The 40,900-nt window shown below is 43.5% G+C and carries 37 protein-coding genes and 1 tRNA gene; 34 read left to right on the forward strand and 4 right to left on the reverse strand.

The genetic code is table 11. From position 1 onward, the window contains the following. Positions 1–205 precede the first annotated feature (205 nt). Together SSIN_RS09390 and SSIN_RS09395 are read left to right on the forward strand one after the other, a co-directional pair. Positions 206–1,375, forward strand: coding sequence for an AI-2E family transporter (locus SSIN_RS09390; protein WP_037618332.1), 1,170 nt, complete (start codon positions 206–208; stop codon positions 1,373–1,375). After that, entirely contained in the window at positions 1,368–2,597 is a 1,230-nt protein-coding gene (locus SSIN_RS09395; RefSeq protein WP_037618334.1) for a tetratricopeptide repeat protein, read from the forward strand. The genes SSIN_RS09390 and SSIN_RS09395 overlap by 8 nt, the downstream gene beginning before the upstream one ends. Positions 2,598–2,649: 52 nt before the next feature. Here SSIN_RS09395 and SSIN_RS09400 read toward each other — a convergent pair whose 3' ends face one another. Next, positions 2,650–3,462, reverse strand: a complete 813-nt coding sequence (locus SSIN_RS09400; protein ID WP_037618337.1) for a hypothetical protein — start codon at positions 3,460–3,462, stop codon at positions 2,650–2,652. Between the two features lie 16 nt (positions 3,463–3,478). Then, positions 3,479–4,186 (reverse strand): ABC transporter ATP-binding protein, encoded by a 708-nt coding sequence (locus SSIN_RS09405; protein ID WP_037618341.1) that lies wholly within the window; start codon positions 4,184–4,186, stop codon positions 3,479–3,481. 179 nt (positions 4,187–4,365) lie between these two features. Between SSIN_RS09405 and SSIN_RS09410 the strand changes: the two genes are divergently transcribed. The 6 genes from SSIN_RS09410 to icd all read left to right on the forward strand — a co-directional run bounded on the left by SSIN_RS09410 (position 4,366) and on the right by icd (position 15,479). Next, positions 4,366–7,476: a DNA polymerase III subunit alpha gene (locus tag SSIN_RS09410; RefSeq protein ID WP_037618343.1), complete on the forward strand. Its 3,111-nt coding sequence runs from the start codon at positions 4,366–4,368 to the stop codon at positions 7,474–7,476. Positions 7,477–7,559: 83 nt separating this feature from the next. After that, a complete protein-coding gene (gene pfkA / locus SSIN_RS09415) occupies positions 7,560–8,567 on the forward strand; it encodes a 6-phosphofructokinase (protein WP_037618346.1) in 1,008 nt (335 codons plus the stop codon). A 66-nt stretch (positions 8,568–8,633) separates the two neighbouring features. Continuing rightward, on the forward strand, positions 8,634–10,139 hold the full coding sequence (pyk, locus tag SSIN_RS09420) for a pyruvate kinase (RefSeq protein ID WP_037618348.1): 1,506 nt from the start codon (positions 8,634–8,636) through the stop codon (positions 10,137–10,139). A gap of 357 nt (positions 10,140–10,496) precedes the next feature. Then, positions 10,497–13,160, forward strand: coding sequence for an aconitate hydratase AcnA (gene acnA, locus SSIN_RS09425; protein WP_037618350.1), 2,664 nt, complete (start codon positions 10,497–10,499; stop codon positions 13,158–13,160). A gap of 2 nt (positions 13,161–13,162) precedes the next feature. Further along, positions 13,163–14,281 (forward strand): citrate synthase, encoded by a 1,119-nt coding sequence (locus SSIN_RS09430; protein ID WP_037618351.1) that lies wholly within the window; start codon positions 13,163–13,165, stop codon positions 14,279–14,281. Next, on the forward strand, positions 14,268–15,479 hold the full coding sequence (gene icd / locus SSIN_RS09435) for an NADP-dependent isocitrate dehydrogenase (RefSeq protein ID WP_037618353.1): 1,212 nt from the start codon (positions 14,268–14,270) through the stop codon (positions 15,477–15,479). Before SSIN_RS09430 ends, icd begins: the two co-directional genes overlap by 14 nt. Positions 15,480–15,934: 455 nt before the next feature. Here the strand turns inward: icd and treR are convergent, their stop codons facing one another. Further along, on the reverse strand, positions 15,935–16,648 hold the full coding sequence (treR, locus tag SSIN_RS09440) for a trehalose operon repressor (RefSeq protein ID WP_037618355.1): 714 nt from the start codon (positions 16,646–16,648) through the stop codon (positions 15,935–15,937). A 184-nt stretch (positions 16,649–16,832) separates the two neighbouring features. On the opposite strand from treR, the gene treP reads away from it, so the two are divergent. From treP to SSIN_RS09495, 11 genes are all read left to right on the forward strand, one after another. Next, the gene (gene treP / locus SSIN_RS09445) at positions 16,833–18,800 is read left to right on the forward strand and encodes a PTS system trehalose-specific EIIBC component (RefSeq protein ID WP_037618357.1); all 1,968 of its coding nucleotides are present in this window, start codon (positions 16,833–16,835) and stop codon (positions 18,798–18,800) included. Positions 18,801–18,862: 62 nt separating this feature from the next. Continuing rightward, the gene (treC, locus tag SSIN_RS09450; protein ID WP_037618359.1) at positions 18,863–20,488 is read left to right on the forward strand and encodes an alpha,alpha-phosphotrehalase; all 1,626 of its coding nucleotides are present in this window, start codon (positions 18,863–18,865) and stop codon (positions 20,486–20,488) included. A gap of 377 nt (positions 20,489–20,865) precedes the next feature. After that, positions 20,866–21,663: a pyruvate formate-lyase-activating protein gene (gene pflA, locus SSIN_RS09455; RefSeq protein WP_037618362.1), complete on the forward strand. Its 798-nt coding sequence runs from the start codon at positions 20,866–20,868 to the stop codon at positions 21,661–21,663. Positions 21,664–21,790: 127 nt separating this feature from the next. Continuing rightward, the gene (locus SSIN_RS09460) at positions 21,791–22,726 is read left to right on the forward strand and encodes a manganese-dependent inorganic pyrophosphatase (RefSeq protein WP_037618364.1); all 936 of its coding nucleotides are present in this window, start codon (positions 21,791–21,793) and stop codon (positions 22,724–22,726) included. Between the two features lie 95 nt (positions 22,727–22,821). Continuing rightward, the gene (locus SSIN_RS09465; RefSeq protein ID WP_037618367.1) at positions 22,822–23,334 is read left to right on the forward strand and encodes a YiiX/YebB-like N1pC/P60 family cysteine hydrolase; all 513 of its coding nucleotides are present in this window, start codon (positions 22,822–22,824) and stop codon (positions 23,332–23,334) included. Continuing rightward, positions 23,327–23,980, forward strand: a complete 654-nt coding sequence (locus tag SSIN_RS09470; RefSeq protein ID WP_037618369.1) for a DUF1803 domain-containing protein — start codon at positions 23,327–23,329, stop codon at positions 23,978–23,980. The genes SSIN_RS09465 and SSIN_RS09470 overlap by 8 nt, the downstream gene beginning before the upstream one ends. Positions 23,981–24,116: 136 nt before the next feature. Beyond that, on the forward strand, positions 24,117–24,842 hold the full coding sequence (gene pyrH / locus SSIN_RS09475) for a UMP kinase (RefSeq protein WP_037618371.1): 726 nt from the start codon (positions 24,117–24,119) through the stop codon (positions 24,840–24,842). An 18-nt stretch (positions 24,843–24,860) separates the two neighbouring features. Further along, the gene (gene frr, locus SSIN_RS09480; protein WP_037618373.1) at positions 24,861–25,418 is read left to right on the forward strand and encodes a ribosome recycling factor; all 558 of its coding nucleotides are present in this window, start codon (positions 24,861–24,863) and stop codon (positions 25,416–25,418) included. Positions 25,419–25,516: 98 nt separating this feature from the next. Beyond that, entirely contained in the window at positions 25,517–26,371 is an 855-nt protein-coding gene (gene cvfB, locus SSIN_RS09485; RefSeq protein WP_037618375.1) for an RNA-binding virulence regulatory protein CvfB, read from the forward strand. 63 nt (positions 26,372–26,434) lie between these two features. Continuing rightward, a complete protein-coding gene (locus tag SSIN_RS09490) occupies positions 26,435–26,650 on the forward strand; it encodes a YozE family protein (protein ID WP_037618377.1) in 216 nt (71 codons plus the stop codon). A 91-nt stretch (positions 26,651–26,741) separates the two neighbouring features. Continuing rightward, the gene (locus SSIN_RS09495; RefSeq protein ID WP_037618379.1) at positions 26,742–27,737 is read left to right on the forward strand and encodes a PhoH family protein; all 996 of its coding nucleotides are present in this window, start codon (positions 26,742–26,744) and stop codon (positions 27,735–27,737) included. 44 nt (positions 27,738–27,781) lie between these two features. On the opposite strand, the gene ald is transcribed toward SSIN_RS09495, so the two are convergent. Next, the gene (gene ald / locus SSIN_RS09500; protein ID WP_037618381.1) at positions 27,782–28,894 is read right to left on the reverse strand and encodes an alanine dehydrogenase; all 1,113 of its coding nucleotides are present in this window, start codon (positions 28,892–28,894) and stop codon (positions 27,782–27,784) included. A gap of 182 nt (positions 28,895–29,076) precedes the next feature. On the opposite strand from ald, the gene SSIN_RS09505 reads away from it, so the two are divergent. From SSIN_RS09505 to SSIN_RS09570, 15 genes are all read left to right on the forward strand, one after another. Beyond that, positions 29,077–29,646, forward strand: a complete 570-nt coding sequence (locus SSIN_RS09505) for a GNAT family N-acetyltransferase (RefSeq protein WP_037618383.1) — start codon at positions 29,077–29,079, stop codon at positions 29,644–29,646. 49 nt (positions 29,647–29,695) lie between these two features. After that, a tRNA-Thr gene (locus SSIN_RS09510) sits at positions 29,696–29,768 on the forward strand. 139 nt (positions 29,769–29,907) lie between these two features. Then, positions 29,908–30,405 carry an rRNA maturation RNase YbeY gene (ybeY, locus tag SSIN_RS09515; protein ID WP_037618387.1) on the forward strand — a complete coding sequence of 166 codons (498 nt, stop codon included), beginning with the start codon at positions 29,908–29,910 and terminating at the stop codon, positions 30,403–30,405. Further along, entirely contained in the window at positions 30,386–30,790 is a 405-nt protein-coding gene (locus tag SSIN_RS09520; protein WP_037618389.1) for a diacylglycerol kinase family protein, read from the forward strand. Before ybeY ends, SSIN_RS09520 begins: the two co-directional genes overlap by 20 nt. A 66-nt stretch (positions 30,791–30,856) precedes the next feature. Continuing rightward, the gene (era, locus tag SSIN_RS09525) at positions 30,857–31,756 is read left to right on the forward strand and encodes a GTPase Era (RefSeq protein ID WP_037618392.1); all 900 of its coding nucleotides are present in this window, start codon (positions 30,857–30,859) and stop codon (positions 31,754–31,756) included. 132 nt (positions 31,757–31,888) lie between these two features. Then, positions 31,889–32,380 carry a hypothetical protein gene (locus SSIN_RS09530; protein ID WP_037618396.1) on the forward strand — a complete coding sequence of 164 codons (492 nt, stop codon included), beginning with the start codon at positions 31,889–31,891 and terminating at the stop codon, positions 32,378–32,380. Then, a complete protein-coding gene (locus SSIN_RS09535) occupies positions 32,380–32,589 on the forward strand; it encodes a helix-turn-helix domain-containing protein (protein WP_037618398.1) in 210 nt (69 codons plus the stop codon). The genes SSIN_RS09530 and SSIN_RS09535 overlap by 1 nt, the downstream gene beginning before the upstream one ends. A 25-nt stretch (positions 32,590–32,614) precedes the next feature. Further along, complete coding sequence (mutM, locus tag SSIN_RS09540; protein WP_037618400.1) at positions 32,615–33,439, forward strand: DNA-formamidopyrimidine glycosylase; 825 nt, start codon at positions 32,615–32,617, stop codon at positions 33,437–33,439. Positions 33,440–33,444: 5 nt separating this feature from the next. Beyond that, entirely contained in the window at positions 33,445–34,023 is a 579-nt protein-coding gene (gene coaE / locus SSIN_RS09545; RefSeq protein WP_037618402.1) for a dephospho-CoA kinase, read from the forward strand. A 21-nt stretch (positions 34,024–34,044) separates the two neighbouring features. Further along, positions 34,045–35,247, forward strand: coding sequence for a multidrug efflux MFS transporter (locus SSIN_RS09550; protein WP_280513279.1), 1,203 nt, complete (start codon positions 34,045–34,047; stop codon positions 35,245–35,247). Then, positions 35,247–35,396 (forward strand): 50S ribosomal protein L33, encoded by a 150-nt coding sequence (rpmG, locus tag SSIN_RS10400; protein ID WP_084578642.1) that lies wholly within the window; start codon positions 35,247–35,249, stop codon positions 35,394–35,396. Before SSIN_RS09550 ends, rpmG begins: the two co-directional genes overlap by 1 nt. A 41-nt stretch (positions 35,397–35,437) precedes the next feature. After that, on the forward strand, positions 35,438–35,671 hold the full coding sequence (gene secG, locus SSIN_RS09555) for a preprotein translocase subunit SecG (RefSeq protein ID WP_037618407.1): 234 nt from the start codon (positions 35,438–35,440) through the stop codon (positions 35,669–35,671). Positions 35,672–35,760: 89 nt separating this feature from the next. Further along, positions 35,761–38,103: a ribonuclease R gene (rnr, locus tag SSIN_RS09560; RefSeq protein ID WP_037618408.1), complete on the forward strand. Its 2,343-nt coding sequence runs from the start codon at positions 35,761–35,763 to the stop codon at positions 38,101–38,103. Continuing rightward, positions 38,066–38,533 (forward strand): SsrA-binding protein SmpB, encoded by a 468-nt coding sequence (smpB, locus tag SSIN_RS09565; protein WP_002894882.1) that lies wholly within the window; start codon positions 38,066–38,068, stop codon positions 38,531–38,533. Before rnr ends, smpB begins: the two co-directional genes overlap by 38 nt. A 572-nt stretch (positions 38,534–39,105) precedes the next feature. Further along, on the forward strand, positions 39,106–40,818 hold the full coding sequence (locus tag SSIN_RS09570) for a C69 family dipeptidase (protein WP_037618410.1): 1,713 nt from the start codon (positions 39,106–39,108) through the stop codon (positions 40,816–40,818). The last annotated feature ends 82 nt before the right edge of the window (positions 40,819–40,900 follow it).

The following is a 40,900-nucleotide window of genomic DNA, read 5'->3' on the forward strand; positions in this document are numbered from 1 at the left end:
GCAAAAAGCAACGGCAAATCCGTTGCTTTTTTTGTAGCAAAGGGACTATTGTCCCAGACTCTTGTTTTGGCTCCTTGTCAACTATAGTACATTTGCTAATGATAAGGGAAACTGATTTCTTTTAAAATTGATTTGGGAAAGGGTTAATAAAAGAATATTTTTGGGAAAAATGTTACAATGAGGTGATAAATCAAAGGAGTCGTATATGGAACATAAAGAAAAAGATTTTAGCTTATCCTGGTTTTTCAGATGGTTCTTAGATAATAAGGCTATTACCGTATTTTTGGTTACTTTACTCATCGGTTTGAACATTTTTGTTCTGAGTAAAATTAGTTTCATTTTTACCCCAGTAATTGAATTTATTGGCGTGATTATGTTGCCGGTAATTTTGGCTGGTCTGCTTTATTATCTGCTTAATCCTATCGTTGATTTTATGGAAAAGTATAAAATCAATCGTTTAGTGGCCATTACAATCGTCTTTGTATTGATTGGTTTATTAATTGTATGGGGCTTGGCTGTTGCTATTCCAAATTTGCAGCATCAAGCGGTTAGTTTTTCCAAAAATGTTCCCACTTATCTCAAGCAAGCCAATAAAATGATTGATGATGTTTTGACCAACTATATTTCGGATGATTTGAAGCCACAGATTGAGGAGTTTACAAATAATCTATCTACTCAGATAGCTACGTGGGCCAGCAATTTTTCATCTAGAGCAGTCAATTGGGCTAGCAATTTGATTAGTACGGCTTCGCAAATCATTGTGGCAATTATCATTATGCCTTTTATCCTTTTCTACCTTCTACGTGATGGGAAAAATCTCAAAGGCTATGTGGTTCAGTTCTTACCTACTAAATTCCGCGAATCATTTGGTCAGGTCATGACGGATGTCAATACTCAGCTGGCTAATTATGTTCGTGGTCAGGTGACAGTAGCCATGATTGTGTCTTTTATGTTTATGATTCTTTTCAAAATCATTGGCCTGCGTTACGGCGTGACTCTGGCTGTTGTTGCAGGAGTTTTGAACTTAGTACCTTATTTGGGAAGCTTTCTTGCCATGTTGCCGGCCTTAGTTCTAGGTTTGATTGCTGGACCGCTCATGCTTTTGAAGGTGATTGTTGTCTTTATTGTCGAACAGACGCTTGAAGGCCGCTTTGTTTCCCCACTGATTTTGGGTAGCCAACTAAGTATTCATCCGATTACTATTTTATTTGTTTTGCTGACATCGGGTTCCATGTTTGGCATCTGGGGTGTTTTGTTGGGGATTCCTGCCTATGCCTCCGCCAAGGTTGCTATTACAGCGCTCTTTAAGTGGTACAAGAAGGTTAGCGGTTTGTATGAAGAAAGTGTTCAAGAACTAGGAGAAGACAGTGAGTAATAGCGAACAGATGCTAACAGCCCTGCAAAATCAAGATTTGGCACAAGTTGAGAAGTATTTTGAAGAGGCTCTGGTTCAAGATTCCAATCAAGAACTATTAGAGTTAGCCGATTACTTGGAAAGTATCGGCTTCTTCCCTCAGGCAAAGCGAATTTATGAGAAACTGGCTCCGTTTTATTCGGAATCTTATATCAGTCTGGCAACAATTGCTGGTGACGATGGAGATTTGGAGGAGGCTTTTGCCTATTTGGAGGAGATTGACCCGACTAGTGAATGGTATGTGGCGGCTCTCTTGGCCAAGGCTGATCTCTATCAGTTAGAAGGATTGCCAGATGTGGCTCGGGAGAAATTGCTGGAAGCTGCCAAACTGTCGGATGAACCTTTGGTGACATTTGGTTTGGCAGAAATTGAGTTTGAATTGGAAAATTTTGCCCAAGCCATCAAGGAATATGCTCTGCTAGATAATCGCTCTATCTACGAGCAGACAGGCGTATCCACCTATCAGAGAATCGGACTTTGTTATGCCAGTCTGGGGAAAATCGAAGCAGCTATTGAATTTTTGGAAAAAGCTGTCGAGCTGGAATATGATGAAGAGACTGTCTATGAGTTGGCGGCTATCTTGTATGGTCAAGAGGAGTACCAAAAAGCCAATCTTTACTTCAAGCAGCTGGATACGATTTCACCAGATTTTGAAGGCTATGAGTATGCTTACGCGCAGTCTCTCCATGCAGAGCATAAGACTGAGGAAGCCTTGGCAATGACTGAGCAAGGCTTGACTAAAAATCCTTTCGAGACTCGCCTTCTGCTCCTTGCTTCGCAGCTATCTTATGAGCTGCATGATGTCGAACAGGCTGAGAACTACCTGCTAGCAGCTCAGGACAATGCGGATGATTTGGAGGAAATTGCTCTGCGCCTGACCAATCTCTATCTGGAGCAGGAACGTTACGAAGAAGTTTTAGCTTTTGAGAATCAGGATGTAGACAATGTCTTGACCCGCTGGAATCTGGCGCGTGCTTACCAGGCATTGGAAAATGTGGAGAAAGCTGGCAAGCTTTATCAGGAACTGGCAGCTGACTTGCAGGGAAATCCTGAATTTCTAGAAGAATTTGTTTATCTATTACGCGAGTTGGGTCGTGTGGAAGAAGCAAAAATACAGGCTGGCAAATATCTGAGTTTGGTTCCAGACGATACTGCTATGGCAGATTTGTACGAAAGTTTGTAGAATTTTCACTTCATAAAAAAGACGCATCATTTCTGCGTCTTTTTGAATAGCTTTATTGAAGGTTTAATTTATATTTGCAAATGAAGTAAACAGCAAAATAGAAACCGATAATTTTGATGATTTCATAGATATAAGCAAAGGAGAATATAAATGATTTCAAAACTGACCTGCCTGAAAAATTGTAGTATAATTCGTTGAACCAACTGAAGAAACCACCATTTGGAATGAAGAGACTGATGCTTCCCAAGGCAATCCATAAAAGAAAGGCAAAAAGGATAGACATCAGAATGCGGTTATTCTTAAACAGATGGCCGATAGCCATTGACAAGTAAAGAAAGAGGATTCCGGATACGAGTTGTAGAAATTGGCGAACGAGGTATAGAAGGATATAAGCGACATCCATATTTTTGAAGAAATCAAAAAGGTCAGCAATATTTGTACGGCTGATAGTAAAAGCTGTGAACAGGAGGCAGGAGAAAGAAAGTCCCAGGCTGATGGTACAAAGAAGTGACCAAGTAATAGCAGTCAGTAGCTTAGCCAAAAGCACCTGATGGGTAGTCACTGGCAGCGTCCAGGTTAAGTATCCTTCGCGTCCAAAGATATTTTTATAAAAGCGAACAATCGTGATGATTATATTGGATAAATAAACACCAGAAGCGGCAGAGACAAGAAGGAGTATCAAGAAGCCATAGAGAGCCCAGTAAACGGAGGTACTTGAATCATAGTTTGACTGAAGCTGGCTGGAGGTTGTAGTACTAACCGCTGTAATTCCCATGAGAATCGATAGGGCAGCCAAGACAGCAATTAAGATCAAATACCATTTATAGGTGGCTTTAAATTCATATTTTAAAAGTTTTCCAAACATATCACTTTCTCTCTTTCTAATAAAGACGGAACTGGTAACGGAAGATTTCATCAATAGATTGCTGGTATCTTTGACGCAGATTTGCAGCATTTTCATGGATTAGAATGGATCCTTGGTTGATAAAAATAACTTCGTCCAAGATTGGCTCTATATCAGCAATTAAATGAGTGGAGATAATGACAGATGAGTGAGGCGAACGGTTTTGGATAATGGTCCTCAAAATGTAATCTCGTGCGGCAGGATCGACACCGCCGATAGGCTCGTCCAAAATATAAAGGTCAGCCTGACGGCTCATGACTAAAATCAGCTGAACTTTCTCTTTATTTCCTTTGGAAAGATTTTTAAAAGAATCCTTCACATTGATATTAAGGTCATTTAAGAGTTGATAAGCTTTCGCAATGTTGAAGTCTTCATAAAAATCTCGAAAGAATGTTAAAGCTTCTTCGACTTTTAGATTATCGTTTAAATAGCTTGTATCGGGAAGATAAGAGACGAATTTTTTAGATTCTGGCGAGGGAGTATTTCCTTTTAGATAAATAGTCCCAAATGTCGGCTGCAGCAAGCCGTTGATTAATTTGATGAGGGTGGTTTTTCCGCTCCCATTTGGTCCTAAGAGACCGACAATTTTGCCAGGCTGAATAGCTAGATTGACATTTGTTAGAGCTGCAGATTCTCCATAATTTTTCTGTACATGATCAAGATAAAGTAGTGGATAGGGATTCATAGGTATTTCCTTTGCAGTGTTTTTATATTTATTATAGCTTTTCGTTTTTAAATATGCAAAGGATAATGGAAGTGACGGGCTTGGTCGTAGGGATATCTGTCTTTGTATTTAAATTCCTTCTTTGGAAATTTTCCTGTATAATAGAATTAGAAATATAGCACGGGCATAAGGAGATAAATGTGGTCGTACAACTAGATACCAAGACTGTTTACACTTTTATGGACAGTCTGATTTCTATCAAAAAATATGTAAATCGTGCCAAGGAGTTGGGCTATAAAAGTCTGGGCATGATGGATATAGATAATCTTTACGGCGCTTATCATTTTCTAGAGGAGGCGAAAGCAGCAGGTATTCAGCCTCTGCTGGGTCTGGAAATGGAAATTTTCAAAGATGGCGACCTTCTCAATCTGCGGCTCTTAGCTCTGGATAGTCAGGGCTACCGCAACCTGATGAAAGTCTCTACTCTGAAGATGATGGGGCGTAAGAACTGGGAAGATTTCCAGCATCTCTTTAAGGGGTTGGCTCTGATTGTGCCAGCTTTTGAAGGCGTGGATCGACTGGATCTTGGTTTGGACTTTTTTGTCGGCGTTTTTCCAGATACACCGCGGCAGGATTTTGGTCGGTCTACCTTGCCTCTTCATACCGTCCGATATTTTGAGCAGGGAGATTTGGAAACTTTGCAGATGCTGCGGGCGATTCGGGATAATATCAGCTTGAGAGAGGTTGGGCATTTGCCCAGTCATGAATTCTTATTGACTCCAGATACTTTGGTGGAAGCTTTCGCTGACAATTTTCCAGAGAGTCTGGCCAATCTGGATCAGCTGACGGCCTCAGTTCACTATGAAATTAATACTGAGCTGAAACTTCCGCGCTTTAATCCTGAGCGACCTGCAGTAGAGGAACTTCAGGAATTGGCCAAGGAAGGACTGCGTAAGCGAGGACGGACAGGAGCAGCCTACCAAGAAAGGCTGGCTCAGGAGTTGGCGGTTATCCACCAGATGGGTTTTGACGATTATTTTCTTATTGTCTGGGATCTGCTGCGCTTTGGTCGGAGTCAAGGTTATTATATGGGCATGGGTCGGGGGTCGGCAGTCGGTAGTTTGGTAGCCTATGCTTTAGATATTACGGGTATTGACCCAGTAGAAAAGAACCTGCTCTTTGAACGCTTCCTAAATCTAGAGCGTTACACTATGCCTGATATTGATATCGATATTCCCGACGTTTACCGACCGGAGTTTATCCGCTATGTCCGAGATCGCTATGGCAGCATGCATGCTGCCCAGATTGTGACTTATTCCACTTTTGGTGCCAAACAGGCGATTCGGGATGTTTTTAAGCGCTATGGCCTGCCTGAGTATGAGCTGACGAATATTACTAGGAAGATCCGCTTTCAGGATAATCTGACCTCGGCTTATGAGAAGAACATAGCCTTTCGCCAGATTATCAACAGTAAACTGGAGTATCAGAAGGCTTTTGAAATTGCGAAGAAAATCGAAGGAAATCCCCGTCAGACCTCTGTTCATGCAGCTGGGGTCGTCATGAGTGACGATGATTTGACCAACCAAATCCCTCTAAAATACGGGGAGGATATGTATATCACCCAGTATGACGCCCATGGCGTGGAGAGCAACGGCTTGCTCAAGATGGACTTTCTGGGCTTGCGTAATTTGACCTTTGTCCAGCGAATGAAGGAAGCAACCCTGAAAAAATATGAAGTAGACATCGAGATTGCAGAGATTGACTTAGAAGATGAAAAAACTCTGCGACTTTTTGCGGCAGGTGATACTAAGGGGATTTTCCAGTTTGAGCAGCCGGGCGCTATCAGCCTGCTCAAGCGAGTCCAGCCCGTTCGCTTTGAAGAAGTGGTAGCCACTACATCCCTCAACCGTCCTGGTGCCAGTGACTATATTGATAACTTCGTCAAGCGCAAGCATGGTCGGGAGCAGGTGGAGCTGATTGATCCTAGTCTAGAGGATATCTTGGCGCCAACCTACGGCATCATGCTCTATCAGGAGCAGGTCATGCAAGTGGCCCAGCGTTTTGGTGGCTTTAGTCTGGGCAAGGCCGATATTTTACGACGAGCTATGGGTAAGAAGAATGCAGCTGAAATGCACAAAATGGAAAAAGAATTTGTGATTGGAGCTGTAGAATTGGGACATTCGGAGGCCAAGGCCAAGGAAGTTTTTGCGATCATGGAAAAATTTGCCGGCTATGGCTTCAACCGCAGCCATGCCTATGCCTATTCAGCCCTGGCCTTTCAATTAGCTTATTTCAAGGCTCATTATCCAGACATTTTCTTTGATGTCATGCTCAATTACTCCAGCTCAGATTATATCTCGGATGCCTTGGGCTTTGGCTTTGAGCTGGCTCCGCTGACCATTAACAATATTCCCTACAGGGATAAGTTTCAGGAGCGAAACATTTATCTAGGACTGAAAAATATCAAGGGCTTGCCACGGGATTTTGCCTACTGGATTTTAGAAGAACGCCAGACAAAGCCGTTCAGCAGTGTGGAAGATTTTATTCTGCGTCTTCCGCAGAATTATCACAAGCTGTCGCTTTTAACCCCCTTGGTTCAACTAGGCCTCTTTGATTCTTTTGAACCTAATCGGCAGAAAGTTCTGGCTAATCTGCCCAATCTTTTTGTCTTTGCAGATGAGCTGGGCAGTCTTTTTGCGGATACTAGCTATTCATGGACAGAAGTTCAGGATTTCAGTGCTGCGGAGAAGTTTGAGCAGGAACAGGCTCTGATTGGGATTGGTCTTAGTGATCATCCGCTCATTAGCCTAGCCAAGAAAGCTAGCCAGCCCTTTGTTTGGATTGAAGAATTGACTGAGAATAGCCGTGCGACTATTCTGGTGGAGGTTCAGTCCATCAAGGTCATTCGCACCAAAAATGGTGAAAATATGGCCTTTATCCAAGTGACGGATACCAAGAAGAAGTTGGATGTGACCCTCTTCCCAGAAACTTACCGTCATTTTTCTAAGCTGCTCAAGGAAAAGGGGTATTACTATCTAACCGGTAAAATTCAGGAAAGAGATGGGCGCCTGCAGATGATTTTAGCAGAGGCGGCAGAAGCTAGCGCGGAACGTTTTTGGATTCAACTGACTGATCGCAGTCAAGACCGACAAATTGCAGAAATCTTGCAGCGCTATCCAGGAAATATCCCAGTGGTGTTGCGTTATGAGCATGAAAAGAAAACCGTCCCTGCATCAGGATTTCATGTTCAAAAATCAGACCAGCTTCAAGAGGAACTAGAAAATTTTAGTATGAAAACGGTTTTTCGTTAAAAAATATGGAAAATCAGAGAATTTTTAGCCTAATTATGGTATAATCAATTAGAATGTTAAAAAGATAAGGAGCAAAAAACGAAATGAAACGTATTGCTGTTTTAACTAGTGGTGGTGATGCCCCTGGTATGAATGCTGCCATCCGTGCAGTTGTTCGTAAGGCAATTGCCGAAGGGATGGAAGTTTACGGAATTTATGATGGATACGCGGGAATGGTTGCAGGAGAAATCTACCCGCTTGATGCCACTTCAGTTGGAGACATTATTTCTCGTGGTGGTACCTTCCTTCACTCAGCTCGTTACCCAGAATTTGCCCAACTCGAAGGACAATTAAAAGGAATTGAGCAACTTAAAAAACATGGTATCGAAGGTGTTGTCGTTATCGGTGGTGACGGTTCATATCATGGTGCGATGCGCTTAACTGAGCATGGATTCCCAGCTGTTGGTGTGCCGGGGACCATTGACAATGACATCGTCGGAACAGACTTCACAATCGGATTTGATACTGCAGTTACTACTGCAATGGATGCGATCGATAAGATTCGTGATACATCATCAAGTCACCGTCGTACTTTCGTTGTTGAAGTAATGGGACGTAATGCTGGTGATATCGCTCTTTGGGCAGGTATCGCAACTGGTGCTGACGAAATCATCATCCCTGAAGAAGACTTCAAGATGGAAGAAATCGTAGCAAGCATCAAAGCTGGTTATGAGCACGGTAAAAAACACAACATTATCGTTTTGGCAGAAGGTGTTATGTCAGCAGTTGAATTTGGTCAAAAACTAAAAGAAGCTGGAGATACAAGCGACCTTCGTGTAACAGAACTTGGTCACATCCAACGTGGAGGATCACCAACCGCTCGTGACCGTGTATTGGCATCACGCATGGGTGCACACGCTGTTAAACTTCTTAAAGAAGGAATCGGTGGTGTCGCTGTTGGTATCCGAAACGAAAAAATGGTTGAGAATCCAATTCTTGGTACAGCAGAAGAAGGAGCTTTGTTTAGCCTAACAGCTGATGGTAAGATTGTTGTTAACAACCCTCATAAAGCTGATCTTGAACTTTCTGCTTTGAACAAGAGCTTGTCCTAATCAACTTTCATTAATTTGGTAACATGACTATAAAAGGTCGAATTATATAAAGGAGTCACAAAAATCATGAATAAACGTGTAAAAATCGTTGCAACTTTGGGTCCTGCGGTAGAAATCCGTGGTGGTAAAAAATTCGGTGATGACGGATACTGGGGAGAAAAACTTGATGTTGAAGCTTCAGCTCAAAATATTGCAAAATTGATTGAAGCTGGTGCAAATACTTTCCGTTTCAACTTCTCACACGGTGACCACCAAGAACAAGGTGAGCGTATGGCAACTGTTAAACTTGCTGAAAAAATTGCAGGTAAAAAAGTTGGTTTCCTTCTTGATACTAAAGGACCTGAAATCCGTACAGAATTGTTTGAAGGTGACGCAAAAGAGTACTCGTACAAAACTGGTGAAAAAATCCGTGTTGCAACTAAACAAGGAATCAAATCAACTCGCGATGTGATTGCTTTAAACGTTGCTGGTGCGCTTGACATCTATGATGACGTTGAGATTGGAAAACAAGTGCTTGTTGATGACGGAAAACTTGGTCTTCGCGTAATTGGTAAGGATGACTTAACTCGTGAATTTGAAGTAGAAGTTGAAAATGACGGCATCATTGCTAAGCAAAAAGGTGTAAACATCCCGAATACTAAGATTCCTTTCCCAGCACTTGCTGAGCGTGACAACGCTGACATCCGCTTTGGTCTTGAACAAGGTATTAACTTCATCGCGATTTCATTCGTCCGTACTGCAAAAGACGTAAACGAAGTTCGTGCAATCTGTGAAGAAACTGGTAATGGTCACGTTCAATTGTTCGCTAAAATCGAAAACCAACAAGGTATCGACAACTTGGATGAAATCATTGAAGCTGCTGACGGTATCATGATTGCTCGTGGTGACATGGGTATCGAAGTACCATTCGAAATGGTTCCAGTTTACCAAAAAATGATCATCACAAAAGTAAATGCAGCTGGTAAAGTCTCTATCACAGCAACAAACATGCTTGAAACCATGACTGAAAAACCACGTGCAACGCGTTCAGAAGTATCAGACGTGTTTAACGCTGTTATCGATGGAACCGATGCTACAATGCTTTCAGGTGAGTCTGCAAATGGTAAATATCCACTTGAGTCAGTTACTACGATGGCAACTATTGACAAAAATGCTCAAACTCTTTTAAAAGAATACGGTCGCTTGTCATCTGTTAACTTGCCACGTAATTCTAAGACTGAGGTTATGGCTTCAGCTGTTAAGGATGCGACAAACTCTATGAATATCAAGTTGGTGGTTACTCTTACTAAGACAGGTCACACTGCTCGTTTAATTTCTAAATACCGTCCAGATGCTGATATCTTGGCAATCACTTTCGATGAATTGACTCAGCGTGGTTTGATGCTGAACTGGGGAGTTATTCCAGTAACAACTGATCGCCCATCAAACACTGATGATATGTTCGAACTTGCCGAAAAGATTGCAGTGGAACAAGGTTTGGTTGAATCTGGTGACGATATCGTTATTGTTGCTGGTGTGCCACTTGGTGAGGCTGTTCGTACCAATACAATGCGTATCCGTACAGTTCGTTAATCTGAATCATTCTATAAGCTGATAGTTTTAAACTATCGGCTTTTTCTTTTCAGTAAACTAGCGACTAGCTAAATCAAGCTTGCAAAAGGTACTGTAGGATTTATTGGTCTTGCTTACAAGGGGTATCAAAGCAATATTTTGAACGGCCTTCAGGTCGCTGTCTGTTACTAAAAGTAAAAGAAAAAACGAGAATAGGCATAAGTTTTAATTTAGATTAGTTGGTTAAACTATTTTAAAAACAAAACTATCTTTAATTTTCATGTTATGTCTTATAACATAAAAATTAAAAAGTTCTTGCATAAACTTACGAAAAGATGTATAATATAAAACAATTAAAGATAGGTAAGAGGTGCTGACATGACCGAATACAAGACAAAATTACATCATAGGGGCCGTGAATATTACTATACTGATTTAAAACAAGCGAGTAAAGAATTAGGAGGAGATTTAGAGAAAATTCCTTACTCGATTCGTATATTACTTGAAAGTGTTCTTCGTAAGGAAGATGGATTGGATGTTACAAAAAATCACATATCTTCTTTGGCGAACTATTGTGCAGCATCCCCTAAAGGAGAAGTTCCTTTTAAGCCTAGTCGTGTGATTTTACAGGATTTTACGGGTGTTCCAGTTGTAGTCGATCTGGCTAGTATGCGGGACGCTATCGTGGGTCAGGGTGGAAGCGCTGATTTGATCAATCCGGAGATTCCTGTGGATTTGGTTATTGACCACAGTGTTCAGGTTGACTTTTATGGTTGTGAAACGGCCCTAGAAGAAAATATCAACAAAGAATTTATTCGCAATAATGAACGCTATGAATTTCTTAAATGGGCAGAAAACTCTTTTGATAATTATCGGGCGGTTCCTCCTGCCACAGGCATTATCCATCAGGTCAATATTGAATTCCTCAGTGATGTCATCATCGAAAAGGATGGTCAGCTCTATCCAGACAGCATGTTTGGGACTGACAGCCATACGACCATGATCAATGGTATCGGCGTTCTGGGCTGGGGTGTCGGCGGAATTGAGGCCGAGGCAGCCATGCTGGGTGAGGCTTCCTATTTCCCAGTGCCTGAAGTCATCGGTGTTCGCTTGCTGGGTAAATTACCGAAGATTGCGACAGCGACGGATTTGGCTTTAAAGGTCACGCAAATCTTGCGGCAGGAAAATGTTGTTGGTAAATTTGTCGAGTTCTTTGGGTCTGGTTTGGCCAATCTGAGTCTGGCTGACCGTGCAACGGTGGCCAATATGGCACCAGAATACGGAGCTACCTGTGGCTATTTTCCGATAGATGAGGAAACCCTCAATTACATGCGCCTGACCAATCGATCAGAAGATCACATTGAGCTGACTCGTCTCTACGCTCAAAAAAACCATCTCTTCTATAATGAGATGGTGGAGCCGATGTATACGAAGGTAGTTGAGATTGATTTGTCCAGCATTGTGCCGAGTATCTCAGGACCTAAGCGGCCCCAAGATTTGATTGAGTTGACGGCTGCTAAAAAGGAGTTTCAAGCTAGTCTGGTCAGAGAAGCTGGTGTTCGAGGCTTTGGCTTAGATGAGAGTGAGCTAGAAAAGTCTGCAGTAGTCCAGTTTTCTGACCATGAGGAGACGATTAAGACGGGTCATGTGGCCATCGCAGCCATTACTAGCTGTACCAACACATCCAATCCTTATGTACTCATGGCGGCGGGACTTTTGGCTAAAAATGCGGTGGAAAAAGGCCTGCGCGTTTCAAAGGCGGTCAAGACTTCCTTGGCTCCCGGCAGCAAGGTAGTTACAGGCTATCTCAGGAAGAGTGGCTTGCAAGCTTATTTAGACCAGCTTGGATTTAACGTAGTCGGCTATGGCTGTACTACTTGTATTGGAAATTCAGGAAATCTTCTACCCGAAGTAGCTCAAGTGATTACGGATAGCGACTTGTTAGCTAGTGCTGTTCTTTCAGGAAATCGGAATTTTGAAGGGCGGATCAATCCTCTGGTCAAGGCGAATTTCCTAGCCAGCCCGCCTCTGGTGGTTGCCTATGCCATAGCTGGAAATACCAATATTGATCTGACCAGTGAGCCATTGGGCTATGATCAAAAAGGTCAGCCTGTTTACTTGGCGGATATTATGCCAGATCACGACTTAGTTGCAGACTATGTACAAAAATATGTGACGCGCCAGCTTTTTGAAAAAGAATACGCTCATGTGTTCGATGACAACGAAAAATGGAATCAGATTCCGACGACTAAATCCAAAATTTATAATTGGAATCAGGCTTCTACCTATATCCAAAACCCACCTTATTTTGATGGCTTAGGTGATGATTTAGCTATTCAGCCTTTGGAAAATCTGGCTGTTCTGGCGAAATTTGGGGATACGGTGACGACAGACCATATCTCCCCAGCAGGAAATATCGCAAGAAATAGTCCGGCGGCTTCATATTTGGTTGAACACGGAGTGGACTATCAAGAGTTTAATTCCTATGGCAGCCGCCGAGGCAATCACGAGGTCATGATGCGGGGGACTTTTGCGAATATTCGGATTAAAAACGAGTTGGCAGACGGAAAAATTGGCGGCTATACAAATTATAAGGGTGAATTGATGTCAATTTATGAGGCAGCCATGCGCTATAAGGACGATAAAACTGATACTATTGTCCTAGCAGGTAAAGACTATGGCATGGGCTCTAGTCGTGACTGGGCAGCTAAGGGAGCTAATCTTTTAGGTGTCAAGGTGGTTCTGGCAGAAAGTTTTGAAAGAATCCACCGGTCTAATTTAGTTATGATGGGGATTCTCCCGCTTCAGTATCTGGAGGGTGAGAACGCTGAAAGCCTTGGTTTGACTGGGAAAGAGACATTCAATATTGAACTGCCTCAGGATCCTCAAGTAGGTCAAATAGTTAAGGTTGTGGCTAGAAATGCTGAAAAAGAGCTCTCATTTAAGGTACGCTTACGTTTTGATGCTGATGCGGATATTCGTTACTACAGAAATGGCGGCATTTTGCCGATGGTCGTTAGAAAGAAGTTACAAGGGGTGTGAATATGAGTCAGACAGATGGTTTAAAAGATACAATCGCCTGTGATACGAGAATCAGCCAGATTGTGGATGACTCCCTGTCCTATGCAGGTTATAATATTTCAGAATTGATGGAGCATAATGCAAGCTTTGAAGAGGTGATTTATCTGCTGTGGAATTTGCATTTGCCAACTCAGATTGAACTCAAGCGTTTTGTGGATGATTTGCGAGCAAATTACGCCATTAGCGACGCAGTGGAACAATGCCTTCTCATCCAGTCACGAAAGCATTTGCATCCGATGAGTGTTTTACGTTCAACGGTTAGTCTTCTGGGGGTTTACAATGTCCATGCGGAGGAAACGTCCCTTGAAGCAACCTATGAACAAAGCATTCAGCTTATGGCCAAGATGCCGACTATAATCGCGGCCTTTGCTAGATTGAGGACGGGTCATACTCCGATTGAGCCACGAGAGGATCTAGGTTTTGCGGCTAATTTCCTCTATATGCTCAAAGGAGAGGAAGCGAGTGAACTTGAAGTTGAGGCCTTTAACCGTGCGCTGGTGCTTCATGCTGATCACGAACTCAATGCTTCCACTTTTGCAGCACGGGTCTGTGCTTCTACTCTGACTGATATTTATTCCTGCGTGACGGCGGCGGTCGGAGCGCTCAAGGGCTCGCTTCATGGCGGTGCCAATGAATGTGTTTTTGATATGTTAAAGGAAATCAGAGAAGAGGGAGATACACAGGCTTATCTAGAGCGAAAACTGGCTTCCCATGAGAAAATCATGGGCTTTGGTCATCGAGTTTATAAAACTCAGGATCCTCGGGAGAAGTATCTGAGAGAAATGGCAGAGAAGTTGACCAAGGGAACAGAAAATGAGGTCTGGTACCAGCTTTCAGAAGAAATCGAAGATTACATGAAACATACCAAACATCTGATTCCCAACGTCGATTTTTATTCGGCTACGGTTTATCATGTGTTGGGCATTGATAGCAGCATCTACACTCTTATTTTTGCCATGAGTCGGGTGTCTGGCTGGATTGCTCATGTTCAGGAACAACGCAAGAATAATAAACTGATTCGTCCGCGTTCCAACTATATTGGTGCTCAGGATTTGGAGTACCTCCCAATTGGAAGGAGATAAGATGGCAGATAAGATTTCGTTTGAGAAGGGGAAGCTGTTAGTACCAGATACGCCCCTTATTCCCTACATTGAAGGTGATGGAGTTGGGGTAGATATCTGGGAGAATGCCCAGCTGGTCTTTGACAAGGCCGTAGAAAAGGCCTATGGTGGACAGAGACGGGTTGTCTGGAAGGAAGTTTTGGCTGGGAAAAAAGCAGCAGACCTGAAGGGAGAATGGCTGCCAGATGACACGCTGGCAACGATTAAGAGCCATCTAGTAGCTATCAAGGGGCCGCTAGAAACACCTGTCGGAGAAGGTATCCGTTCGCTGAATGTCACCCTAAGGCAGGAATTGGATCTCTATGCCTGCCTGCGGCCAGTTCGTTATTTCAAAGGTGTTCCCAGTCCGCTCAAGCACCCAGAGAAAACAGATATCACGATTTTTCGGGAAAATACCGAGGACATCTATGCTGGGATCGAGTGGGAGAGCGGATCGGTTGCTGTTAAAAAAGTTATAGATTTCTTGCAGAAGGACATGCAGGTTGACAAGATTCGCTTCCCAGAAAGCTCTGCTATTGGGATTAAGCCTATTTCTAGACAGGGAAGTGAGCGGCTGACACGGGCGGCCATTGACTATGTGTTAGCAAAAGGCCTGACGCGAGTAACACTGGTCCACAAGGGAAATATCCAGAAATTTACAGAGGGCGGCTTTCGAAAATGGGGCTATGAACTAGCTCAAAGAGAGTATGCGAATGAGCTTGCTGCTGGGAAATTGGTCATTCAGGACGTTATTGCGGATAATTTTTTGCAGCAGATTCTGCTCTACCCAGAGAAATTTGATGTTGTCGCCTTGACCAATCTAAACGGTGATTATGCTAGCGATGCCTTGGCTGCCCAAGTTGGCGGCATTGGTATTGCGCCAGGAGCCAATATCAACTACGAGACCGGCCATGCCATTTTTGAAGCTACTCATGGGACAGCGCCAGATATAGCGGGCCAAAACAAGGCTAATCCATGTTCTCTCCTTTTGTCGGGTGCCCTGCTTTTTGACTATATTGGCTGGTCGGAAGCGGCTCATCTCCTTACTCAGGCTATTGAGAGGGCTCTCTTTGAGCAAAAAGTAACCGGAGATTTTGCCAGCCAGCTAGAGGGAGTAGTTGCCCTATCAACGGGTGACTTTGCTCAGGTTTTGTTAACATACATAGAAGAGCAAAAATAGAAGAAAATATGCTTTAGTGAGGTGAATCAGAGTTTGCTGGGATTTGCCAAAGAATAAATTGGTTCGATGTTCATCGGTAAGTAAGCAGTAGGGCTTGAATGTGTTGAGAAGATTTACTTTAAGTTTTTCTAAAGGTTTCTATAAGAAATGGTTAAGCTGAATGGCTTATACTAGTGTCAACAAATAAGAAACGAGGGCAGTCCAATGACATATAAAGTTAAAGTAAATTATAAGAAATCATTCATCCGCTCCAAGCTAAAATAGGCAGTCTAACCAGTATTCGTAAAAGAGGCAAGAAATAGATCCCCGTATAAAAATCTCACTAATTTTTCATATCATCTCCTAAATATAAAAACCTTTTAAAAACCAAATTATCCAAAGAACAGGAAAACTCCTCTGTCGGCTAAGAGCCCAGCTAACAGAGGAGATTTTTTTATATTCGCTGAGTAGCAAAATCATTCTTTCTGCCGTGTGGCAAAGTCCACGAAGCGGAATTTATCTAATTTGTGTCGGCTTTCCGTGTATTGAAACTGGCGGCCGTCAGCTAGATAGACCTGAGATTTGATAGAAACGACATACTGATCTCGACCGATATCCATGAGAATTTGGTCTTGGTCGTTGACATGATCTATCGTAATTTCTTTTTTGGCATAGGCAATGTTGAGCTTTAATGTTTCTTCCAAGTAGGCATAGATAGAATGCTCACCAATTTCTCTGTTCATATCTGGCACCAAGCTTTTATCCAAATAGTCAATATCCAAGACAGAAGCGATATTGTCGACTACTCGCTGCCGGACAATGCGCCAAACCAAACGGTATTCTGGAAAGCCAGTTGTTTTTGCTAGTTTTTTATCTACAGTGATTTTATCAAGACTGATGACATTGGTCTTGGACTGCAGTTTATGCTGTGCTACTAATTCTTGATAACTGGTTAAGTTGGAAACAGGGAAGTCTAGTTGCTCCTGTTTGACGACTTTGGAGCCCTGCCCCCGCACTTTTTCAATCAGTCCCTCTTTTTGCAGGAGCGCTAAAGCCTTGCGAACAGTATCCCGACTGACTTGGTAGATTTCCATCAGTTGATGTTCACTGGGGAGGAAGTCATTGAGCTGGTATTTTTCGCCTAAAATATCCCGTTCAAGCTGTTTGAATAATTGTTTGTATTTCTTCATAAATCCCTCGCTTGTATTCTTTTTATCATACAACTGTTAAAATTTTAGCAAAAATATCGCTATTTTTCAACAAACAACTTGCATACAAGATTGTTATCGATTACAATTAAGTTTGTAAGCTAGTTAAAAAACTAGTGTATCAAAATATAAGGAGAGTGCTGGATGATTTCCAGCCATAGGTCAAATGGGAAAATTTGAAAAGGAAGTCAAAGATTTGCTGAAGGCAATTGGCGGCAAAGAGAATGTCACAGCGGTCACTCACTGTGCTACCCGGATGCGTTTCGTTCTTGGTGACGAAAAGAAAGCCAATGTTAAAGCCATTGAAGCCATTCCAGTCGTAAAAGGAACCTTTACCAATGCTGGACAGTTCCAAGTCATCATTGGAAACGATGTACCGATTTTCTACAACGACTTCACAGCTGTATCTGGTATCGAGGGTGTTTCCAAAGAGGCAGCTAAATCAGCAGCTAAGACTAATCAAAACCCAGTTCAGCGGGTCATGACGACTCTGGCTGAAATATTCACTCCAATCATTCCAGCCTTGATTGTCGGAGGGTTAATCCTCGGCTTCCGAAATGTCCTTGAAGGCGTGCATTGGTCTATGTTGGATGGGAAAACCATCACAGAAGTATCTCAATTCTGGGCTGGGATCAACCATTTCTTGTGGCTTCCAGGTGAAGCGATTTTCCAATTCTTACCAGTAGGAATCACTTGGTCTGTTTCTCGTAAGATGGGAACTAGCCAGATTCTGGGTATTGTCTTGGGGATCTGTTTGGTGTCACCGCAGTTGCTCAATGCTTACGCAGTGGCATCGACACCAGCAGCTGAAATCGCTAAGGACTGGGTTTGGGATTTCGGTTTCTTCACTGTTAACCGTATTGGCTACCAAGCGCAGGTTATTCCAGCTTTGCTGGCAGGACTTTCCCTATCTTATCTAGAAATTTTCTGGCGCAAACATATTCCAGAAGTAGTGTCTATGATTTTTGTGCCCTTCTTATCATTGATTCCAGCTCTGATTCTGGCTCATACAGTTTTGGGTCCTATCGGGTGGACAATCGGTCAGGGACTTTCAACAGTCGTTCTTGCAGGTTTAACCGGTCCGGTTAAATGGCTCTTTGGTGCAATTTTTGGTGCCCTTTACGCTCCATTTGTTATCACTGGTCTTCATCATATGACCAATGCCATTGATACTCAGTTGGTAGCTGATGCCGGTGGTACTGGTCTTTGGCCAATGATTGCTCTATCCAATATTGCTCAAGGTTCAGCTGTATTTGCTTATTACCTTATGAATCGCCATGATGAGCGGGAAGCGCAAATTTCCTTGCCAGCTACCATTTCAGCTTATCTCGGTATTACTGAGCCAGCCCTTTTCGGGGTAAATGTCAAGTACATCTATCCATTTGTTGCGGGAATGATTGGTTCATCTATTGCAGGTTTGCTCTCTGTAACCTTTAATATCACGGCCAATGCTATCGGTATTGGTGGTTTGCCAGGAATCCTTTCTATCCAAGCAAAATATATGATTCCATTTGCAGGGGTTATGCTTGTTGCAATCGCTGTACCAATGGTCTTGACTTTCTTCTTCCACAAGACAGGATTCTTGACCAAGACAGAAGAAGATCCAGAACTGCAAGCCGAATTTGCAGCTCAAGAAGAAGCAGAATTCGCTCATCAGGAAACAAAGCTTGTAGCATCAGTAGAAATTGTCAGCCCTCTTGCTGGTCAAGTAAAAGAACTCAGTCAGGCAACCGATCCAGTATTTTCATCAGGTGTGATGGGACAGGGCTTAGTGATTGATCCAAGTGAAGGTGAGTTAGTGTCACCTGTGAACGGTACGGTGACTGTTCTCTTCCCAACCAAACATGCAGTCGGTATTGTATCGGACGAAGGTGTGGAAATGCTTATGCATATCGGTATGGATACAGTCGGTCTAGATGGCAAGGGCTTTGAAGCCCATATTGCGCAAGGTGATCATGTGACTATTGGACAAAAACTGATTAGCTTCGACATGGATGTCATCAAGGCTGCAGGACTCGTGATAGAAACACCTGTCATTATCACCAATCAGGATGCTTTCGTAGCAGATATGAGTGGAGAATATCCTAGTCATATCAAATGCGGCGATAAATTGATGACAGCAAAACGCATCTAAGAATAGTTAACTCGTGGGATGGCGGCTCTTAGCCCCTCCCTTTTATCAAAAAAGGAGAAAATATGACACTTGATAAAACAAAAGTGGTCTATCAGATTTACCCCAAATCCTATAAGGATACAACAGGAAATGGTGTGGGAGACTTCCGCGGTATCATCGAAAAAATCCCTTATCTGAAAGAGCTGGGAGTGGACATGGTCTGGCTCAATCCTTTCTATCCTAGTCCGCAGCGGGACAATGGCTATGATATTTCGAACTATACTGCGGTAGACCCTATCTTTGGGGATATGGCAGATTTTGAAGAGATGGTCAAGGTTGGTCAGCAGCATGGTATTGACTTTATGCTGGACATGGTGCTCAACCACTGCTCGATTGAGCATGAGTGGTTCCAAAAGGCGCTGGCTGGGGATTCCTACTATCAGGACTTCTTTATCCTGCGGGATGAGCCAACGGACTGGCTGTCCAAGTTTGGCGGCAGTGCCTGGGCGCCATTCGGCGATACTGGCAAATACTATCTGCATCTCTATGATGTCACTCAAGCTGACCTCAACTGGCGCAATCCCAATGTTCGTCAAGAACTCTTCAAGGTGGTGAATTTTTGGCGGGACAAGGGAGTCAAGGGTTTCCGCTTTGATGTCATCAATGTCATCGGAAAAGATGAGGTACTGACGGACTGTCCTGAGCAGGATGGCAAGCCAGCCTATACTGATAAGCCAATCGTGCATGACTATCTGCGCATGATGAACGAAGCGACCTTTGGTCAGGACGATTCTGTCATGACTGTTGGTGAAATGAGTGCCACGACTATTGAAAATTGCATCCTTTATACCGCACCGGATCGGCAGGAGCTGTCTATGGCTTTTAATTTCCATCATCTCAAGGTGGACTATGAAGCTGGGCAGAAATGGACCCTGAAGGCTTTTGGCTTTGAAGAATTAAAACGCCTCTTCTATACTTGGGGCAAGGAAATGAGCGATCAGGATGGCTGGTCAGCCCTCTTCTGGAACAATCACGACCAGCCGCGAGCTCTCAACCGCTTTGTCGATGTAGAAAATTTCCGCAATGAAGGGGCGACCATGCTGGCAGCTAGTATTCACCTGTCGCGCGGAACGCCTTATATCTACATGGGTGAGGAAATCGGGATGGTGGACCCTGACTATGATTCCATGGAAGATTATAAGGATGTCGAGTCTCTCAATGCTTACCAGAGTCTGCTTGCTGAAGGCAAATCGCCAGAGGCAGCCTTCAAGATTATCAAGGCCAAATCTCGTGATAATTCTCGGACGCCTATGCAGTGGGATGATTCAGTCAATGCAGGTTTTACAACAGGAAGTCCATGGCTGAAGGCGGGCAAATCCTATCCGCTCATCAATGTGGAAAATGAAATCAAGGGCCCAATTTTTACCTTTTATCAGAAATTGATTGGCTTGCGTAAGGAACTACCTATCATCGCAGAGGGCAGCTATCAGCCAGCCTATGAGGACAGTCCTCAGGTCTATGCCTTTGAGCGGGAGTGGCAAGGACAAAAACTTTTAGTCCTTAACAACTTCTATGCTGATCCGATTACCGTGGATATCTTGCCGGATTATCAAAATGGTCAGGTATTGATTTCGAATTATGAGGAGCCAACGGTAGCAACAACCATGACTTTACAAGCTTATGAAACTTTGGCTATTCTGGTAAAATAGTTTGCTCAAAATCTACTTAAGACTCTTTTAAGTATGATAGACTATACTAGAAGCATCAAATAAAGACCTCTAAATTTATTTGATAAAAGGGATTCTCTAGTGTAGCTACTGGCAAATGTCAATAGCTACAGTCCCATACCTTTCTTTTTCATAATAATCTCCGAAAGAGTCGCCTATAAGGCGGCTTTTTTGAAGTGAACAAGGGAGCGAGTAAGCGCGATTTGACAATGTTTTGAACTCTATCTGTTGTAACACAATGAAAATGAAACTGAAAAACAGTTTGTTTTCTAAAAAATAGGCAGAATCTAGTAATTTTTACTGAAGTCGTGGTATAATATAGTTAAGAATAAAACGTTTTCAAGTTTAAGAGGGTCATTATGGTTGAAGAAGCTATTGATTATGGAAAAGTAACGGGAATGGTGCACTCTACGGAGAGTTTTGGAGCTGTGGACGGACCAGGTATTCGTTTCATTGTCTTTTTGCAGGGTTGCCATATGCGTTGTCAGTATTGCCACAATCCAGATACATGGGAGATGGAGACCAACAAATCTCGGCTGCGTACGGTAGACGATGTGTTGGAGGAAGCCCTTCGTTTCAAAGGTTTTTGGGGCAATAAAGGTGGTATTACAGTCAGCGGCGGAGAAGCTCTTCTGCAGATTGATTTTCTGATTGCCTTATTTACCAAAGCGAAAGAGCTGGGCATTCACTGTACGCTGGATACCTGTGCCCTGCCTTTTAGAAATACCCCTCGCTATTTGGAAAAATTTAATAAGCTCATGGCGGTGACGGATTTAGTCTTGCTGGATATCAAAGAAATCAATGATGCTCAGCACAGAATTGTGACCGGCCAGAGCAATAAGAGCATTTTGGCCTGTGCTAAGTACCTGTCCAATATTGGAAAACCTGTCTGGATTCGCCATGTTCTGGTGCCAGGTCTGACCGATCGTGATGAAGATTTGATTGAGTTGGGTAAGTTTGTCAAAACGCTGAAAAACGTAGACAAGTTTGAAATTTTGCCTTATCATACTATGGGTGAGTTTAAGTGGAAGGAGCTGGGGATTCCGTATTCACTGGAAGGTGTTAAGCCGCCAACTGCTGAGCGGGTCAAGAATGCCAAGGAGCTGATGCAGACAGAATCCTACACTGAGTACATGAATCGGGTGCACAATGCTTAAACAAAACAGATTGAGAATTTTTCTCAGTCTGTTTTTCTTATAAAAATTTCCACTCTCTTTTGGAGAAAATCTGATAAATATGGTAAAATAATTGTAGTCAAATTATTATAAAATGAAGAGGTTTATCATGTCTAAAATTTTAGTTTTCGGTCACCAAAATCCTGACTCAGACGCAATCGGGTCTTCTTATGCCTTTGCTTATCTGGCGCGTGAAGCTTACGGTTTGGATACAGAAGCGGTTGCTCTGGGCGAGCCTAATGAAGAAACAGCCTTTGTTTTGGATTATTTTGGTGTGGTTGCACCGCGCGTGATTACATCTGCTAAGGCAGAAGGAGCTGAACAGGTCATCCTGACAGACCACAATGAATTCCAACAGTCTGTTGCAGACATTGCTGATGTTGAAGTCTACGGCGTGGTGGATCACCACCGTGTTGCTAACTTTGAAACAGCTAGCCCGCTTTACATGCGCTTGGAACCAGTGGGTTCTGCTTCCTCTATTGTTTACCGTATGTTCAAGGAACACGGTGTAGCTGTACCTAAGGAAATTGCAGGTCTTCTATTGTCAGGCTTGATTTCTGACACCCTCTTGCTCAAGTCACCAACCACTCATCCAAGTGACAAGGTCATTGCACCAGAATTGGCTGAACTAGCTGGTGTTAACTTGGAAGAATATGGTTTGGCTATGCTTAAGGCTGGTACAAACTTGGCGAGTAAGTCTGCAGAAGAATTGATTGACATTGATGCCAAAACTTTTGAGCTGAACGGAAATAATGTCCGTGTGGCGCAAGTCAACACTGTAGATATTGCGGAAGTCTTGGAGCGTCAAGCAGAAATCGAAGCAGCTATTGAAAAGACTAACACTGATAATGGCTACTCTGACTTTGTCTTGATGATTACAGATATCGTCAACTCCAACTCTGAAATCCTAGCTCTCGGTAGCAATATGGATAAGGTTGAAGCAGCCTTTAACTTCGTTCTTGAGAACAATCATGCTTTCTTGGCAGGAGCTGTTTCTCGTAAGAAACAAGTTGTGCCTCAGTTGACTGAAAGTTTTAATGCTTAAATAGTTCCTTAGACAATTTAAGTTGGTAGATGGGGAAAACTTATTTTCCTCATATTCAAAAGGAGTTTCGGCTCCTTTTTTAATAGATTATAGAAATGAAAACTCAAAATCTACAAAATGGAGATTTGCTGTTTACAATCGGGCAATCCGATATGGCAGCAGCGATTCGGACAGCAACAGGCTCTTACAGTCATGTGGGCATCTTTTTTGATGGGGAAATGTACCATGCGACGGAGGACAAGGGAGTCATCCGTCAGCCTTTGACTCAGTTTTTGAAGGAAGAGGATGTTTACCATGCCTTTTTCTATCCTGATATAGATGCGCTTGCCGTCTTTGAAGAGGCTAAGTCCCATCTGGGAAAGCCTTATAATGCTAGTTTTTACCCTGAGAGCGAGGGATTTTACTGCTCGGAGTATATCGCTAGGATTCTGCCGATTTTTGAGACAATTCCCATGCAATTTGCTGATGGTGAAAATGCTGTGTCTTCATTTTGGCAGGCTTACTATCGTGATTTGGGCTTAGCCGTTCCATTAGGGCAACCCGGTACCAATCCCAGTCAGTTGGCTCAGTCAGCCAAGCTCATTTTTAGAGGAGAGCTCCATGATTAAGGTTATCAATCCGACTCGGCTGACACGTCAGCCCTTATTTCAAAAATTAATCAATTATCTGGATCGGCAAGATGATGTGATTTTGAGAGAGATTAAACGCGAATTTGCGGACTTTCCCAATCTAGATCGCTTCATAGAGGAATGCATTAAGGCGGGCTACATTCGGAGGGAAAATAAGCGATATTATCAGCAGGTTCCGCTTCTGGAAAACCTAGAAAATCTGTCTCTGGATCAGGAAGTCTTTATTCGGGACGACAGTCCACTTTATCAGGAATTGCTAGACTTGCGCTTTGAAACCCGACTTTCCAATCAGACCAATGCGGCTATTCTGCTGGAACAGACAGACTTTCAAAGGGATAAGCTGACCTTGGCCAACTATTTTTATAAACTGAAAAATCAGTATCCTTTGAGTAAGGAGCAGGAACAGTTATATGCCATTTTGGGAGATGTGAATTCAGAATATGCCCTGAAATATATGACAAGCTTTCTGCTTAAATATGTCCGTAAGGATGAACTGATGCAGAAGCGACGCGATATCTTTGTAGATAGTCTGGTGATTTTAGGTTATATTCGTCAGAATGAGGGCGGCAAGTATGAGTTGCAGGCAGATTTTGACAAGACTAGTTTGATTTTCAGTAAAGGGTGAGATGGCATAGACGTTCATACTGATTCTTTTTAACAAGATTCTGTAGCATTGTAAAAATAGAATTTTTTAAGAAATATGACTATGTAAAAATCTCAAATTATGGTAAAATAGTACAGATAATATAAGGAGTGTAAAAATGGCAGAACCTAAATATAAGCGTATTTTGATTAAACTATCCGGGGAAGCTTTGGCTGGTGAAAAAGGCGTGGGCATCAACATCGCGATTGTCCAAAAAATGGCTGAAGAGATTAAGGAAGTCCATGAGTTGGGGATTGAAATTGCCTTGGTTATTGGTGGTGGCAATCTCTGGCGGGGGGAACCAGCAGCAGAAGCAGGTATGGATCGGGTTCAAGCAGACTATACTGGGATGTTGGGAACAGTCATGAATGCACTTGTAATGGCAGATTCCTTGCAGCAGGTTGGGGTTGATACCCGCGTGCAGACGGCGATTGCTATGCAGCAGGTTGCTGAACCTTACATCCGCGGACGAGCTCTCCGCCATCTGGAAAAGGGACGGATTGTTATTTTCGGTGCTGGTATTGGTTCACCATACTTCTCAACAGATACGACAGCTGCTCTACGTGCTGCGGAAATTGAAGCTGACGCTATTCTCATGGCTAAAAATGGCGTGGATGGTGTCTACAATGCCGATCCAAACAAAGATAAAACTGCTGTCAAGTTTGACGAACTGACTCACCGTGATGTGATCAACAAGGGCTTGCGTATCATGGATTCGACCGCCTCTACTCTTTCTATGGACAATGATATTGACTTAGTCGTCTTTAACATGAATGAACCGGGCAATATCAAACGAGTGGTCTTTGGCGAGCAGATCGGGACAACTGTCTCAAATAAGTTATAAGAATTAGGAGAAAATAAAATGGCAAATGAAATTGTAGAAAAAGCAAAAGAAAGAATGACCCACTCGCACCAAAGTCTGGCGCGTGAATATGGCAGCATCCGTGCAGGCCGCGCTAATGCCAGCCTTTTGGATCGCATCCATGTAGAATACTACGGAGTAGAAACTCCGCTCAACCAAATCGCTTCTATTACAATTCCAGAAGCGCGTGTGCTCTTAGTAACACCTTTTGACAAGTCTTCTATCAAGGATATTGAACGTGCGATTAATGCTTCTGACCTAGGAATTACACCAGCAAGCGACGGTTCTGTGATTCGTCTGGTTATCCCAGCCCTGACTGAAGAAACCCGTAAGAACTTGGCTAAGGAAGTGAAGAAAGTCGGTGAGAATGCCAAGGTTGCTATCCGTAACATTCGCCGCGATGCTATGGACGAAGCGAAGAAGCAGGAAAAAGCTAAAGAAATTACTGAAGACGAATTGAAAACCTTAGAAAAGGACATCCAAAAAGTCACTGATGATGCAGTTAAGCATATCGATGACATGACAGCAACTAAGGAAAAGGAACTCTTAGAAGTTTAAAAACCATCAGAATCAAAACTCAGTTGGCCTTGGCTGACTGAGTTGTTTTAACATTAAAATCCTTGCAGTTTGAAGAAGCAAGGTAGAAATAGGACTATATGAATACAAATCTTGCTAAATTCATCGTGGGGATTATCACGGATGAAAATGATCGCTTTTACTTTGTTCAAAAGGACGGTCAGACTTACGCCCTTTCTAAGAAAGAGGGAGTGCATGAGCTAGGTCAGTCTGTCAAAGGCTTTGCCTACAGCGATATGAAGCAGAAGCTTCGCCTGACAACTATTGAAGTCACGGCTACACAAGAGCAGTTTGGTTGGGGAACGGTCACAGAGGTCCGCAAGGATCTGGGAGTCTTTGTCGATACCGGTCTGCCAGATAAGCAAATCGTAGTGTCGTTGGACATTTTGCCAGAGATAAAAGAACTCTGGCCTAAGAAAGGCGACCGCCTTTATATCCGTCTCGATGTGGACAAAAAAGACCGCATCTGGGGACAGCTGGCTTATCAGGAGGACTTCCAACGCTTGGCTCGTCCTGCCTACAATAATATGCAGAACCAAAACTGGCCAGCTATTGTTTACCGGCTCAAGCTTTCTGGCACCTTTGTCTACCTGCCGGAGAATAATATGCTGGGCTTCATCCATCCAAGCGAGCGCTATGCAGAGCCACGTTTGGGACAAGTACTGGATGCTCGGGTGATTGGCTTCCGTGAAGTAGACCGCACCCTTAACCTCTCCCTCAAGCCTCGTTCCTTTGAAATGCTGGAAAACGATGCTCAGATGATTTTGACCTATCTGGAGAGTAACGGCGGCTTTATGACTTTGAACGACAAATCCTCACCAGACGACATCAAGGCGACTTTTGACATTTCTAAAGGCCAATTTAAAAAAGCTCTGGGCGGTCTCATGAAAGCTGGTAAAATCAAACAGGACCCGACTGGAACGGAGTTGGTGTGAGGATGGAGAATCGATAGCTAAGAGCTTATGCTTGAAGGAATACATTTTTAAAGAAAGGATCCTATGAGAAAATCTTTTTACAGCTGGCTGATGACAGAGCGCAATCCTAAGAGCAAGGAGCCCAAGGCTATTTTGGCGGACTTGGCTTTTCAGGATACGACCTTTCCCAAGCATACGGATGATTTTGATGAAGTCAGTCGTTTTCTGGAGGAGCATGCAAATTTTTCCTTTAACTTGGGCGAGTTTGATGCTATTTGGGAAGAATATCAGGCCCATTGATTGGTTGATGGCTGGGGATAGTCATTTTCTGCTTGCTTTGATATAATAAAGGTAATTCATTCAAAAAATTTAAAATAGAGAGGTTCTTTATTTGCAGGAACATTCAGTAGAATTGAAGCTGGGCCATCCAGATGATTCTTTTCATCTCTTTGGCTCTAATGAACGCTATCTGCGCCTGATGGAGCAGGAATTGAAGGTGACCATCCATGCCCGAACTGAGATTGTGCAGATTTTGGGAACAGAGACCGCCTGTGAGGAGGCCAGACAGGTCATCCAGGCTCTCTTGGTCTTGATCAATCGTGGCATGACGATTGCTACGCCCGATGTGGTGACAGCTATTACCATGGTCAAAAATGGTGAGATTGATAAGTTTGTAGCACTTTATGAAGAAGAGATTATCAAGGATAGCTATGGCAAGCCGATTCGGGTCAAGACACTGGGCCAAAAAATCTATGTGGACAGCGTTAAAAATCATGATATTGTCTTTGGTATCGGTCCAGCCGGAACGGGGAAGACCTTTCTGGCGGTGACCTTGGCGGTGACAGCTCTCAAGCGTGGTCAGGTCAAGCGGATTATTCTGACACGACCAGCAGTTGAAGCTGGTGAGAGTCTGGGCTTTCTTCCTGGTGACCTTAAGGAGAAGGTGGATCCTTATCTGCGACCAGTCTATGATGCCTTGTATCAGATTTTAGGTAAGGATCAGACAACGCGCCTGATGGAGCGAGAAATCATTGAGATTGCTCCCCTAGCCTATATGCGGGGGCGGACGCTGGATGATGCCTTTGTGATTCTGGACGAAGCTCAGAACACCACCATCATGCAGATGAAGATGTTTTTGACACGTCTCGGCTTCCAGTCCAAAATGATTGTCAATGGAGACATCAGTCAGATTGACCTGCCTCGCAATGTCAAATCTGGACTCATTGACGCTCAGGAGAAGTTGAAAAACATTTCCCAGATTGATTTTGTGCATTTATCGGCTAAGGATGTGGTCCGCCATCCGGTGGTGGCGGAGATTATCCGAGCTTATGAGCCTGTGCCAGTTAAACCAAGAGCAGATGAGGCGATAGAAGAAGAAACAGAATAGCATAAGAAAAGAGCAGAAGGGTGAAATCTGCTCTTTCTTTATTTTTATACAAGTTGGTCAATAGAGGTATAGTCCAGTCCCAAACCTTCTGCAACGGGCTGGCTGGTGATGTGACCTTGGTAGGTCGTCACACCTTGGCGCAGGCCTTCATCTTCAGCAATGGCTTGCTTGAAGCCCTTTCCTGCCAGCGCCTCGATATAAGGCAGAGTGACATTGGTCAGGGCAATAGTGGAAGTACGGGCTACAGCACCAGGGATATTGGCAACAGCATAATGGAGGACCCCGTGTTTTTCGTAGACTGGCTCATCATGAGTAGTCACTCTATCGGCTGTTTCGATGACCCCGCCTTGGTCAACTGCTACGTCCACAATAACAGAACCTGGACGCATTTGTTTGACCATCTCGTCTGTCACCAATTTCGGTGCTTTGGCACCAGGGATGAGAACCGCTCCAATTACCACATCAGCATCTCTCACGCTTGCCTCAATGTTGAAAGAATTTGACATAAGAGTTTGGATTTGGTTCCCAAAGACTTCCTCTAGCACTGAGAGACGTTTAGCACTGATATCTAAAATAGTCACTTGAGCACCAAGCCCAAGGGCGATGCGGGCAGCATGTGTCCCGACGACACCGCCACCGATGATGGTTACTTTTCCTTTTGGAACACCTGGTACACCACCAAGTAGGACACCAGAGCCACCAGCTTGTTTGGTAAGGAAGTGAGCTCCGATTTGAACCGCCATACGACCTGCAACTTCACTCATAGGAACGAGGAGTGGTAGTTGTCCTTGATTGTCACGGACCGTTTCATAGGCAATTCCTGTTGTTTTGGCTGCTAGCATAGCATCTGCCAATTCTGGAGCAGCGGCCATGTGCAAGTAAGTGAAGAGGAGAAGATCATCGCGCAAGTATCCGTATTCAGAAGCTAGTGGTTCTTTTACTTTCACGACTAATTCTGCTGCCCAAGCTTCACCAGCAGTAGCGACAATTTCTGCTCCCTGCTTTTGGTAGTCAGCATCAGTAAATCCTGAACCGAGACCAGCATTTGTTTCGATAAGGACACGATGACCACGACCAACTAAGCTATGAACACCAGCGGGTGTCAAGGCAACGCGATTTTCGTTGTTTTTAAGTTCTTTAGGAATTCCAATTAACATAAAGGTTTACTCCTTTTTCTAAATCCAGTCCCTCAATAATAGGAAATTACGGAGAGAGCCGAGTCGAATTTTGTGATGATTTTATTTTATATAAAACCGTTTCAAAAAGCAAGAAAAAATTGGGAAGGATTGTTTTTATCTGGGAATTGTGCTATTCTGGTAAGAAAAATGGGGAGGATTTGATGGAAAATATCTATGTCAAACTGGCCCGTCATTTTAGACTAGAAACTGAGCGGCTGATTCTGCGTCCGGTGACCTTGGATGATGCCCCAGCCATGTTTAAATATGCTTCGGATGAGGAAAATACTCGTTATACTTTTGAGACTAACAAAAATCTAGAAGAAACTCACAATAATATTGCCTTGTTTTACCTCGCTAATCCTTTGGGGCGTTGGGGGATCGAGCTGAAGGAGACGGGAGACTTTATCGGAACGATTGACTTGCATAAGATTCGGTTGGACTTAAAAACGGCAGCTATCGGCTATGTGATCAATAAAAAATACTGGAATCAGGGCTATACGACGGAAGCCAATCAGGCGGTGATTAAGTTAGCCTTTGAGGAGATTGGGATGAACAAGTTGGTAGCCCTCCATGATATCCATAATCCTGCCTCTGGTCGGGTCATGCAAAAGTCGGGGATGATCTTTTCCCACGAAGAGCCTTATGCGGCTTTAGACAAGCATGAGGAAGGGCGCATTGTGACACGAGTGCATTACTATCTGACTAGGGAAGAATATTTTGCAAAAAAATGAGAAAGGATATTGACAAGTGTTTATCTACATGATATAGTAGATAAGTACTGCTGATTTAGCTCAGTTGGCAGAGCGCATCCATGGTAAGGATGAGGTCGCCGGTTCGATCCCGGCAATTAGCACTCGATAGAAAGGTTGAGATTTTCTCAGCCTTTTTTGGTTTTAAATCAGGACTTTCTTCTAGTTCAAATACTATGCTTATGCCCTCATAGGCGCTCAAATGTGGTATAATAAAAGTAATATTAGTAAGGCAGGTAAAATATGTATATCGAAATGGTGGATGAAACCGGTCAGGTTTCTCAAGAAATCATCAAGCAGACTCAGGAAATCTTGGAGTTTGCGGCTCAGAAAACGGGCAAAGAAAATAAGGAAATGGCTGTAACCTTTGTAACAAATGAGCGCAGCCATGAGCTCAACTTGGAATATCGGGATACCGACCGACCGACGGATGTTATCAGTCTGGAATACAAGCCAGAGCTGGACATTGCCTTTGACGAGGAAGATCTGGCGGACAATCCTGAGCTGGTTGAGATGCTGGAGGATTTTGATGCTTATATCGGCGAGCTCTTCATTTCGGTGGACAAGGTGCGGGAGCAGGCGGAAGAATACGGTCACAGTTTTGAGCGAGAGATGGGTTTTTTGGCGGTGCATGGTTTTCTGCATATCAATGGCTATGATCATTATACGCCAGAAGAAGAAGCAGAAATGTTTGGCTTACAGGAAGAAATTTTAACGGCTTATGGACTTACAAGACAATAAAAAAAACAAGCGCAAATGGAAGAATCGGGATGTCATTTCGAGTTTGGAGTTTGCCCTGACGGGGATTTTCACGGCCTTTAAGGAAGAAAAGAATATGAAGAGTCATGTTCTTTCGGCTTTTGCTGCTATCATTGCAGGCTTGATTTTTCGTATTTCTGCTGCGGAGTGGCTTTTTTTGCTGCTGAGCATTTTTCTAGTCATCGCCTTTGAAATTATGAATTCTGCCGTTGAAAATGTGGTGGATCTGGCTAGTGACTATCACTTTTCTATGCGGGCCAAGAATGCTAAGGATATGGCGGCGGGAGCTGTTCTGGTCGTGTCAGGCTTTGCAGTTGTGACAGGGCTGATTATTTTTGTTCCCAAAATTTGGGATTGGATTTTTTAAGAATTTGAAAATCGGTGGTCATCCCCGATTTTCTGCTGTTTTAATGAAAATAATAGAGGTAACATAATGACTTTTAAATCAGGCTTTGTAGCCATTTTAGGACGCCCTAATGTTGGGAAATCAACCTTTTTGAATCATGTCATGGGGCAAAAGATTGCCATCATGAGTGACAAGGCCCAGACTACACGCAATAAGATTATGGGTATTTACACGACGGATAAGGAGCAGATTGTCTTTATTGACACGCCGGGAATCCACAAGCCCAAGACGGCTCTAGGTGATTTCATGGTAGAAGCGGCTTACAGCACGTTGCGTGAGGTGGACACGGTTCTCTTCATGGTACCGGCTGATGAGGCGCGTGGTAAGGGCGATGATATGATTATCGAACGCTTGAAAGCGGCTAAGGTACCAGTTATTTTGGTGGTTAATAAGATTGATAAAGTCCATCCGGATCAGCTTTTAGCGCAAATTGATGATTTCCGCCAGCAGATGGACTTCAAAGAAATCGTACCGATTTCCGCTCTGCAAGGCAACAATGTTTCCCATCTGGTTGATATTCTCAGCAACAATCTAGAAGAAGGCTTCCAGTATTTCCCAGAAGACCAAATCACCGACCATCCAGAGCGTTTCTTAGTGTCTGAGATGATTCGGGAGAAAATTCTCAAGCTGACGGAGCAAGAAGTTCCTCACTCGGTGGCGGTAGTCATTGAGAGTATGAAGAGGGACGAGGAGACGGACAAAGTCCATATCCGAGCGACCATCATGGTGGAGCGTGACAGCCAAAAAGGCATTATCATTGGCAAACAAGGAGTGATGCTCAAGAAGATTGGGAAAATGGCCCGTCGCGATATTGAAATCATGCTGGGTGATAAAGTCTATCTCGAAACCTGGGTCAAGGTCAAGAAAAACTGGCGGGACAAGAAGCTGGATTTGGCCGACTTTGGCTATAATGAGAAGGAGTATTAACAGAGAATTGGTTTTTTAACCAATTTTCTTAGTTTTAGAATTATCGTTTTACAATATTTCTTGACCTAGTTAAATTATTGTTTTATAATAATTGTAAGGATAAATTATCGTAAAACAATAAGGAGGTAAGCTATGAAGATGCAAATTTTGAAACAAGTAATAACCATAATTACTTGTTTGGTACAAATATTTTGTGCTTTCTGGTTTTTAGCTAGAGGTTTTGTAGCCATTGTCTTGATGATTTATAACTGGCAATCAACTGCTACTCCACTTGGAGAGTTATTGAGGTTATCTTATGAGATGATTTGGCTGGGGTTGCTTCCTATTTTGCTTTTTGGACTGATTCGAAGATTTTTACACAGCATGATAAACCATCAACTTTTTACAGATGAAAGTTATAGGCTTAGCAGATACATGTTGATTTTAGTCACTTGCTTACCTATTGGAAGTGTCATATGGGATATTTTTATCGGTCAAGAATCTATACAGTCTTGGATAGAGCTTGTAGATAATATATTTCTGCCCTATATGGATAGTCTGGCTTTGGTAGTTGTCTTAGGAGTCTTGCATCTTGTCATAAAAAACGGGAAGACAATTCAAGAAGATGTAGATGGTTTTGTGTAATGGGAAAAATCAAAGTTAATTTAGATAAAGTATTGGAAAAAAAGGGCTTGACCTCTAAAGAATTGGCGACAATTATTGGCATTACACAAGCAAATTTGTCTATTCTAAAAACAGGTAAGGCTAAAGGTATTCGCTTTGCAACCTTGCTGGCTATCTGTGAAACGCTGGATTGTCAGCCTGCTGATATTTTAGAGTATATTTCTGACTAATAAATAGAATATAGAAAGGAGCTTTATGCCTGAATTACCTGAAGTGGAAACGGTTCGGCGCGGTTTGGAGCGTCTGGTTGTTGGCAAGACGATTAGGCAAGTGCAGGTCCGCTATGCCAAGATGATTGGTACGGGAGTGGATGCTTTTGTCCATGACTTGCCGGGTCAAACCATTGAAAAGATGGGGCGTCGGGGCAAGTATTTGCTCTTTTACCTGACGGATGGAGTGCTGGTTTCCCATCTGCGAATGGAAGGCAAGTATCATTTTTATCCTGATGAAGTGCCTGAGCGTAAGCATGCCCATGTCTTTTTCGAGATGACGGATGGCGGAACCCTTGTTTATGAGGATGTCCGCAAGTTTGGGACCATGGAATTACTGAGAAAAGATCATCTGGAGCCATATTTTGCTGCTAGAAAGCTTGGTCCTGAGCCGACAGAGGCGGACTTTCTTTTACCGTCTTTTGCCGCAGCTTTGAGTCGGTCCAAAAAGCTCATCAAACCCTATTTGCTGGAGCAGACCTTGGTCGTTGGGCTGGGCAATATTTATGTAGATGAGGTGCTTTGGCGGGCGCGCATTCATCCGACTAGGCCAGCAGATAGTCTGAAGCCTGCTGAAGTGAAGCGCCTACGTGAGCAGATTATAGAAGTTTTGCAGCTTGGGATTGAAAAGAGAGGCTCGACCATTCGGACCTATCGCAATGCTTTGGGTGAAGATGGCACGATGCAGGATTTTCTGCAGGTCTATGGAAAGACTGGTCAGCCTTGTGCTAGATGTGGCAGTCCGATTGAAAAGATTAAGCTGGGAGGACGTGGTACTCATCTCTGCCCTCATTGTCAAAAAGCGAGGTGATTGTCATGGCAAAAATTATCGGAATTACAGGTGGTATTGCCTCGGGTAAGTCAACGGTAACAGACTTTTTGCGTCAGCAAGGCTATCAGGTTATCGATGCGGATCAGGTGGTCCATGAGTTGCAAGAGCCGGGTGGCCGACTTTATCAAGCTCTCTTATCCGCTTTTGGTTCCGCTATTTTACAGGAAGATGGACGCTTGGACCGACCCAAGCTGGGAGCTATGATTTTTGGGAATCCCGAACTCTTGGCCCAGTCCAGTCAGCTTCAGAACGAGATTATCCGCGAGGAGCTGGCTGGCAGGCGAGATTTGCTGGCAGAGACGGAAGACATCTTTTTTATGGATCTTCCCTTGCTGTTTGAGTTACAATATGAGGACTGGTTTGACCAAATCTGGCTGGTGGACGTGACGAAGGAAACTCAGCTCAGTCGACTTATGACTCGAAACGGTCTCAGTCAGGAAGAGGCGGAAAAACGCATAGCAGCTCAGCTATCTTTGCAAGAAAAACGAAAGAGGGCGGACGTGCTCATTGATAACAATGGTCCGCGTGAAGCTACCCGACAGCAAGTCTGCGATGCTTTGTAGAAATTAGAAAGAAGATGATTTATCACGTCACAAGTAAACTGGAAACATAACCTGAAAGTCGCTTGGTTTGGGAACTTCCTGACTGGTGCCAGCATTTCTCTGGTGACGCCTTTTATGCCACTCTTTGTGGAACAGCTGGGAGCGCGTGGTCATGAAGTGGAGTACTATGCTGGTCTGGGTATTGCCCTTTCGGCTGTTTCAGCGGCCTTTCTATCTCCTGTCTGGGGCAGTCTGGCCGACCGCTATGGGCGGAAACCTATGATGATTCGGGCTGCTACGGCAATGGTCTTTACGATGGGAGGACTTGCCTTTGTGCCCAATATTTTTTGGCTTTTATTCCTGCGCTTTCTCAATGGCGTTTTTGCTGGTTATGTTCCCAACAGTACAGCTCTGATTGCCAGTCAGGCTCCTAAGGACAAGACTGGCTATGCGCTGGGAACTTTGGCAACAGGTGTTGTTGCTGGCAATCTCATGGGGCCTTTGATTGGCGGAGTAATTGCTGAAGTCTTTGGCATCCGCAATGTCTTTCTGTTGATTGGCTTTTTCTTTCTGATTGCGACTCAGATGACGGTTGCTTTCATCCAAGAAGATTTTAGCCCAGTGACCAAGGAAGAGGAGATTGGCTTTAGAGAGCTGATGCGTCAGATTAAATATCCTAAGCTGTTGATTAATCTTTTTCTGACTAGCTTTGTCATCCAGTTTGCAGCCCAGTCCATCGGTCCTATTCTATCCCTTTACATTCGGGAGCTAGGTCAGACAGACAATTTGATTTTTGTCTCTGGTCTGATTGTCTCTAGTATGGGCCTGTCCAGCATGATGAGTTCTAGTCTTCTGGGTCGGCTGGGAGATCGGATGGGCAATCATCGCCTGCTGCTTTTAGCTCAGTTTTATTCCATAATCATTTACCTGCTCTGTGCTCATGCAGGCTCCTCTCTTCAGCTCGGTTTTTACCGTTTCTTGTTTGGCTTAGGAACTGGAGCTTTGGTACCGGGAGTCAACGCTCTATTGAGCAAGATTACGCCTAAGTTTGGAATTTCCCGAATCTTTAGTTACAACCAGATTTTCTTTTATCTGGGAGGTGTCATCGGCCCCATGTCTGGCTCGGCCATTGCAGCGACAGCAGGCTATCATTCAGTCTTTTATGCTACGGCCGGTTTAGTAGCAGTCAGTCTCCTCATCAACCTTTTTTGTTTTAGAAATTTATTGAAAAAGAAGGAAATCTAGTGCGCGTTAAAATTCATTTAAAATGCTCCAGTTGCGGCAGTCAGAATTATCTGACCAGCAAAAACATCAAGACTCATCCTGACAAGATTGAGGTTTTGAAGTATTGCCCCAAGGAAAGAAAAGTAACCTTACATCTTGAATATAAATAGATTTTATGATAAAATAGATAAGATTTTAAGGAGTTTTGTTTATGTATAGCCTATTATTAACAATTTTAGTTATTTTATCAGCTTTTATTATTATTGCAATTTTCATGCAGCCAACCAAAAATCAGTCTAGCAACGTGTTTGATTCTAGTGCCAATGATCTCTTCGAGCGGTCTAAGGCACGTGGATTTGAAGCAGTCATGCAGCGATTAACGGGAGTTATGATCTTTTTCTGGTTGCTGATTGCTTTGGTATTGGCGGTATTATCTAGTAAATAAAATGGGCTCTGACTTTGTCTTGGCCTTTTTTTAGAGTTTAAAAGAGGGTCAGTAAAGGTCAAGAGACCAATAATAAATAGAAAGAAAGTATGAAATCAGAAATTATTGAATATTTAAAAGAAGGGCAGCAGGCCAGCGTAGATGAGTTGGCAGCTGCTTTGGGAAAAGAGTCTTCCAAGGCTTTTAGTAGCCTAGTTAAGACCATCTCCCAGATGGAAAGAAAGCATCAGATTCGCTTTGATAACGAGGGGCGGATTGAGCTTTATGAGAAGAAAAAGCAGGAGCGTCTGACGCTCAAGGGTGTTTTTCATGCGCACAAAATGGGCTTTGGTTTTGTCACGTTGAATGAGGAGGAGGATGACCTTTTTGTCGGTCGTAATGATGTTAATTATGCGATTGACGGCGATACAGTGGAGGTAGTCATTACCAAGGTAGCAGACCGGATCAAGGGAACATCAGCTGAGGCTAAGATTATCGATATTTTGGAGCACAGCCTGACGTCAGCGGTTGGCCAGCTGGTTTTAGATGAGGAAAAGCCCAAGTATGCAGGCTATATCCGCTCGAAAAATCAGAAAGTCAGCCAGCCTATTTATGTTAAAAAACCAGCCTTGGTTCTGGATGGCACAGAGGTACTCAAGGTCGCGATTGACAAATATCCAACCAAGAAACACGATTTCTTCGTGGCTAGTCTGGTTGATGTGGTCGGCCATGTCAATGATCCAGGTATTGATGTATTGGAAGTGCTGGAATCCATGGATATTGTCTCCGAGTTTCCAGACAAGGTCTTGGAAGAGGCCAAGCGAGTTCCGGATGCACCGTCAGAGAGCGATTTTGAAGGACGTTTGGACCTTCGCGAAGAGATTACCTTTACCATAGATGGGGCGGATGCCAAGGACTTGGACGATGCGGTTCATATCAAGCGCCTGAAAAATGGCAACTTTGAGCTAGGCGTCCATATCGCAGATGTGTCCTACTATGTCAAAGAAGGCTCTGAGCTGGATAAGGAAGCCCTTAATCGGGCAACCTCTGTCTATGTGACCGACCGCGTGGTGCCCATGCTGCCGGAGCGCCTGTCCAACGGAATCTGCTCTCTCAATCCCAATGTGGACCGGCTGACCCAGTCGGCTATCATGGAGATTGATGCCAAGGGGCGCGTGGTCAAGCATACTATCACCCAGACTGTCATCAAGACGACCTTCCGCATGACCTATAGTGATGTCAACGACATCATCGCAGGAGATCAGGAAAAGGCTGAGCAGTTCAAGGCCATTGTACCTAGCATTGACAGTATGGTCCAGCTGCATGAGATTCTGGAAAGCATGCGCTTTAAACGGGGTGCGCTCAACTTTGACACCAATGAGGCCAAAATCATGGTCAATAAAGAAGGTCGGCCTGTGGATATTGTCCTGCGTCAGCGGGGAATTGCCGAGCGCATGATTGAGTCCTTTATGCTGGTGGCTAATGAGACGGTGGCTGAGCATTTTGCTAAGCTAAATCTGCCCTTTATCTATCGGATCCACGAGGAGCCTAAGGCGGAGAAGGTGCAGAAGTTTATCGACTACGCCTCCAGCTTTGGGATTCGGATATACGGGACGGCTAGCTCTATGAGTCAGCAGGCCCTGCAGGATATTATGGAGGCGGTGAAGGACCAGCCTTATGAGGATGTCCTATCCATGATGCTTCTGCGCTCCATGCAGCAGGCTCGCTACTCTGAGCACAATCACGGTCACTATGGTCTGGCAGCGGAGTTTTATACTCACTTCACCAGTCCCATTCGTCGCTATCCGGACCTTCTAGTTCACCGGATGGTGCGGGATTATGGCAAGTCTAAGGAAATAGCAGAGCATTTTGAGCAAGTGATTCCTGATATTGCTAGCCAGTCTTCCAGCCGGGAGCGTCGGGCTATCGAGGCTGAGCGAGAAGTCGAAGCCATGAAGAAGGCTGAGTATATGGAAGAATTCATCGGAGAAGAGTTTGACGGAGTGGTCTCAAGTGTTGTCAAGTTTGGGCTCTTCGTCGAACTGCCCAATACGGTCGAAGGCTTGATTCATGTCACCAACCTGCCAGAGTTTTACAACTATAATGAGCGGACTATGACCCTGCAAGGAGAAAAGTCCGGCGTGGTCTTCAAGGTCGGTCAGCAGATTCGTATCAAGCTGGTCCGAGCGGATAAGGCTACGGGCGAGATTGACTTTGACTACCTGCCAAGTGAATTTGACCTGGTAGAAAAGACTAGCAAGACTGGCAGAGGCAAGTCAGGCAGAAAGAAACGTCGTGAGGATGATAAGCGCAGCCATTCTGCCAAAGAAAAAGGCTATAAGAAAGATAAAAAGTCCAAGAAAGGCAAGAGCCAGAAGGCATTTTACAAGGAACTAGTCAAGAAAGGAGCCAAGCATGGCAAAGGGAGAAGGAAAGGTCGTCGCGCAAAATAAAAAGGCCAGACACGACTACACCATCGTAGATACCATCGAGGCTGGCATGGTGCTGACCGGTACGGAAATCAAGAGCGTCCGTGCCGCCCGTATCAATCTCAAAGATGGCTTTGCTCAGATTAAAAACGGTGAGGCCTGGCTCAGCAATGTCCATATTGCTCCTTATGAAGAGGGCAATATCTGGAACCAAGAGCCTGAGCGCCGCAGAAAGCTGCTGCTGCATAAGAAGCAGATCCAAAAGCTGGAGCAGGAGACCAAGGGAACTGGTATGACACTGGTGCCGCTTAAGGTCTATCTCAAGGACGGCTATGCCAAACTGCTCCTGGGCTTAGCCAAAGGGAAGCACGACTATGACAAACGCGAGTCCATCAAACGCCGCGAGCAAAACCGAGACATTGCAAGACAGATGAAGAACTTTAATACAAGATGAAAGATCGGGCGACCGGTCTTTTTTAGCTCCCTAGTCACTTAGTTTATTAAAAGGTCATGGAGAAAGAAATCTATACTTTAACCATACTTTTTGAAATATCCCAGCAGAAGTTCTGGCTATATTCTTCAAGCTTTGTTTACGATCGATGTCTTTTTCTTTTTGTAAAAGAACCTTCAAGCAGCTGGTTGATGGGTTAAACTAAATTATTAGAAAATTTTTGTCAGTTCTTCGAATTTTCGATCTACTAGTAGCAGAAAGAACAGATAGATTTTTCTTAGGCAAAATGACACAAGTTGATAATTTTGTCTCCGGTGACAAACTTTAGTAATCCACTACGGTCATCAAGAAGATGATAAAAATCAATAGTTTAATTCCTGATTCTAAGAGAATTAGGCTATTTTTTCTCATGTAGTTTAAAAATAGATGGGAGCAAGGATTTTATACAGATTTATGTAATCGCTTGCAATACATATAATAAAAGGATATACTAAAGATGAAATGTTGGTAGTACGGTTTACTTTGCTTGGGCTGGAATGGTTTCAGTCCCGTGTCTAGTCAAAAGGAGATAGACTATGAAGAAAATACTGCTTAAACTAATGTTTCTTGCAATGTTAGTTGCTCTCTTACCTGTTCATGTAGCGCAGGCCTGTTCTGGTTTTATTGTCGGGAAAGACTTGACAGCGGATGGTTCTACTTTATTCGGTCGGACAGAGGATTATCCTTATGCACCTGACGGCGGTCGGCACAATAAAAACTATGTGGTCGTACCCGCTAAGACCTATAAAGAAGGAGATAAACTCGAAGACGAGACAAATGGATTTACCTACCCACATTTGGCCAGTGAAATGAAATACACAGCTGTCTATGATTCTGATCGTGGCAATGGCAGCAATGGAGATTTTGGCGCTCACGGTTTCAATGAAGCAGGTGTATCCATGACAGCGACCGTTTCTGCATCACCAAATGACAAAGTCTTGAAAGAAGATCCACTTGTGGAAAATGGATTGGCAGAAGCCTCTATGGTTGATTTGGCTTTACCTCGTGCTAAAACAGCGCGTGAAGTCATCGAGACAGTTGCGAAAGTTTTGGATGAAAAAGGATCTGCAGAAGGAAATGTTATCGTTGCAGCAGACAAAAATGAGCTGTGGTACATGGAAATCCTGTCTGGTCACCAATATGTAGCCATTAGATTCCCAACCAATAAATATGCTGTCTTTGCCAATACCTACTATCTTGGCCATGTCGACTTGAACGATAAAGAAAATGTCATTGCTTCTAAAGATGTGGAAGAAGTGGCTAAAAAAGCAAACAACTACAAGACAGACAAAGATGGCAACTTCATGATTGCCAAATCTTACGGACCTGATGAATACATGGAACGTAACCGTTCACGGACCTATGCAGGTATCAAGTGGATGGATCCGCAAGCAAAAGTAAATTATGATGATGAAGCTTTTGATCTCTTGCGCGAACCAACTGATCCAAATAAGAAATACACGGTTCATGATGTGATCGCGGAACAAAGAAATCGTTTTGAACACTTGCCAGAATATAAAGCAGATGACTTAGTTGAAGTCGGTAAGAAGATCGATGGCAATGTTTACAAATATGCTCTTGGTAATGAAAACGTAATTGATGCTCACGTTTATCAAATCAAGCAAAACCTGCCAACAGCTTTCGGTGGTATCATGTGGCTCGGTCTTGCCCAAAGCCGCAATACTCCGTATGTGCCATTCTACGGTAATGTCGAAGATACCTACGAAGCTTTCAAAAACCGCTCAACCAAATATGACGGTAAATCTTGGTACTGGTCTGTTTGGCATATTGACCAAATGGCTATGAAATATCCAGAAATCTTTGGCAATAGCATCCAAGAAACATGGAAAGAAAAAGAAGCAGAATGGGATAAAGAACAGATTGAGCGCGATGCCAAATATGCGTCACTTTCAGATGAACAAGCTAAAGAGGCTGGTCCCGAAGTGACCAAAGAAGCTCTGGAACGCTCAGAAAAAATCTTTAAAGAAATCAAAGCTATCGAAGCAGAGATGGAAGAAAAGATTAAGAAAGAAAAAGGCGAAGATGCGGATCTGGTTTATGAGGGTTATAACAAAGCAAACTTGTTAGCAGAATACAAAGATGACAAGAAAGATAGTCAATCAGATCAATCTGAAACCAAGAAAAACGACTCTAATCAGTATGGTATGTGGCTGATTATCGCTTTAGTGGTGATTATTCCTGGATTTATTGCATTCAGACGATCTAACAAGAAAAAAGATCAAAACTAAATTTTAAACTCAAGCCAGAAATGTGTACTGACCCCAAAAAGTTGGACAAAAAATATTAGTGAAAGGATTTGGTTCTGTACTG

The sequence above is a fragment of the Streptococcus sinensis genome, from assembly GCF_000767835.1.
In the GTDB taxonomy this organism is placed as follows: Bacteria; Bacillota; Bacilli; order Lactobacillales; family Streptococcaceae; genus Streptococcus; species Streptococcus sinensis.

Coding starts and splice junctions, on each gene's coding strand:
- ald (WP_037618381.1), bottom strand. CDS start 28,894: ATGTTAATTGGAATTCCTAAAGAACTTAAAAACAACGAAAATCGCGTT.
- pyk (WP_037618348.1), top strand. CDS start 8,634: ATGAATAAACGTGTAAAAATCGTTGCAACTTTGGGTCCTGCGGTAGAA.
- pyrH (WP_037618371.1), top strand. CDS start 24,117: ATGGCAGAACCTAAATATAAGCGTATTTTGATTAAACTATCCGGGGAA.
- SSIN_RS09470 (WP_037618369.1), top strand. CDS start 23,327: ATGATTAAGGTTATCAATCCGACTCGGCTGACACGTCAGCCCTTATTT.
- SSIN_RS09390 (WP_037618332.1), top strand. CDS start 206: ATGGAACATAAAGAAAAAGATTTTAGCTTATCCTGGTTTTTCAGATGG.
- treC (WP_037618359.1), top strand. CDS start 18,863: ATGACACTTGATAAAACAAAAGTGGTCTATCAGATTTACCCCAAATCC.
- ybeY (WP_037618387.1), top strand. CDS start 29,908: ATGTATATCGAAATGGTGGATGAAACCGGTCAGGTTTCTCAAGAAATC.
- pflA (WP_037618362.1), top strand. CDS start 20,866: ATGGTTGAAGAAGCTATTGATTATGGAAAAGTAACGGGAATGGTGCAC.
- smpB (WP_002894882.1), top strand. CDS start 38,066: ATGGCAAAGGGAGAAGGAAAGGTCGTCGCGCAAAATAAAAAGGCCAGA.
- SSIN_RS09460 (WP_037618364.1), top strand. CDS start 21,791: ATGTCTAAAATTTTAGTTTTCGGTCACCAAAATCCTGACTCAGACGCA.
- era (WP_037618392.1), top strand. CDS start 30,857: ATGACTTTTAAATCAGGCTTTGTAGCCATTTTAGGACGCCCTAATGTT.
- coaE (WP_037618402.1), top strand. CDS start 33,445: ATGGCAAAAATTATCGGAATTACAGGTGGTATTGCCTCGGGTAAGTCA.
- SSIN_RS09570 (WP_037618410.1), top strand. CDS start 39,106: ATGAAGAAAATACTGCTTAAACTAATGTTTCTTGCAATGTTAGTTGCT.
- SSIN_RS09400 (WP_037618337.1), bottom strand. CDS start 3,462: ATGTTTGGAAAACTTTTAAAATATGAATTTAAAGCCACCTATAAATGG.
- SSIN_RS09490 (WP_037618377.1), top strand. CDS start 26,435: ATGAGAAAATCTTTTTACAGCTGGCTGATGACAGAGCGCAATCCTAAG.
- cvfB (WP_037618375.1), top strand. CDS start 25,517: ATGAATACAAATCTTGCTAAATTCATCGTGGGGATTATCACGGATGAA.
- SSIN_RS09405 (WP_037618341.1), bottom strand. CDS start 4,186: ATGAATCCCTATCCACTACTTTATCTTGATCATGTACAGAAAAATTAT.
- secG (WP_037618407.1), top strand. CDS start 35,438: ATGTATAGCCTATTATTAACAATTTTAGTTATTTTATCAGCTTTTATT.
- SSIN_RS09430 (WP_037618351.1), top strand. CDS start 13,163: ATGAGTCAGACAGATGGTTTAAAAGATACAATCGCCTGTGATACGAGA.
- rnr (WP_037618408.1), top strand. CDS start 35,761: ATGAAATCAGAAATTATTGAATATTTAAAAGAAGGGCAGCAGGCCAGC.
- treP (WP_037618357.1), top strand. CDS start 16,833: ATGGGAAAATTTGAAAAGGAAGTCAAAGATTTGCTGAAGGCAATTGGC.
- frr (WP_037618373.1), top strand. CDS start 24,861: ATGGCAAATGAAATTGTAGAAAAAGCAAAAGAAAGAATGACCCACTCG.
- SSIN_RS09505 (WP_037618383.1), top strand. CDS start 29,077: ATGGAAAATATCTATGTCAAACTGGCCCGTCATTTTAGACTAGAAACT.
- SSIN_RS09465 (WP_037618367.1), top strand. CDS start 22,822: ATGAAAACTCAAAATCTACAAAATGGAGATTTGCTGTTTACAATCGGG.
- acnA (WP_037618350.1), top strand. CDS start 10,497: ATGACCGAATACAAGACAAAATTACATCATAGGGGCCGTGAATATTAC.
- SSIN_RS09535 (WP_037618398.1), top strand. CDS start 32,380: ATGGGAAAAATCAAAGTTAATTTAGATAAAGTATTGGAAAAAAAGGGC.
- mutM (WP_037618400.1), top strand. CDS start 32,615: ATGCCTGAATTACCTGAAGTGGAAACGGTTCGGCGCGGTTTGGAGCGT.
- treR (WP_037618355.1), bottom strand. CDS start 16,648: ATGAAGAAATACAAACAATTATTCAAACAGCTTGAACGGGATATTTTA.
- SSIN_RS09530 (WP_037618396.1), top strand. CDS start 31,889: ATGAAGATGCAAATTTTGAAACAAGTAATAACCATAATTACTTGTTTG.
- pfkA (WP_037618346.1), top strand. CDS start 7,560: ATGAAACGTATTGCTGTTTTAACTAGTGGTGGTGATGCCCCTGGTATG.
- SSIN_RS09520 (WP_037618389.1), top strand. CDS start 30,386: ATGGACTTACAAGACAATAAAAAAAACAAGCGCAAATGGAAGAATCGG.